At 32.6% G+C, this 57,671-nt stretch carries 32 protein-coding genes and 1 tRNA gene (1 of these 33 running past the window's edge); 10 read left to right on the top strand and 23 right to left on the bottom strand.

Annotation, left to right across the window (positions count from 1 at the left end):
• From CW733_RS00170 to CW733_RS00140, 7 genes are all read left to right on the top strand, one after another.
• On the top strand, positions 1-263 hold the end of the coding sequence (locus CW733_RS00170; RefSeq protein WP_100994584.1) for an ABC transporter permease. It extends 571 nt beyond the left edge of the window; only the last 263 of its 834 coding nucleotides appear in the window; its start codon lies beyond the left edge, outside the window; it ends in the stop codon at positions 261-263.
• 94 nt (positions 264-357) lie between these two features.
• The gene (locus CW733_RS00165; protein ID WP_100994582.1) at positions 358-3,672 is read left to right on the top strand and encodes a T9SS type B sorting domain-containing protein; all 3,315 of its coding nucleotides are present in this window, start codon (positions 358-360) and stop codon (positions 3,670-3,672) included.
• Between the two features lie 145 nt (positions 3,673-3,817).
• Positions 3,818-10,516, top strand: coding sequence for a T9SS type B sorting domain-containing protein (locus tag CW733_RS00160; RefSeq protein ID WP_100994580.1), 6,699 nt, complete (start codon positions 3,818-3,820; stop codon positions 10,514-10,516).
• A gap of 113 nt (positions 10,517-10,629) precedes the next feature.
• Positions 10,630-12,474 (top strand): gliding motility-associated C-terminal domain-containing protein, encoded by a 1,845-nt coding sequence (locus tag CW733_RS00155; RefSeq protein WP_100994577.1) that lies wholly within the window; start codon positions 10,630-10,632, stop codon positions 12,472-12,474.
• Positions 12,475-12,593: 119 nt separating this feature from the next.
• Entirely contained in the window at positions 12,594-17,393 is a 4,800-nt protein-coding gene (locus CW733_RS00150; RefSeq protein ID WP_100994575.1) for a T9SS type B sorting domain-containing protein, read from the top strand.
• Positions 17,394-17,514: 121 nt separating this feature from the next.
• A complete protein-coding gene (locus CW733_RS00145; protein ID WP_232730377.1) occupies positions 17,515-19,818 on the top strand; it encodes a T9SS type B sorting domain-containing protein in 2,304 nt (767 codons plus the stop codon).
• A gap of 66 nt (positions 19,819-19,884) precedes the next feature.
• On the top strand, positions 19,885-20,697 hold the full coding sequence (locus CW733_RS00140; protein ID WP_100994572.1) for a DUF5677 domain-containing protein: 813 nt from the start codon (positions 19,885-19,887) through the stop codon (positions 20,695-20,697).
• 643 nt (positions 20,698-21,340) lie between these two features.
• On the opposite strand, the gene CW733_RS00130 is transcribed toward CW733_RS00140, so the two are convergent.
• The 9 genes from CW733_RS00130 to porU form a co-directional block, all read right to left on the bottom strand.
• Positions 21,341-22,330 carry an ice-binding family protein gene (locus CW733_RS00130; protein ID WP_255411500.1) on the bottom strand — a complete coding sequence of 330 codons (990 nt, stop codon included), beginning with the start codon at positions 22,328-22,330 and terminating at the stop codon, positions 21,341-21,343.
• An 875-nt stretch (positions 22,331-23,205) separates the two neighbouring features.
• The gene (locus tag CW733_RS00125; RefSeq protein WP_100994566.1) at positions 23,206-23,889 is read right to left on the bottom strand and encodes an SDR family oxidoreductase; all 684 of its coding nucleotides are present in this window, start codon (positions 23,887-23,889) and stop codon (positions 23,206-23,208) included.
• Positions 23,882-24,880 (bottom strand): M28 family peptidase, encoded by a 999-nt coding sequence (locus CW733_RS00120; RefSeq protein WP_100994564.1) that lies wholly within the window; start codon positions 24,878-24,880, stop codon positions 23,882-23,884. The genes CW733_RS00125 and CW733_RS00120 overlap by 8 nt, the downstream gene beginning before the upstream one ends.
• 93 nt (positions 24,881-24,973) lie before the next feature.
• The gene (locus CW733_RS00115; protein WP_100994562.1) at positions 24,974-25,714 is read right to left on the bottom strand and encodes a hypothetical protein; all 741 of its coding nucleotides are present in this window, start codon (positions 25,712-25,714) and stop codon (positions 24,974-24,976) included.
• Between the two features lie 52 nt (positions 25,715-25,766).
• Positions 25,767-27,362 carry a pyruvate dehydrogenase complex dihydrolipoamide acetyltransferase gene (locus CW733_RS00110; protein ID WP_100994560.1) on the bottom strand — a complete coding sequence of 532 codons (1,596 nt, stop codon included), beginning with the start codon at positions 27,360-27,362 and terminating at the stop codon, positions 25,767-25,769.
• Positions 27,363-27,365: 3 nt separating this feature from the next.
• Positions 27,366-28,367: a pyruvate dehydrogenase (acetyl-transferring) E1 component subunit alpha gene (gene pdhA, locus CW733_RS00105; RefSeq protein ID WP_100994558.1), complete on the bottom strand. Its 1,002-nt coding sequence runs from the start codon at positions 28,365-28,367 to the stop codon at positions 27,366-27,368.
• A 176-nt stretch (positions 28,368-28,543) separates the two neighbouring features.
• Positions 28,544-29,026: a cytidine deaminase gene (gene cdd, locus CW733_RS00100; protein WP_100994557.1), complete on the bottom strand. Its 483-nt coding sequence runs from the start codon at positions 29,024-29,026 to the stop codon at positions 28,544-28,546.
• Positions 29,027-29,114: 88 nt separating this feature from the next.
• Entirely contained in the window at positions 29,115-30,353 is a 1,239-nt protein-coding gene (gene porV, locus CW733_RS00095; RefSeq protein WP_100994555.1) for a type IX secretion system outer membrane channel protein PorV, read from the bottom strand.
• A 33-nt stretch (positions 30,354-30,386) separates the two neighbouring features.
• Entirely contained in the window at positions 30,387-34,259 is a 3,873-nt protein-coding gene (gene porU / locus CW733_RS00090; RefSeq protein WP_100994553.1) for a type IX secretion system sortase PorU, read from the bottom strand.
• Between the two features lie 274 nt (positions 34,260-34,533).
• Here porU and gldJ point away from each other — a divergent pair, with 274 nt between their 5' ends.
• Together gldJ and murF are read left to right on the top strand one after the other, a co-directional pair.
• Positions 34,534-36,198: a gliding motility lipoprotein GldJ gene (gene gldJ, locus CW733_RS00085; RefSeq protein ID WP_100994552.1), complete on the top strand. Its 1,665-nt coding sequence runs from the start codon at positions 34,534-34,536 to the stop codon at positions 36,196-36,198.
• A 148-nt stretch (positions 36,199-36,346) separates the two neighbouring features.
• Positions 36,347-37,630: a UDP-N-acetylmuramoyl-tripeptide--D-alanyl-D-alanine ligase gene (gene murF, locus CW733_RS00080; RefSeq protein WP_100994550.1), complete on the top strand. Its 1,284-nt coding sequence runs from the start codon at positions 36,347-36,349 to the stop codon at positions 37,628-37,630.
• A gap of 7 nt (positions 37,631-37,637) precedes the next feature.
• On the opposite strand, the gene CW733_RS00075 is transcribed toward murF, so the two are convergent.
• The 10 genes from CW733_RS00075 to CW733_RS00030 form a co-directional block, all read right to left on the bottom strand.
• Positions 37,638-38,438 carry a dienelactone hydrolase family protein gene (locus CW733_RS00075; RefSeq protein WP_100994548.1) on the bottom strand — a complete coding sequence of 267 codons (801 nt, stop codon included), beginning with the start codon at positions 38,436-38,438 and terminating at the stop codon, positions 37,638-37,640.
• A gap of 102 nt (positions 38,439-38,540) precedes the next feature.
• Positions 38,541-38,615, bottom strand: a tRNA-Val gene (locus CW733_RS00070).
• A 64-nt stretch (positions 38,616-38,679) separates the two neighbouring features.
• Entirely contained in the window at positions 38,680-39,897 is a 1,218-nt protein-coding gene (locus CW733_RS00065) for a folylpolyglutamate synthase/dihydrofolate synthase family protein (RefSeq protein WP_100994546.1), read from the bottom strand.
• A gap of 3 nt (positions 39,898-39,900) precedes the next feature.
• Positions 39,901-40,800 (bottom strand): energy transducer TonB, encoded by a 900-nt coding sequence (locus CW733_RS00060; RefSeq protein ID WP_100994544.1) that lies wholly within the window; start codon positions 40,798-40,800, stop codon positions 39,901-39,903.
• A gap of 7 nt (positions 40,801-40,807) precedes the next feature.
• Positions 40,808-41,962, bottom strand: a complete 1,155-nt coding sequence (locus CW733_RS00055) for an energy transducer TonB (RefSeq protein WP_100994542.1) — start codon at positions 41,960-41,962, stop codon at positions 40,808-40,810.
• 1 nt (position 41,963) lies between these two features.
• A complete protein-coding gene (locus tag CW733_RS00050; protein WP_100994540.1) occupies positions 41,964-42,356 on the bottom strand; it encodes a biopolymer transporter ExbD in 393 nt (130 codons plus the stop codon).
• 11 nt (positions 42,357-42,367) lie between these two features.
• Positions 42,368-43,069, bottom strand: coding sequence for a MotA/TolQ/ExbB proton channel family protein (locus CW733_RS00045; RefSeq protein ID WP_100994539.1), 702 nt, complete (start codon positions 43,067-43,069; stop codon positions 42,368-42,370).
• A 51-nt stretch (positions 43,070-43,120) separates the two neighbouring features.
• Complete coding sequence (gene nhaD / locus CW733_RS00040; protein WP_100994537.1) at positions 43,121-44,524, bottom strand: sodium:proton antiporter NhaD; 1,404 nt, start codon at positions 44,522-44,524, stop codon at positions 43,121-43,123.
• A gap of 19 nt (positions 44,525-44,543) precedes the next feature.
• Entirely contained in the window at positions 44,544-45,770 is a 1,227-nt protein-coding gene (locus CW733_RS00035; protein ID WP_100994535.1) for a Glu/Leu/Phe/Val dehydrogenase dimerization domain-containing protein, read from the bottom strand.
• Between the two features lie 150 nt (positions 45,771-45,920).
• Positions 45,921-46,985, bottom strand: coding sequence for an anhydro-N-acetylmuramic acid kinase (locus CW733_RS00030; RefSeq protein ID WP_100994533.1), 1,065 nt, complete (start codon positions 46,983-46,985; stop codon positions 45,921-45,923).
• A gap of 90 nt (positions 46,986-47,075) precedes the next feature.
• Here CW733_RS00030 and CW733_RS00025 point away from each other — a divergent pair, with 90 nt between their 5' ends.
• Positions 47,076-48,218 carry an acyl-CoA dehydrogenase gene (locus CW733_RS00025; RefSeq protein WP_100994531.1) on the top strand — a complete coding sequence of 381 codons (1,143 nt, stop codon included), beginning with the start codon at positions 47,076-47,078 and terminating at the stop codon, positions 48,216-48,218.
• A gap of 56 nt (positions 48,219-48,274) precedes the next feature.
• Here the strand turns inward: CW733_RS00025 and CW733_RS00020 are convergent, their stop codons facing one another.
• The 4 genes from CW733_RS00020 to CW733_RS00005 form a co-directional block, all read right to left on the bottom strand.
• Positions 48,275-50,713, bottom strand: coding sequence for a helix-turn-helix domain-containing protein (locus CW733_RS00020; protein ID WP_100994529.1), 2,439 nt, complete (start codon positions 50,711-50,713; stop codon positions 48,275-48,277).
• A 242-nt stretch (positions 50,714-50,955) separates the two neighbouring features.
• Entirely contained in the window at positions 50,956-52,458 is a 1,503-nt protein-coding gene (locus CW733_RS00015; protein WP_100994527.1) for a reverse transcriptase family protein, read from the bottom strand.
• Between the two features lie 261 nt (positions 52,459-52,719).
• Positions 52,720-54,348: an SWIM zinc finger family protein gene (locus CW733_RS00010; protein ID WP_100994526.1), complete on the bottom strand. Its 1,629-nt coding sequence runs from the start codon at positions 54,346-54,348 to the stop codon at positions 52,720-52,722.
• A gap of 4 nt (positions 54,349-54,352) precedes the next feature.
• Positions 54,353-57,412 (bottom strand): hypothetical protein, encoded by a 3,060-nt coding sequence (locus CW733_RS00005; protein ID WP_100994524.1) that lies wholly within the window; start codon positions 57,410-57,412, stop codon positions 54,353-54,355.
• Positions 57,413-57,671 lie beyond the last annotated feature (259 nt).

Here is a 57,671-nt window from a genome sequence, read left to right as displayed (position 1 = left end):
TTAGCTATTTAATATTTAAAGGCTTTTATAGAGAGTCTGATATTGTAGATAACATTTATAATTTCTTACCTTTTAAATCGCTTTGGAATTTAATAGACGAACCAGGTTCGAGACTTGGTGCCGTAAAAGAAATTGCTAGTGTTGCTGGACAAGACTTAAGTTACGATTATGCTGTACATTGGTACGAAATTGCAATTGTATTATGTTGGTCTGCACTATTCATCTACCTATCTTATAGGTTATTATTAAAAAGGGATTTATAATAAAATGACATTATAATCTGTTTTATTTTAACACTTATACTATAGTTAACTAAAGGTTTTTACAATATCTTTGATAGCTATTGCCTATAATAAGATGAAAAAAATTGTAATAATACTTACCACACTTTTATGTTGTGCGTTTTCTAATGCTCAAAAAGAAGCCTCCAATTGGTACTTTGGAGACAATGCTGGTATAAATTTTAATTTAGACACAGATACTGTTACTGCTGTTAATAATGGGCAATTAGCAACAGACGAAGGTTGCACAAGTATTTCGGATGCTAATGGTAATTTATTATTCTATACAGACGGAAGAACAGTTTACAATGCCAACCATTTAGTAATGCCAAATGGTATTGGTTTAAAAGGTGACCCATCGAGTACGCAATCTGCCATAATAATTCCGAAACCACAAGACACCAACATCTATTATGTTTTTACAGTAGATACACCTTCGTTAGATAATGAAGATCTAGGTTTTCATTTTTATGAAGTAAATATGACCTTAAATGGTGGATTAGGTAATGTTGTAACAGGTTCTGAAACCCAATTACTTAGTAATACCTCTGAGAAATTAAGTGCAGTTTTAAAAGATTGCCAAACGCAAGATGTTTGGGTAATTACTTATGCAGATAATTCTGGAGGCAATAACAATAACGCATTTTATGCTTACCAAGTAACAAGCACAGGTGTTATTACAACACCTGTAATAACTACAATAGGAAATGGTATTAGTGAAGCTAGAGGTTATTTAAAATTCTCTCCGGATGGTACAAAATTGGTAAGTGCAAATATTGGACAAGGGCTTTTTCTTTACGATTTTGACACAGATACTGGAACAGTTAGTAATGCACAAACAATCAATACTAGTTTTAGCGCTCCAGACGGAACGCTTTTACGCTCTTATGGTGTAGAGTTTTCTCCTAACAACAATTTACTTTATGTATCGGTTTTTAACAGCAATACAAACGCGAATAGTTCTAACAACCAATATGGAGCTCTACTACAGTTTAATTTAAATGCAGCAAATATTAGTGGATCTCAAACTCTAATAGACGGTAGAGAAACCTACAGAGGAGGATTACAACTAGGTCCAGATGGTAAAATATATCGAGCCATGAGCGACAATTATCAAATAGGAGTTCCATTTTTATCTGTTGTTAATGAACCTAATCAAATTGGCACAGCTTGTAATTACCAGCATAATGCCATTGCGTTAACAAGTAATTCGAGACAAGGTTTACCGCCTTTTATCACTTCTTTTTTTAGTGAAGATATAGATATAATCCAAAATGGTAATAGCACAACTAATTTACCGCTTTGTACTGGTGACACTTACACCTTAATGGCAGACAATATTCCAGGAGCCATCTACACTTGGACAAAAGATGGCCTGCCTTTAGCAGAAAGTGATTTTGATTTAATTATTACTACCTCTGGTATATACAGAGTAGAAATTGAAGTTAATGGAGCCAATTGCGGCTTAATTATAGGGGAAGCCAATGTTACATATTATAATGTTCCTGTTGCAAACCAACCAACTAACATGTTTACTTGTGATACAGATAACGATGGTATGGAGAGCTTTGACTTTTCAACACAAACTAACGCTCTATTAAATGGTCAAGACAGTAGTGTTTTTGAAGTAAAATATTTCGAATCGACAATTGATGCTCAAGCAGGTTCTAATGCTATTAATGGCCTATTTCAAAACACCCTAAATCCACAAACTATATTTGCTAGAATAGAAAACAAGAACAATACCAATTGTTTTGATATTACTAATTTTGAAATTAAAGTATTTGCCACGCCTTCAATTACCTCTACTAATGATCTCAATGTTTGTGATACAGATACAAATCCAATGGATGGACAGACAGCATTAATATTATCAGACTTTGATACCGATATTCTTGGCTCTCAAAACCCAGCACAATTCACTATTACCTATTATGGATCACAAGTAGATGCTACTACTGCAACTAATAATCATTCTAATAATTACACCAACCAAACACCAATAAACGAAACACTTTTTATTAGAATTGAAAATAATGATAACTCAAATTGCTTTACTATAGGAAGCCTTAATTTAGTAATTAATCCAATTCCTGAAGCTTTTGATACTGAAATTTACCAATGTGATGAAGATGGAATGGTTGATGGTTTTACAACTTTTAATTTAACCCAAGCAAATAGTGCAATTACAGGAAGCGCTGCAGATGTTACAACACAATTTTTTATTTCTGAAATAAATGCTTTAGGGAACATAAATGCCATCGATGGCAATGCGTTTAACAACACTGTAAATCCGCAGACCATTTATGTAAGAGTTACCAATAATAGTACAGGGTGTTTTAATTTCTCAGAGTTAGAATTGGAAACAAGCGACACACAAATTAATGATTACACTGCACAATCTGTTTGCGACGAATTAGGTAGTGAAGATGGCTTAAACACTTTTTATTTAGACGATTTCTCTGCAGGTATTTTACTTGGATTACCAGCTGGATTAGACATCACATATTATGAAAATGCTAACGATGCGCTATTAGAAAACAATCCACTAAGTTCACCATACCAAAACACTATTCCATACTCGCAAACTATTTATGTTCGTGTTGAAAACGACAATGCATGTTATGGAATAAACGAAGTCTTTTTAACTATAGACCCAAGGCCACAACTAGACAATGATGAGATTGTACCTTATTGCTTAAACGATTTCCCAGATACCATAACTTTAGATGCTGGATTAAATGATAATGCAACAAACTATAGTTTTAGCTGGTTACCAAATTCTGAAAACACAGAAACTATAGTTATAAACACAGTAGGAACATACACTGTAACAGTTACAAACAATACGACTTTTTGTAACAGTACAAGAACTATTATTGTTGAACCATCTAATATCGCGACAATAGAAAATATTGAAATTAACGATGGTAGTCTAAATAACAACCTAGTTACTATTTTAACTAGTGGTGAAGGTGAATACCAATATGCACTAACAGATCAAGAAGGGAACACAACACCTTTTCAAACTAGTACTATTTTCTCACATTTATCACCAGGAATTTACAGCGTAACTATTAGAGACATTAAAAATAATTGTGGTGAAATTAATCAGGATATTTCTGTTATTGGTTTTCCTTTATTTTTCACTCCAAACGGTGATACTTTTAATGACACTTGGCAGGTTTATGGTGTGTCAAAAATATTTCAACCAAATTCTGAAATTTTAATTTTCGATCGTTTTGGAAAACTTATTGCTCAAATAAAACCAAATAGCAAAGGTTGGGATGGTACTTTTAAAGGTATTCCTTTACCACAAAGCGACTATTGGTTTTCTGTAACTTTACAAGATGGACGTCTGTATAAAAATCACTTTACATTAAAACGTTAAGCCTTAATATTTAGCTCTTATATATTTTTTCAATAAGCTATGTAGGTCTTTTCTGCTTTCAGTTGTTATAATAGTAGTAAATTTGCCTTCAAAAATTATATTTATTTCAGTTAAACTATCATCCAAAACTTTAAAAACATCCTCAATGTTAAAGAATACTTTAAAAACAATATTAACTCTTGTTTTATTATTTCAATCTGTTTCAGTAATAGCTCAACAACCTAACGACTGCGTAAATGCTCTTGTTGTTTGTGGAGATTCTGATGTGGTCTTAGATGTAAATGGAGCAGGAAATAACAGTAACGAGTTTGCCGATTCATGTAGTAGTAATGAGAACAATAGTCTATGGCTAGAAGTAACAGTTGTAACAAATGGAACTTTAGCTTTTACTTTAACTCCAAGTAGTACAGCAATAACTGAAGATTATGATTTTTTTGTTTTTGGACCTAATGTTAGTTGCGGTAACTTAGGACAAACTATTCGTTGTAACACAACCAATCCTGACGCTGCAAACCAAGGTAATAACCTTACCGGAATGAATAATGCTATTGCTGCTGCCGAAGGCTCTCCAACTTCTGATGGTCCAGGTATGCTTGGTAATAGTTTTGTCACTGAAATTGATGCTTTAGCTGGAGAGTCCTATTTCATAGTAATAGACAGACCATTTGGAAACAGTCCTTTTAGTTTAGATTGGACAGGAACAGCACAATTTAGTGAAGCACCAACTAGTGAAACAGATCCAGTTGGAAACGCTTTAGACATCACTATATGCAACACAGGTAATTCATCTTCATTTAATTTAGAACAAAACACACCTCTTATTATTGGCACACAAACAGATGTTGTTGTAGCCTATTACGAAAGCGAAAGTGATGCTAACATTGGTGCAAATGCTATAACAAGTCCATACCCTAACTTAACAAATGGACTAACCATATATGCAGCAATTACAAATACCATTACAGGTTGTTTTTCAATTCAAGAATTCAATTTATTTCTAGATCCTATTCCTGTAATAAATACACCTCCAGACCTGGAAGTGTGTGACGATGGTTTAAACGACCAAATAGAACTTTTTAATTTAGAAGCGCAAACAAATGCTATTTTAGGCGCGCAAAATCCTTTAGACTATACAGTAACCTATCATGAAACTGCTGCAGATGCAGATACCGGAAATAATGCTTTAGCAAGCCCGTTTCCTAATGCAACAAATCCAGACGAGATATTTATTCGTGTTACACCAAACGACACAAATAACAGCTGTTATGCTTTCTCTACAACACCTTTTAACTTAATAGTAAATGCGCAACCACAAGTAACTGCTATTCCTGATTATGGGATCTGCGATCCAGATGGTGATGGCTTTGCCGAATTTGATTTATCTACACAAGATGCTGCGTTAATTAATAGTCAAGCAAATGTTGTAGCAACTTATTTTGAAAATCAAACAGATGCTATAGCGAATACTGGTGCTATACCAAATCCTACAACTTACACAAATACTAGTGCCAATATGCAGGAGGTTTTTGTAAGATTACAAAATACAACAAGTACTTGCTTTGTTACAACATCCTTTAATATTGTTGCACAAGCACAACCAATAGCTACACCTATTCAAGATTACCATGTTTGTGATAATAATACAGATGGAGATGATACTAACGGATTTTCAGAATTCGACTTAACAACACAAGATGCAGCGCTAATTAATGGTCAAGCAAATACAACCGTTACTTATTTTGAAACTCCTCTAGATGCACAAAACAATACAAACCCAATTTTAAATCCTACTACCTACACCAACACAACTGCAACTACACAGGTAATTAATGTGAGATTAAATGGTGCAGTTATGGATTGTTTTACCGTTACACAGTTTAATATTTTTGTAGATGAATTGCCCGAAGTACAAAATGCAACTTTAGTACAATGTGACGAAGATGGAGTACCAGATGGTTTTACCGAATATAACTTAGATGAAGCTAATGTAAACGTAATGATTAGTGGTAACACCGCAGGTTTTAATTACACACACCATTTAAACTTAGCAGATGCAGAAGGTGCAATGAATGCTTTAACTCCAGCTCCATTTACAAATACCACAAACCCACAAACCATATATGTTCGTGTAGAAAATGCAACAACTGGCTGTTTTCGTACTGCTGAATATATTTTAGACGTTACTGCAACAGATATTAATAATGCAGGATTAAACACATGTGATGATAATTATGATGGTTTTACAGAGTTTACGCTTTCTGATGCTGATCCAATAATACTAGCAACCTTACCTCCTGGTCTAACCGTTGCATATTACGCAACTGCAAACGATGCGCAATTAGAAATAAACCAACTTCCAAATTTATATACCAACACAACACCTTTTGTACAAACTATTTTTATTCGTGTAGAAAACGCCAACGACTGTTTTGGTATTGCAAATATGGATATCACTGTAGATCCTTTACCTCTAAACAATACAGTAAATGATTTAGTGGTTTGTAGCGATACACCAACACTTACAAACATAGACTTAACACAATTTAATGCTGAAGTATTAGGAACACAAAATGCAACTAATTTCACAATTAATTATTTTGAAACACAAACTGATGCAGACAATAACACAAATGCATTAACAAGTCCTTATACTAATACAAATAATCCTCAACCTCTTTTTGTTAGAGTTGAAAACAATACAAATAGCTGTCTAATTACTAGTATTAATTTTGAAATAGTAGTAAATATTAATCCAACGGTTGTAGTTCCTACTCCACTCGAAATATGTGATGATGCCACAACTGATGGAATCAATGCATTCAACCTAACCCTAAAAAACAACGAAATTTCAGGAGGTAATCCAGCATACGCTGTAACGTATTACTTTTCACAAGCAGATGCAGATGCACAAGCTAATCCATTAGCGAGCCCGTACACTAACGTTGTGCCTAACATGCAAACTATTTTTGTAGGCGTACAAGATGTAAATACAGGATGCTACGACACAACAACATTAGATCTAGTAGTAGAGCAAGCACCAGTAGCTTTTACACCAGCGAATTTAGAATATTGCGATCCAGACAGTGATGGATTTGGCGTCTTTACACTTACCGATTCGGAAGCAGAAATCACAGGAGGCGCACCAGGACTTACGGTAACTTACCATGAAACGATGTCAGATGCAGACAACAATGTTAATGCATTAGCAAGTCCTTATAATAACATTGTAGTCAACATGCAAACCATTTACGTGCGTGTAGAAAGTTCTACAATTGCAACCGACTGTGCAACATTTGTAGACTTAGTACTTATTGTCAATCCAACACCACAAATAACAACAGCATTAGTATTAACACCACTAGAAGTTTGTGATGATAATGCCGATGGTTTTGCTACGTTCGATTTACCAACCAAAGATCCAGAAATTCTAAACCTATTAGATGCAGATACTTCTAACGATTTAGACCCAACATTATACACTATTACGTATTACACCTCAGAAGCTAATGCTGAAGCACCAACCAATGCTATTGCAACACCAAACGCCTATGTAAATACAACGGCAAACATGCAAACCATTTGGGTACGAGTAGAAGATAATGCTACAGCTTGTTATAAAACAGTAGCCTTAGAATTAATAGTAAATCCATTGCCAGTATTAGTACAGCCAACACCACTAAGTTTATGCGATGTTAATAATCCAGGCGATGAAGTAGAAGCCTTCAACTTAGAAGATGCTAATGCACAAATACTAGCCGGACAAACAGGTATTACTTTAACTTACTTTAGCACACAAGCAGGAGCAGACACTAACGACGCAACAGTAGAAATCGTTAGTCCATATTCTAACACAAGCAATGCACAAACGGTTTACGTTAGAGCAACAAACAATGTTACAGGATGTGTAAGTACGATTACTCTAGATTTAAGAGTAAACCCATTACCATCACCAGTAGCAATGCCGTTACCATCAGACGAATGTGATGACGATAACGATGGTTTTTACGATATGTTCGATCTAGACGGTCAATCTGCAATAATAGCCAATGGCGAGCCAGACATCACTATTAGCTACTACGAAACAGAAGCCGATGCGATGAGCATGACAAATCCATTAGTAAGTCCATACGCAAACATCGTTGCTAATCTGCAAACTATTTATGTATTAGCAGAAAACGATATTACCGGTTGTTTTACCATTGTAACTATGGATTTAGTAGTATTACCTTCACCAGTAGTACCAATTGCAATCGACGACTATATTATTTGTGATGATGATAACGATGGTGTTAACCAGTTTGATTTTGATGCCGTAATCACACCACAAATTTTTACAGGAGGACAAACAGCAGCAGATTTCACGCTAAGCTACCACACAACACAAGCACTAGCAGACTCAGGAAACAACCCAATAGTAAACACAAGTAACTATACTAATGTCGCTAATCCACAAACGATATATATACGTTTAGTAAGCAATGCTAACGGTTGTGTAACTACAGGAAGCTTTATTATAAGGGTAGAATTCCCACCAGTAATCGCTGCTAATTATGATAATGAATTAACCCAATGTGACGATTTAGATGCCAATTACATGGAAGCTAACGATGGCATTACATTTTTCGATTTAACGGTTGAAGACATCGAAATCACAGGTGTTACAAACGTGAGTTGGATAGTTACTTATTACGAAGCATTAGCCGATGCTCAAGCAGATATTAATGCCATAGCAGATCCAACAGCGTATGAAAATACGATGACAGGACCACAAACCCTATACGTAAGAGTAACCGATAGCGACACAGGCTGCTTTAGCTTTACAACCGTAACTATTAGAGTGATCCCAAACCCATCACCAAGTCCAAATCCAGTAGATTTAGAATTGTGTGACGATATAGACATTGTAGGACCAAACGATTTATTAGAAACATTCGATTTAACACAAAACGAAGGCTTCATTATCAATGGAGAAGTAGGTGTAACAGCAAGTTACTACATTACACAAGACGATGCTGTAATGGGTAACAATGCGATAGCAGACCCAACCATGCATATTAACGAAGATCCTGGAAATCCAAACGTAGCAGTAACACCACAAACTATTTTTGTACGTCTTACCAATGGTACAGATGCTACAGGATTAAATGGAACAGGCTGTTACAGTTTAGTAAGCTTCGATGTTATTGTAAACCCATTACCAGTAGTTACACCAGTAAACGACTATGTTATTTGTGAGCTGAATACAGACAACGTTGCAGACTTCGATTTAACAACGATGACAGCAGCGATATTAAACGGACAAGATCCAGCAATATTTACAGTCACTTACCATGAAACGCAAGGCGAAGCAGATGCTTCAATGAACGATTTAACAGCAAGTGGCGATTACACGAATACTAGTGATCCACAAACTATTTACGTAAACATTACAAACACAGTAACAGGATGTGATACCACAGCATTAACCTTCAATTTAGTAGTAGACGAAGCAGCACAAGCCAATCCAGATGGTGTTGCAATACTTTACCAAGTATGTGACGATACTATGGAGTTTGATAACGATACAACAAACGACATGGTTGAGTTTGATTTAGCAACACAAAATCCTTTTGTATTAGATGGCCAAGACCCATTAAATTACACGGTAACGTATTACGATAATCAAGTCGATGCAGATGCAGGTACAAATCCGCTACCATTTACATATACCAATACAGTAAACCCACAAGTAATTATTGTAAGAGTAGATAATGATATTCCAGGCACACTAAATTTAGATCTTACTACATTAACTGTAGGATTAGATGTTAATGGCGATGGCACAATAGATACAATCGACACCACTGTACCAGCAGATGGCATATTTGATATTGTAGATATTAATGGTGATGGAGTAGCAGAAGGATTTGATACCAATGCAGATGGCATTATAGATTACATCGACTTAGATGGCGATGGTCTTGGTGATTTAGTAGATTTAAACAACGATGGAGAAGTAGACAACGATACATCTGCTTGTTATGAAACAGCAGAAGTTACTTTACAAGTAAACCCAATGCCATCGTTTACATTAGAGGCCGAATATTTATTATGTATCAACACAAATGGTACAGAAGTAATTAACTCACCAGTAATAGACACAGGATTAGACCCAGCATTCTATACTTTTGTATGGAACTTAAATGGTACAGATATACCAGGAGAAACAGCTGAGTTTATAGAGCCAACCGAAGGCGGAACTTATGGAGTTATAGCAACAGATATTGCAACAGGATGTCCAAGTATTGAAGTTAACACTTTCGTAACAGTAAGCGAGCCACCAGCAGTAGCTTATGAGATAACAAGCTTAGCTTTTGCAGATCAACACGATATATTAGTAACAGCAACAGGTACAACAACGACCTCAATAGCAGTATACGAGTTTAGTATCGATGGCGGCAGTTGGGAATTAGGAACGTTAAATGCAGCAGGAGCATATGTGTATACCTTTACAGATGTTGCAGCAGGAGAACACATGGTAACAGTAAGAGACACGGTAGGTTGTGGAGAAACAACAATTCCAGTTATGGTTATGGATTACCCATTATACTTTACACCAAATGGAGATGGTTACCACGACACATGGAATGTTTACGATATTGGAAGACAGCCAGACGCTGTTATTTATATCTTCGATCGTTATGGCAAACTATTAAAACAGTTGAGTCCAACAGGAGCAGGATGGGATGGTACTTACAACGGTAACCCAATGCCAACAAGTGATTATTGGTTTACTTTAGAATATAGAGAACCAAGTACAGATGAGAAAAAATCTATTCGTAGACACTTTACTTTGAAACGCTAAAGGACACGTAGTAAGTCTTTAAAACTAAAAAACGCCTGAACATTAGTTCAGGCGTTTTTGTTTACAAATTATAAGCTAAAATATTCGTAAGTTTATATCATTATAAAATTGGAATGCTAAATAGAAATTTAATCATATTGCTTACTGTCTTTTTTCTTCATTTTGAAGCAAAAGCACAAGACATTTCTATATTTCAACAGTTTAATGGTCATTATGATTATTTAGCAATAGGTAATACATTAAATGAAGCAGAAAACAACATTTCTGGAAGTTTTTGCGAAACGCTACCTTCCTCTCAAGCAAATCTTAATCTAGATAATTCTTCTACTATAATAGCAGCCTATTTATATTGGGCTGGTTCTGGGTTAGGAGACACAGAGGTGTCTTTTAATGGCACTCAAATTATTGCTACAGCAACTTACAACACCATTTATTCTGATTTTAGCTTTGGCGATTTAAATTACTTCTCTTGTTATGCAGATGTAACAAATCAAATTATAGCAGAAGGCAATACAATATACACACTTTCGGACTTAGACATCTCTCAAACTTTAGCAAATAACCCTGGTTATTGCGGCAATCGAACAAATTTCGCAGGCTGGAGTTTATATGTCATTTTCGAAAATAGTGCATTGCCATTAAATCAAGTAAACCTATTTCAAGGTTTAGAAATCATAAATAGAAACGTCACCGAAAAAACTATTTTACTTGAGAATGTAAATGTACTTGATAACGACAATGCAAAAATTGGTTTCTTGACTTGGGAAGGAGATAATGCCCTAAACTTTGGAGAAAGCCTATCTATAAACGGAAATATCATCTCAAATCCGCCATTAAATTTAGCAGACAATGCTTTTAACGGCACAAACTCTTTTACTAATTCTACAACATTTTATAATGCAGATTTAGATGTATACAGCATAGAAAATAATATTGCAATTGGTGACACTCAAGTAGAAATAAAACTAACAACAGGTGCTATAAACCCAAATACTGGCGGATTTAGTGCAGATTTAATAATAATTAACAACATTATCACTGTTTTAAATAGTCAGTTACCAGATGCTACAGTTACAATAGACACTGTAGATGTAAGTTGTGCCACAAGAGAAATCACAATTAATTATACAGTTTACAATACTAATAGTACAGATCCATTGCCTGCAAATACACCAATTGCTATTTATGCGGAAGGACAATTATTAGCACAAACTCAAACGGAAAATAGCATACCAATTAATGGTAGTGAAAATGGAGTCATTTCCATCAACATTCCAATATCTATTCCAGATAATTTTTTACTAAATATTATTATAGATGATGATGGCAACGGAAACAGTACAGTTATTGAAATTATAGAAACAAACAATACAGACGAAACAGTAATTAATTTATTCCCAGAACCAACAATTACCAATTTATCAAATTTAGAATTATGCGATATAGGCTTTAACACAGCAATCTTCAATTTATATGATGCATTGTTAGAAATCGATGAAACTAATTATATAAGCTTCAGTTTTTTTGAGTCGCTTCAAAACTTGCAACAGAATACAAGTAGTATTTTAAATCCAGAAAATTACCAATCGCTAACTACTCCACAAATTATATATATAAATGCAGAAAAAAATAATTGTTACGACATCTTCACATTTCAACTAAACACAGAAAATTGTCCACCATATATTCCAGAAGGCTTCTCGCCAAACAATGATGGATATAATGATTTTTTCAATATTCAAGGCCTCTATACAATCTTCGAAGAGCATGAATTATTAATCTACAGCAGATATGGGAACCTTATTTTTAAAGGCAGCGACGATTTAAAATGGTATGGCATTTCTAACCAAGGCTTAAACAAAGGAAAATTAGTACCTACTGGAACTTATTTTTACTTATTAAGACCAAACGACCCTAATTATCGTAATTATACTGGTTGGGTTTACTTAAATCGCTAAAATAATGACGTATTTTGTCGATTAAATTTGCTTTTAAACTAATTATCGTTATTTTTATACCTTTAAACCGTTATTTAATCAGCCCTGGTTAACTATGAAGGTTCTAAATATCCCAAAAAATGAAAAACTACCTACCTACATTATTCCTTTTGGCCTTTACTCTGCAAGTAGCTTATGCACAGCAAATAACAATCGACGACACCCAAACTCCTGATCAGTTAATTAACTCCTTAATTGAAGGCTGTGTAGAAGTTTCTAACATATCAAGCTCCATAAATGGAAGTGTTAACGGTTTTACTAGTTATGGTTTTTTTCAGAGAGGAAACTCTAATTTCCCTTTCGAAAATGGAATAGTCTTATCTTCTGGAAACGTAAACTCCGCAGGAAATACGCTAAACACGAATGCACTTAACGAAGGTGATACTGCATGGCAAACAGATCCAGATTTAGAAACTGCCTTAGGAATTAACAATACTTTAAACGCTACTTCTATAGAATTCAATTTTACATCTGCAACAAGTAGCATCAATTTTAATTACATATTAGCATCCGAAGAATATTTTGCCGATTACCCATGTAACTATTCAGATGGTTTTGCTTTTTTAATAAAAGAAGCTGGCACAACCCAACCATACCAAAACTTAGCTGTTATTTCTGGAACAACAACTCCTGTAAACACAAGTACTATTCACGAAGAAATTGTTGGATTTTGTGATGCAGAAAACGAAAGTTTTTTTGAGGGTTATAATATTGGAGACACCAATTTTAATGGAAGAACCACAGTAATGTCTGCATCTGCAAGCATCTCTCCAAATGTAGAATATAATATTAAATTAATAATTGCAGATCAAACCGACAGAAACTTCGACTCCGCAGTATTTATAGAAGCCAACAGTTTTACTAATAGTGTAGATTTAGGCACAGATCTTTCAACATGTGATGCTTCGACTACCTTAACTGCAGAAACTAATAATCCACAAGCAAGTTATGAATGGTTTTTAAATCAAAATATTATTAATGGAGAAACTACCAGTACTTTAACTGCAACAAGCTCGGGAGCTTACTCTGTATTAATTACAGTGCCATTAAATGGAACCAATTGCACTTTTGAAGATGAAATAAATATTGTTTTAAATTCTATACAAACTTTTCCTCAGTTAGGCAACTTCTCTCAATGTGACGATGCAAGTAACGATGGTATTGAGAATTTTGATTTAACAACATTAAACACTCAAATTGAGTCTAGTATACCTGATTCAAATTACACGATAACCTATCATATTTCAAATCAAAACGCAACGGACGTAATAAACGGCTTTAACACTATAGATAACACTACAAACCCACAAACTATTCATATTCGCTCTTTAGATATTAATTCCGGTTGTGTTTATATTTCTACAGTAGTATTAATTGTAAACCCAATGCCTACAATAACAGCACCTTCTAATATAGAAATTTGTAGTAATGGAAGTAGCGAAGCAATGTTAACAGATAGTGATTCTGAAATTACAAATAACAACGCAAATTATAGTGTTACCTATCACTATTCACAAGTAGATGCAGATAGTGGCACAAATGCAATCCCATCTCCTTACACACCAACTAATACAACAGAACAATTATTTATTAGAGTTATAGATGTTACAACTGGTTGTGCAATTTTCACAAATATAACTGTTGAAGTTTTAGAAAGCCCAGATGTTGACAATACACCTCAACAAATAAATGCCTGTGAGCTAGATGACGATGGTTTAGAAATATTCGATTTAACAAGTGTTATTGTTAATGTTTTACAAGGCGTAACAAATGTAACTGTTAGCTATCATATTACACAGCAAGATGCAGACAACGATGTAAATCCTATTGCAAATCCTACACAGTTTCAAAATACAACTCCAGATTTTCAAATTGTTTTTATTAGAATTGAGAACGATAACAATTCATGCTACGAAATAGTCCCTATAGAACTACATGCTAACATCTTAGAAACAGGTACTAATATTAGAAACTTTGGAGCCTGTGATGAAGCTCCAGACGATGGTCAAGCCACTTTCGATTTAACAGCTATTACAGATGTTATTGCAAATGATTTACAAGATATTATAATTACATATTACGAAACCGAAGTAGATTTAAACAACAACACAAACCCTATTGACGATACAATACTTTATACAGTGCAAAACAGTTTTCAACAACTATATCTTTTAATTGAAGATCCAGACTGTACAAATACTACCGAAATACAATTAAATGTTAACGACTCTGTAACGATACTAAACGATGCTCCTGTAACATATTGCGATACAAACGATGATAGTTTAACATCTATTGAACTTGCTACTTTCAATTCTATTGTTAATATTGGCATTGATAGTCCAATGGTTTCTTATTTTGAAACTGAAATAGATGCAGAAGCTAGCACAAACATATTACCTCCTTTTTACAATAACACTGTAAACCCACTTACTCTATTTGTAAGAGTTGCAGATGGTGTAACTGGATGTTACGATGTAAAACCTTTACAAATAGAGGTACTACCTGCTCCTTCTGTTAATCCAGCATCTGACTTTATTATTTGCGACAACAATCAATACGGTTTTTCTATAATAGATTTAACCACTAGAAATACTCAAATTAATACGGATGCAACAACGGTTATTTCATATTACTTAACTCAAGCAGATGCAAATAATTCTAGTAACGAAATTATAGATAGTGCAAATTACAATGCTGAAACTTCTACAGTTTTTGCTAAAGTTGAAAATAATACAACCGGTTGTTACGACTTAGTGCCTATTAATATTCTTGTAAACACATTACCAAATTTTCCAGTAATTTCTAATTTTAGAAATTGTGAAACCGATGGCAACCAAGTTTCAGATTTTATTCTTATAGATAAAGATGCCGAAATTTTAAATGGGCAAACAGGAAAAGAAGTTTCTTATTTTGAAGATTCAGCTTTAACTATTAGCATAGATAAAAATAGCATATACAATAACACATCGCAATTACAAATCATTTATGTACTTGTAGAAAACATAACAGACACTAATTGTTTTGGTGTTTCCTCTTTTCTTTTAGAAGTAGGATCAGAGCCAATTTACAATGCACCAGGAGATGTAAATGTGTGCGATGATAATTCTAATGATGGCATTGAAACCTTCAGTTTAAACAATAAAACCCAAGAAATTATAGCAAATAGTACAGATACTTTAACGGTTACTTACTACGTAACTTTAGACGATGCGCAAAACGAAACAAATGCAATTGTTGGAGATTCGTTTACAAATACCGTAAACCCTCAACAACTTTTTGCGAGTATAGATAATGGCACTTTTTGTAAAGGCATTGCAACTTACGAGTATAATGTTATACAAGTGCCTATTATTGGGACTGCTCCAAACTTAACAGATTGTGACACAGATATGGATGGTAGTGTTATATTCGATTTAACGCAAGTTGAAGTTGATGTTCTTGCAATAAGACAAGATAATACGATAGTAAATTTTTATTCAAATGAAACCGATTTATTAGCTAATACAAACCAAATTACAAATCCTGAAAATTATACTAATATTTCGAATCCGCAAACGGTTTATATAGAAGTTTACAATACAATTTCTAACTGTGGAGCTTCGGTTCCTTTTCAGTTAATAGTAAATTTATCTCCAGAGATTGAACCAATTACAGAATATCCTATTTGCGAAACAACAGGTGCTATTTTTGATTTAACCGAAACTACCGAAGCACTAATTGGGACACAACAAAATGTGATACTTACCTTCCACTCTAATTTTACAGATGCGCAAACACCTCAAAACACATTAGATACTAATTATAATTACACCTCTAGCAACGACATTATTTTTGTTAGAGCAGAGTTTGCTGCTACTGGTTGCTTTAGCACAAGCTCTTTTTCTTTAATAGTGAATTCCTTACCTGCTTTAAACCTTCAAGACTTAGAAGCTTGTGATGATGATTTTGATGGCTTCTTGATTTTCGATTTAGCACAACAAACACCTATTATTCTTGGTAGTCAAAACTCAAATAATTTCATCATTAATTATTTTGAAACAGAAAACGATGCTTTAAATAACACTAATGCAATTTCAGATTTAAACTATAATGCAGAAAACGAGCAAGTACTTTATGTCTCTTTAGAGAATACAACTACTAATTGTTTTTCAACAGGAAGCTTTAATGTTTACATAAACAGAAAACCAGAAGTAGATATTACAGACCAAGTGGTTTGTATAGATAATTTACCGTTGGTAGTTACTGCAGAAACTAATATACCTTCAGATGGTTATTTATGGTCTACAGGAGACACAACAGCAATTATAGATATTACAACCATTGGAAACTATTGGGTAACAGTAACAACTGCTTTTGGCTGCACAACAACCTCAAGCTTTAGTGTTACAGCTTCACAACAAGCTTTAGTAGATTTCGAGGTTTCGCCTGATTTTCAAGATCCACATACTATAATTGTGGAAACTTCAGGAATAGGAAACTACGTCTATCAGTTAAACAATAACGATCCACAAGCCTCTAACATATTTAATAATGTACCAATTGGTGTACATTATATTACAGTAATAGATCTTAATGGTTGCGAGCCAACGCCTCCTAAAAAAGTGTTTGTAATCGATGCACCACAATTTGTAACTCCAAATGGTGATGGCTATTTTGACACTTGGCATATTACTGGTGTTAGCCAATTAAAAGGCACTGTTGTTACTGTTTTTGATCGCTACGGAAAACTTTTAAAAGTTCTAAAACATAACGATTATGGCTGGAATGGGCGTTACAATGGCCATTTAATGCCAGCAAACGATTATTGGTTTGTTGCAGATGTTGTTAATGGCAACGAGAAATTTCAAGTTACAGGGCATTTTGCTTTACGATATTAATAGCCTCACTTAATAACACCTTTAACATTATTTCCTCTTTAAATATTTAAAGACTTCTTTATCTTTGTATGCTGTTATTATGATAAAGAGAATCCTTATATTATTTACCTTGCTTACCGTAATGTCTGTAAACGCACAGAACATCTCAGTAGATAGTCAAACCTATACTCCACAACAACTTATTGAAGACATTTTAATAGATAGCGATTGTATTTCTAGTATAAATAATATCTCTGTGGTTGGTGGAGACTTTGGAGGAACAGACCAGAGCTATGGTTATTTTGATGCTACTGGCACAACGTTTCCTTTTCAAAGTGGTGTAGTTTTAAGCACAGGAAGACTAAGTAATGTTCCAGGGCCTAATGCTAATTTGAGTGATGACGATGCTACAAATTGGACTGGAGATATCGATTTAGAAACGGCATTACAAGAATCTAACACTACAAATGCTACTATTATAGAATTCGATTTTATTACGCTGGCAGATCAAATTAGTTTTCGTTATCTTTTTGCTTCAGAAGAATATCAAGAAGGAGATTCAAACACATGCCAATATTCAGATTTATTTGGCTTTTTAATAAAACCAGCAAGTGCTCAAGTTTCAGATTATGAAAATATAGCATTAGTTCCTGGTACACAAACACCTGTAAAAGTAACAACAGTTCACTCTGGAATTCCTGGTGCTTGCAATCCTATTAATGAAACTTATTTTGAAGGATGGAATCCTGAATCTGCAACATCAACTTCTTCAATAAATTTTAATGGTCAAACGACTATATTAACTGCAACAGCAACTACTATCCCTAATGTTACTTACCATGTGAAACTGGTAATTGCAGACGAGCAAAATTACCGTTTCGATTCTGCTGTTTTTCTAGAAGCTGGAAGTTTTGAGTTAAATACAGATTTAGGTCCAGACAGACTATTAGCAACCAATAACCCTGTTTGTGGCACAGAAACGATTACTCTAGATGCTACACAAACTGGAATACCAACTTACACTTGGTTTCAAGATGGTGTCCAGCAAACTACAGAAACATCAAATACACTTGATGTTGTAGGAACTGGAACTTATAATGTGGAAGTAACCTTGGATAATGGTTGTATTTCTTATGGAGAAATTACTCTAGAATATGCTCCACTTCCAAATATTTCTAATACAACACTTTTTGAATGTGATGCCAATCAAGATGGTTTTACGACTTATAACCTATATGATGCCTCAGATAGTGTTACAAATAATGATACAGATTTAGGTGTTTTAGATTTCTACACATCTTCTGCAGATGCCAATTTGGAAACTAATCCCATTACAAATCCAAATAATTTTAATAACACTTCGGTTACACAGCCTGTTTATGCTTTAGTGGTTAGCCAAACATCTGGTTGTAAAGCTATAGCTGAAGTGATTTTAGATATCTCAACAAATACGCTAACCTTACAAGATGTTAATGCTTGCGATGATGAAATAGTAGATGGTTTTTCAACCTTTAATTTGAATGACGTTAGAACTACTTTACAATTTCAAGTTCCGGCAAATGCAACGATAACATTTTACACCTCTAGTGCTGATGCTTTTACTGAAACAAATAGCATAAACGGAAACTTCAGCAATACAATTCAAGATTCTCAAACCATTTTTGTAAAAGTAGTTACAGATACAAACCAGTGTTATGCCATTTCAGAATTAACACTTAATATTCTATTTACTCCACAATTACCGGAAGACGAATCGTTTTTATATTGCTTAAATAGTTTTCCAAACACCATAAATTTAGTTGGTGGTGTTACAAACGATATTGCTAACAATCACTACTACCAATGGTTATTTAATGGAACAGACACAGGAATTACAACTCCTTTTTTTGAAGCTAACCAAATTGGAGTCTACACAGTAATAGTTACAGACCCTAACGGTTGCTCTAACACTAGAGATTTAACCCTAGTACCTTCTAACGAACCAACAATAGATAATTTAGAATTTACCGAACTTACAACAAATAACACTGCAACAATTACAGTTTCTGGTGAAGGTGATTACGAATTTGCTATTGATAACGAAAATGGTTTTTATCAAAACGAAAACACATTTTCGAACCTAGAACCTGGTTTTCATACTATCTATGTTCGCGATAAAAATGACTGTGGCAATACGTTTATAGAATTTTCGCTTTTAGGTTTTTTACAATATTTTACACCAAATGGAGATAACGTGCACGAAACTTGGGGTATTATCGATAATAAAAACAAAATTAAAAGGACTTCTATTTTTAATCGTTATGGTAAACTACTAACACAATTAAAAGCGACAAAACGTTGGGATGGTACTTTTAAAGGCCGATTGATGCCAACTTCAGATTATTGGTATGTTATCGAATTAAAAGATGGTACGGTTTTAAAAGGTCATTTTAGTTTGGTGAGATAGTTTGGTATTGTATTTTAGTGTTGAACTTCCTTATGTAAGGAGTTGGCATTCATTTAAACCCGAACCTTGAACGAACTTCATAAAATAGAACCAAAATATTCAAAAACTGAATTAACTAAATTCAAAGATAAAAATCAGTTTATGGATGCTTATGTTGAATTATTAAAGCAAACTATTACTTTATTATTCCTAATAGTTGGAGACAGATATTGCGAAGGAAAAGAAGGAGTTCCAAGAAAAATTAATCGGAATGAAGCCATAATTGGTGGAAACCTAACTCGGTTAATAAAATTAAACACTTCATTTCTTGAAAATATTTGCAATGGTAAATTAGAAATATGTTGCATTATTAATAGATGTATTGCTGAAACGGCTATTAACACACAATTCATGATAGTTGAAGGAGAAGAAAATGTATTGAAGAATTACATTAAATATTCACTCATAACCGAAAAGCAATTGTGGAATACCATTAAAGAAAATGTAAAGGATAGAAATGATGAAAAATTACATATTGAAGAAAGAATGCAAAAATCAATTGAAAGGAGTTTCGACTCTTCGGATTTTGATTTAGAAAACGTAAACAGAAGTTCAAAATGGAAGTCAATTTCAAAAAGAGCAGAAAGTGTTGCAGGACACCAGTTTTATAATATTTTTTATGGTATCGGAAGTCATTCAATTCACGGAAATTGGCAAGATATATTATCAAATAATTTAACAAGAGAAAATGACGAATTTAAAGTAAACCTTGAATGGAATAGACCAAGACCACAGATAATGGATGGAGCAATTGGAATGAATTTATTATTGACAAAATCTTTCGTTGAAAAAGAGAATTTAAAAGAGTCAAAATCTTATCTGGAAAAACAGAGCTTTTAATTAATTATCAATCTGACTTGCTGAATGAGCACGAAAAGTATCTGAAAAAATATAAAAACACTCTGAACTACAAATAAATATAGATAAAGTAATATATTTTCTATTGTTCATTCCATTCCTATGGATTATAATATTTGACCAAGAAAAACTAAAATATCGAACTGTTTTTTTAAGTATTTATTAATCTCAATCGGAATTTTAATTATCGGAATCCTTTATCAAAAATACTCTGATACAGAAGATAAATCCCTTGTTTACTTTGGCTCACAAATGACATTAATATTTTTGATTTTATTTAAAATAATTCGAATTCCATATTATTTGATTTTTAAACGTGAACCAGAAATTAATCAATATCCTGAAAAATTGATTGATATTATACCAACTCTAATAGTTGTTATGGGAACATTGATTTTACCTTTTCTGATTGACAGTATTATCATTCAAAAAATAATGGAATGAAAAAATACGTTTCACAACAACGTATAAAATAATGAGTAGTTTAGTGCTTAATCAAAGGTTAGTGCAATTTTGTTACGTCTGATTTTCCTTCGAAAAATCCTCGCAGTCAAACACGCAACTTTCCGTATACATAAACGATATAAGTAATTTAAATGATGAACCACGAATCCTTTTCTAAAATTTAAAACGATCCATTTCCCGAACGAATTAAAGATAAAACTCTATGGTTAAGTATCGCCTCACCAGCATCAACTTTCCACCTAATTTCAATAGTATCGCCTGCGGTTACAGTAACCATCTCCTGAAGAGATACTGTTGAGATTTGTACATTATGGGTTCTACTCGAATTTAGCACTTCTGCACCATTTTTATAAATACTATACGTAGTAGTACTGGTGCTACTTATTGTTCCAGCAGGATATTCTTCCCCAATATGTGTACCAGTCATAGTTAAAGTTCCTAATGCAGTACCCACATCTCCCGTGGTTGTAGAAGTTGCAGTGTCTGAGACTGCTCCCGAAGAACTCCACATAGCAAATGAAGCAAGAACTCCCAAATTAACGGGCGCAATACCTGTTGGAACTGTGATAACAACGTTCGCTCCAAGTGTTACTGCTCCTAACTTTGTGAGTAGCCTTCCTTCAAGGTTCGAATCAGCTCCTAATGAAACAGCTCCAGCACCTGTTCCTCCACCAAGCATAGTTCCTTTCATCATAGTATTAGCAGCTGTTGACATAGCGGCATTAGATACCCAGAATATATTTTCGGCTTTTGCATTTCCAATCAAGTTTACCGTTGTGCCGACACCAGTAGTAAATGCACCAGGACCCCTAATAATAAAGACTGAATTTGGGTCTCCACCACCATCTAATGTAAGGATTCCAGCAATAGAGGGAGCACCAGCTACGTCATAGACACCTGGCAGCAAAGTTTCACCGCTACCAAATGCTAAAGCATGAGGTACACCGCCAGGGTATGCCATTAATTCATTATATAAATTTGATGCATCAGTAACACCTTGTTCGGAGCTAAATGTTTTACTGCTAACTAATTGAGCATTAAAGAAAGTTAAGTATGTACCAGAAGCAGGTGATAATGTCATCCCTGTTATTAATAAATCAGTAGTGGATGTGGTGCTAATAATGCTGTTCTCAGTTATAGATTGAATCATAGGTACCTCTTCTCTTTTCATTCCTATCCAGTTGGGAGTCGTGGGAGTTCCAATATTTAATTGACCATCATCTAAAGTGTAATTGTAAATCATTAAACCTATTGCAGGAAGTACAATAGCATCTCTTTGCACCGTAGATAATCGCGGTATTAAAATTCCTTGAGTGGTAGAAGAAATATCCAAAGCAGAAGAAAGATCAGGTGTTGTTGTTCCTATACCAACTTGGCCATAAGCAATGCCCGAAAGAAATAAAATAAGCGGCAGCAATAAACGAATTAAAATAAATTTCATATTTTTTTTTAAATAAATATTTTTAATGAGAAAGAAAAGCCTTATATTATGCAAATATAAGCCATATTTATTTATAACCAGGCTAAACGCATTCTTGCCCCACTCATTTAATGTGCTAAAAATCAAGTATTTATGATTTTTTTTAGTGATAAATTTTATATACACGTCTGATTACCAGGTGAATATGAATAAAAATAAATTACTCGATTTTTAAAAAAGTATTAAAGATTTTTGACTAAATCGAAAAAAACTAGATCCTGTAGGAATTATCGTTTTTATAACAATGTTGGCTGTAACTTGTAATGCTCAAGATTGGGAATAAATAGAAGGTTTTAGCAATGCAAGAATCGATTTTTTTTTCTAAGTATTTAGATTTAAAAAACGGGATTCCATCACACGATGCTTTTAATCGTTTTTTCTCGCTTTATAACCCAAAGTCTTTTTAATTAATTTTCGCAGAATGGATGTCAGGTCTTATTGATATTAAGGATAAACATATTGCTATTGATGGTAAAACATGTAGAGAAAGTCGTAATAAATCAGGCTTTAATAATACAGAAGATTAATTTAGAAATGCTCTAAAATTAAGGTGTTGAATTAGAGACCTGTAACATTTTCCCATTATAATATTTATTCCCATTTAAAGAAAAATCTGCTATATATTTCGCTATTTCTAATGCCGTTGTTGGTGCTTGATAACCAGGGAAGGCCTCTTCTAGCATTTCGGTCTGTACAGCTCCTAAGGCAAGCACATTAAAGCTTGGTCCAGTTTCTTTATATTCTTCGGCTAAGAGCTCTGTTAAAGTTACTACAGCACCTTTACTAGAACTGTAAGCAGATAAACCTGGGAACTTAACGCTACCTTGCACGCCACCCATAGAACTTATGGTAATAACGTGGCTTTCTTTTTTCATGAAAGGCAAAACACAACGTGTCATCTCTGCAACTCCAAAAACGTTAGTTTTATAAACATACTCGAAATCTTCCATCGTAGTTTCTGCAAATGGTTTATTTAATAAAGCACCTGCATTATTAATAAGTATATCTACATGTTTCCACTCTTTAGAAACATACGCTTCTACTTTTTTGTAGTCTTCTTTTTTACCTAGATCGAAAGCAAAAGACTCTATATTATCGAAATGCAAATTACTAACTGGTTGTGCGTTTCTTGATAATGCTAACACATTATGACCTTGATTGGCTAATAAATGTACCAACTCAAAACCAATACCTCTACTTGTTCCTGTAATAATTATATTCTTACTCATTCATTTTAATATCTTGTGTTGGAGCATTAGCCATTTGCTCTAAAACTGGCGCTAATTTGTTTATTAATCTTGCCATAAAGTTGTAATCTAACTTATCGACCTCATCGTCTACGTGATGATAAAAATCGAAGTTTGTTAAATCGCAAGATGATACTGTATGACTTGGCACTTTAAATTCTTGATAAAAAGCATAATTATCTGAGCGCTTAAATAATCCATATTTTTTTGCTACATCTGAAGCCCCAATAAGTTTTTCACCCGCATAATCATTCATTTTTTGGGCTAGATTAGATAGTTCGTAACCAGTAATAAAGGCTTCGTAATCTCTACCTACAAATGGTACACCAATCATTTCAATATTAATCATTGTATATAGATTGATATCACTTTCTTTTAATCTTTCAGCTAAATGCTTAGAACCTAATAAACCTTTTTCTTCAGCAGTAAAGGTTGCAAAAATGATACTTCTTTTATTGGTTTTCTTTTCAGAAAAATACTTTGCAAAAGATAATACACCACTTGTTCCTGCAGCATTATCGTTTGCTCCATTTGCAATCGTGTCTCCATTAACATCTTTTGCAGTACCAATATGATCGTAATGTGCGCCAATAATAATAAACTCGTCTTTAAGTTTTGGATCTGTTCCTTCTAGATAACCAATAACATTGTATGCATCTAGTTCTCCAAATTTAAAATTATCTCTATACGTTTCTAAATACGGTTTTAAACCATAAGCCTTAAACTTGGTTTCTATATAATTTGCAGCTTCGTTTATACCTTCGCTTCCAGTGTCTCTTCCGTCTAACTCATCGGAAGCCAAAAACGAAACAATACTTTTTAATTCTTCTGGACTAACAAAATCTATAGTTTTGGCTACTGGTTTTGTTATAACAGTCTCTTGAGTTGTTTCAGTATTTGTTTCTGCTCTTTTTTTTGTAGAATCGCAACTTATAAACAAGGTTAAAAGGCTAAGGATTGAAAGTATTTTCATTTGATATTTTTTATTTGAGTTTAAAGATAAAAAAAACCTGAATCAAATTCTTGATTCAGGCTTTTTAATATGTACATAAAAAAAGGTTGAGACCTATTTCATTTTTTTATTTGCTTTTTTTGCTAAACGCTGTACTTTTTTATTTAAATCTTTCATTAATTTCTCTACAGCACTTTCGCACATTGGTTGTATTTTACTTGTATTCATTACAGGGATACCTCCTACCATTACAGCTTTCTTTTTAGAACCTGCAATCTCGTTAAATTGAAAAATACTGTTATTGTCTTTTGTAAATAGATCCATACTATATCTAGCTTGAACACTAACATAGCCCATACTTCCAATTCCTGTTTTAACAAATCCAAATGATAAATTAATAAACATAATAGCATCTACTCCTAAAGCTTCTGCTACTGGTTTTAAATCTTTAACATTTTTCCTATAGGTAGGAATTACATTATAACCTTCTATAGCTGTAGTTGTTTCTACATTTGTTAAAAATGTTTTTCCTTCTTGATAAGTTGGTACAAATTCCTTATAGACGTCGTTAGATAACACTTCTTTTTCATCAATAATTTCGAAATCGAAGTTCTTAGAGTATTCACTAAAAAAAGCATTGTGTAATTTTTTTAGTGGCTCTGTTAAATTAAAATCAGGATCATCACTTAGATTTGTGTTTTTAGCAATTAAATCTGCTGATGCACTTAGTGCTGACAAATCAATTGTTTTATCTGCATAAAAAGTAATTACTGCAACTTTCTTTTTTTGAGCATTACCAATTAACATTGATAATGTAAGAAACGTCATTAGTACTACAGCTTTAATGTTCTTCATTTTAATTTGATTTTTTTATAATAGATTAATAAACAATTTTTATAAAACTAGCTTAGACTAGCATTGTAACAGGGCTTTCAATATATCCTTTTAATGTTTGTAAAAATTTTGCTCCAGTTGCTCCATCGACCGTTCTATGATCGCAAGCTAAACATAATTTCATAGTGTTACCAACTACAATTTGTCCGTTTTTAACTACTGGTTTTTCAACAATATTACCAACAGATAAAATTGCTGAATTAGGTTGATTAATAATCGACGTAAAACTATCGATACCGAACATTCCTAAATTAGAAATAGTAAATGTACTACCTTCCATTTCGTCTAAAGCTAATTTTTTACTTCTTGCTTTACCAGCATATTCTCTAACAGCTGCACCAATTTGAGGTAAACTTTGCTCGTTTGCAAATTTAACTACAGGTACTAACAATCCATCTGGCACTGCTACTGCAACACCAATATGTACGTGATTGTTTAATTGCATTCTATCGTCGAACCACTGAGAGTTAACTTGTGGATGCTCTTTTAATGCTAAAGCACATGCTTTAACAATAATATCGTTATAAGAAATTTTTATATCTGGAATCGAGTTGTATTGCTCTCTAAATGCTATTGCATTTTCCATATCAAACTCAACATTTAAATAATAATGTGGTGCCGAAAATTTAGACTTCGCTAAGTTTTTAGCAATTGCTTTACGCATGTTTGAGTTTGGTATTTCGTCGAAATCTTCTTGACCAATTGCTACAAATTTAGCTGTTGAAGCAGATGCTGATGCAGATGGTGTAAAGTTTTCGATATCACGCTTAACAATACGTCCATTTTCTCCAGAACCTTTAACTTGACTAAGTTGTATACCTTTCTCTTCTGCCATTTTTTTAGCTAAAGGAGAAATAAAGACTCTACCAGAATCTGAATTTGATGTTGAAACAGGTGCTTTAGCTTGTTGCTTAGGCGCTGCTTTCTTTACTTCTTCTTTTGGAGCCTCTTGCTTTGGTGCTTCTTCTTTTTTAGCTGATGAACCTTCGGCTGCAAAGTTTTTAACAATAGATGAAACATCTGTACCTGCAGGACCAATAATAGCTAATAAAGAATCTACTTTTGCTGAAGCTCCTTCTTCTAAACCTATAAACAATAACGTTCCAGATTGAAAAGATTCGAATTCCATTGTGGCTTTATCTGTTTCAATTTCGGCTAAAATATCGCCTTCTTCTACAGTATCACCTATTTTTTTTAACCATGTTGCCACAGTTCCTTCTTCCATTGTATCACTTAAACGTGGCATAGTTACTACTATTACACCTTCTGGTAATGCTTCTTCTTGTTTAGGTTCTTCGCTTACGCTCTTAGTAGTTTCTTCTGTTTTTTCTTCAGAAGTATTCCCGTTTATTAAACCCGAAATATCCTCATTTGCATCACCGATAATAGCTAAAAGCGTATCAACTTTTGCTGTTTCACCTTCTTGGATACCAATATATAATAAGACTCCTTCGTTAAAAGACTCAAATTCCATAGTAGCCTTATCTGTTTCAATTTCAGCTAAAATATCGCCTTCCTCTATTTTATCGCCTACTTTTTTAAGCCAACTTGCTACAGTTCCTTCTTCCATTGTGTCGCTTAAACGCGGCATGTTTATTACTTCAGCCATAGCTTATTTTATTTTATGCTCTATAAATGGATAATCTTCTTGCTCGTATACTGCATCATACATTAAGCTTTTTTCTGGATATGGAGATTCGTCTGCGAACTTCTCACATTCAGCTACAGAAACCTTAACGCGTTTATCAATTGCTTTTAAATCGTCTTCGGTAGCATATTTTTCTTTAAGAATAATATCTTTAACCTGCTTGATAGGATCAATTTTCTTATATTCCTCTACCTCAGCTTTTGTTCTATAATGTTGTGCATCAGACATAGAGTGACCTCTATATCTGTATGTTTTTACTTCTAAAAAAGTTGGTCCTCCACCTGTTCTTGCACGAGTAATTGCTTCATCAAAAGCTTCGGCAACTTTAATAGGGTTCATTCCATCTACAGGTCCACAAGGCATTTCGTATCCACGGCCTAGTTTCCAAATATCTGTATGGTTTGCAGTACGATCCACACTTGTTCCCATGGCATAACCGTTGTTTTCGCAAACGAATACTACAGGTAAATTCCAAAGCATTGCCATATTAAATGTTTCGTGAAGCGAACCTTGTCTAGCTGCACCATCACCAAAACAGCAAATAGTCACTGCATCTATATTGTGGTATTTATCTCCAAAAGCCATTCCTGCTCCTAGTGGAATTTGACCTCCAACAATACCATGTCCTCCATAAAAACGATGTTCTTTAGAAAAAATATGCATAGAACCACCTAAACCTTGAGACGTTCCTGTTGCTTTACCAAACAATTCTGCCATTACACGTTTAGGATCTACTCCCATACCTATAGGTTGCACGTGATTACGATATGCAGTAATCATTTTATCTTTGGTTAGATCCATTGCATGTAAAGCGCCTGCTAATACTGCTTCTTGACCATTATATAAGTGAAGGAATCCTCTAACTTTTTGTTGGATATAAACTGCAGCAAGTTTGTCTTCAAACTTCCTCCAGAAATACATGTCTTCATACCATTTAAGGTAAACTTCTTTAGTTATTTTCTGCATTTTTGGTGTTTCATTTCGGTAAATTAAAAAAGATACCAATATAAAATTGGTATTAGTTCAACTAATAAATTTTAATAATTTGAAAAACAAATTTCTTAAAATTAGTTTCACTAACAAAAGTAACACTTTGAATTGGTATTCCAAAAGTGAAAATTAACTTATTATTTACGAAAACGTTATAGATTTGAAGAATCGAATCCAAAAGGTAACAAATTGGCTAATGAATTAGATTTCATAACCTTTCCAATCTCTCCCATAAAATAAATTTCTATGAATTGATCTTGCTTGGTTTCATATTCAGCAATAGACTGCCTACAGGCTCCACAAGGTGGAATTGGCGAATCTGTTTTTTGATTTTGAGAAGCTGCTGTAATAGCCATTTTTATAATTTTTGCTTTTGGATATTTTGCTCCTGCATAAAAAATAGCTGTTCGCTCTGCACATAATCCTGAAGGATAAGAAGCGTTTTCTTGATTACTACCTGAAATTATTTCACCATTATCGAGTAATATAGCAGTACCAACATGAAACTTAGAATAAGGTGCATAAGCATTATTTCTAGCTTCAATTGCATTTTGCATTAGACTTTGGATGTCTTTTGGTGTTTCTTCTAAAGTATCGAAAACATATAGTTTAGATTCAATCTTGACTTCTTTCATAGGCTCAATTTAATAAACACAAACTAATTTAGGCAAAAAAACTATTGCTTTTAAGCAATAGTTTTTTGTTTTTGAAATATTATATATTTTAATACTCTGTATACTCTCCTTCTCCAAGATTAAACGTTAAAGAAAAACGTAATGTACTTTCTAGTGGACTTTGCACTTTTGATGCAGAGAATAGGTATGATAAATCTATATTAAGAACATTGTATTTAAAACCTGCTCCTAAAGCAAAGAACTTACGCGCTCCTTTTGTTTCGTGCTCATTAAAATAACCTGCTCTAAAAGCAAAGGAGTCTTGATATAAATATTCTAAACCTACTGCGTAAGTAAATTCTTGTAATTCTTCTTTCCCTCCTCCTGGCGCATCACCAAAAGATTGAAAAACACCTGACATGAAATCTACATTATTATCTTGACCTTCGATAATATAGTCTGGTTCTTCAGCAACAAATTCATCCTCTCCGGATTGATATCCTTCGTTATCACCACTTTCTATATATTCTGTTCTTTTTCCACGAACTGGAGGTGTTGGGACAAGCAACTTCGCAAATTCTACTGTTGCTCCTAATTTATTGTATTGATCGAAGATAAAGTCGAAACCACCTCCTAAACGCAATGTTGTTGGTTGGAAATTTTCTTGCCCTCCTTCGTCATATTTGAATTTAGGTCCTAAGTTTTGAAGCGCAAAACCTCCTCTCCAACGACCATTAAAATCGTTATAAGCTTCTTCTTCACTTTGATAATAACCTGTAATATCTACACCAAAAGTACTTCCAGCTGTAACATCATTATCGCCAAAATTTAATTTTAAATCTGATCTTAAGTAACGCATGGCTACTGCCATACCAAATTGGTCGCTTAACCTTAAGCTATAAGACAAGTCTACTGTTAACTCATTTGGAGACTGTAAAAGCGGTGTTGAATTCTCGTCTTCAACAAACTCAATATCTCCTAACGAAAAATATTTAAAACTTGCTGCAAAGGCACTTTGGTCGTTTAACCTATTAAAGTAGGTAACGTTTCCTAAAAAAATATCGTTAACTAGTTTACTTAAGTATGGTGTATAACTTACTGCAACACCAGATTTTGCTGTAGAAAAAACGTACTTAGCAGGATTCCATTGTTGTGAAAATGCATCTGGTGATGTTGCAACTCCCATATCTCCCATCGCTGCTGCTCGAGCATCTGGAGCTATTAAAAGAAATGGTACTCCAGTTGTTATTACTCTAGTATCTTGATAAGGTTCTATTTGAAATGAACTTTGTGCGTTACTATTAAAAGCAAAAACAAACACGATTATTATTAAAATATTCTTTTTCATAAATCAATTTTATTAGGCAAATATAAATTTTTATTATAGGATTACAAGTTTTTCAATTTTTTCTACTGTTTTATTAGTAGCACTAGAGTGTACTTTTAGCTTATAAACATAAGTCCCTTTCCCTATTTTATCTCCAAAATCGTCTCTACCATCCCATACAATATCTCGAGATGTTGAGCTTGTGGATTTTGTACCAACTCCAGTTGTTTGTCCATTTAATGTTCTAACTATTTTACCAGATACGGTAAATATTTGCACAGAAACATCTAAGACTTCAGAACTGTTATGGCTAAACCAAAACTCGGTATAGTTTACAAATGGATTTGGATAGTTTAGTACGTTTTCTATTACTAAGCTTTGTTTTTCGTCGAAAACCCTAAACTGTAACTCTGCAGTTGATGAATTATTGTACACATCCCAAGCTTTAACTGTTAAAGTATGTAATCCAGGTTCTAATTCTCTAAAAGGATAGCTTAAACCTCCTCTTGTATAATCGTCTAACTCGGTTACATAGTAATTATTAAGCACATATGGGTTTACTTCATCTCCATCTAAAAGAGCAACTATATCATGACCAATACCACTAGCTGTATTAATTCCGTTTTCGTCTTGCAGTTTCACTAACAACGTTGGTGATTCGTTTGTTATTCCACCGGAAACGAAATTTTCGTCGTTCATATACAAATTTATGTTTGGGCCAAGATTATCTTCGGCTGCATTTTCATTTATACCTCCAATTTGAAGTATATTTATATCACCACCAGATTGATCACTTACTGGATTCTCTGTGGATGCATAGAAATTAATTTTACCAAAACCAACAGGAATTCCAATATCTCTAGGTACAATAAAATCGAATTCGAATTCTCCATTTGTAACAGTAGATTGACCTCTAAAAATAACTTCACCTAAGGTTTCGTATTCTAATTTAATGAGTTCGCCTCCATCATAAGTATTATCGTTTGCTAATGTTTCTCTTTGTATTGGTTTATCGTAAATAGTTGTTTCTACTTTACCATTATAATTAGTTAGTACATTACCTGCAACATCTGTAACTTCTCCAGATAATTTTGTATAGCTTAAAGCCTCAAGAACTTCTGTATTACCAGCAACTGGCATATCGTTTATTTTGGTTAATTTAACGTTTGGTTTTGGAAATGCTAATTTTAATGCTGGATCTCCAATATAAAACACTAAATATTTTTGACCAATTCCAGCAATACTGTTACTGTTTTTTGTAAGTCTAAGCGCTTCTGCCATTGATGGATATTCATGATCTGCATAACTATCAGAATCATTATACGAAAACAGATACTCTTCTAATTTAATATTAAATTCAACTCCAACAGATACAAAAATTTGACGTGTTGTTGATATTAAAGAAATTGCGCCTCCATTTTTATTCCAGTACACTAATTCACCTGCAGTAACGCGAAATGGGTTATCGAATCTCGTATATTCACAAGTTACAGTTACAAAACAAGCTAACTTGCAATCGTTCCTAAGCGCTTGAACATCTGGCTTTTGAAACAACCTTTCGAATGCCCAACCATCTTCTCCTCCATGCCCGAAATAATTAACAACTAATGCTCCATTTTCTATAGCATTGGCAATTGCTGTAGCAACTCCTGGATAACGATCTCCTCCAGCAGAAGCTTGTTGTTGGTATGAATCTGCATGAATTTTAATTGCATTTAAGAACGGTTTAGCAGCTGTAATTTCATCTGAAATTTCATCTGTTGTTTCTTGAAGAATACTTTCATAAACCGCATCTACATCATCTGAAATTGCTATAAAATTATTTCTCCAACTACCAAAAGCCTCATTAGAATAATACACAGCTACCTTATCTACCATTTCCTTTGCTCGTTCTGGAGAATCTGCTAATATTCTACCTACCGCTATGTCTAATCTATCAGCAGCAACCATAGTACCTTCATTTGGATCCATCATACCATAAAAATCATCAGAAACATATGAATCTGTTAACAAATAACTATTATAGGCATGCCAAGAAGGTGTATTGTAAGTGTTTGATGATATCCTACTTTTATAATCGAATGAGCTATCACCAAAAAGGCATAAATATTTTAGTCTTTTATCTGGTGAACTTGCATTATCATATACATATTTCACCAAATTTCGAATAGCAGCTATATCTCTATTTCCAGTACTAAATTCATTGTAAATAGATTCTAATGTAACTACTTTAACGTTTAAATTATTTTGATCTCTATTTATTTGTGCTAAGCGATTTGCCTGACCTAGATGAGATCTAGGTGTAACCATAACATAGTCTATATCTTGAAAATCGCCTTGACTATTTTCAAATATAGTACCTTTAATATTTTGATTTACTACTGAAGAGGTCCCTAGTTTAATTGGTTCGTATAAGTCTAAAGTTGTAACTGCTATATACTTTTTTAAGCTCCCTAAGTTTGCATTAAAATTTAAAGTAGTTTCCGTATTTAGCTTATTAGTAATATTGTTTGCATCTGTTATTTCCCATATTTCTGACACATTTGATGCATTAGTTAATGTATACATTCCAACACCTGATGCCTGAGCGGAAGCTCGATTAAAAAACTGAAATTGATTTCCATTAAATTCTAAAGACCTTGTGGCTTCTATTGAAATATAATCAACATACCCAACAGCACTTGGCACTCCTAACTTATCGTAATCAACTTTTACATTAATGTTATCCGAAGTTACAGATACATTATTAGCATAATATGCACCTACACCATAAACATCTCCACTAATACCAAGAGTTGTAATTGTTGCAACCTCGTCACTATTTACACTAACAGTCCAATTAGCATCACTACCTGAAGTAGATGCTCCATTAAAAACAAATTTAACAGGTTCTGTAGTTATAAGGTTAGGAAAATTAAAATCGAAAGTTTTTGTAGTTTCAATATCCAATTCATCTCCAAACCATCTTCTACCTACAAAAGCAAGATTAAACTCATCTACTTCATGAAATTGGTAATCTTGAAAAGTTGAAATGGTAGTTGTTACATTACCAGAAGGCTCCATCATGTTTTGAATTCTTTTACCACTACCAAACCCAATATTTATATAATAATATGTAATATCTTGATATGCATTAATATTAGTACCAATTAAAGGATCGTCCACAATACCCTCAGGTCCAACTCCATAAAACATAACGTAATCACCATCATTAAAGACACCATCTTCTTCTCCAACAACTTTTATAGCATTCTCTACAGGATCAATAGGATAACTATCATTATTTAAATAAGGAATCATTTTTCCTCCATTACCATAAACACTTATACCTCTTGGATCTATTGAATTGGTATTAATACCTAAACTATTAAGGAAATTTTTAGATAATTTAAACACTCCTGTTTTATTAATTCCAAATTTATACCAAGTACCGGAACTTAATATAGAGTTTGAAATAGGCGGACTATTACTTGTTCTAAAAGACGAACTAGAGTTTTCATAATTAACTGTAAAAGAAGTTACCTTTTTATATGAATTACTTCCTGTCTTTACAATTGCCGAAACTGTTAAAAAAGCATATTTATCTTCACGAGCTTGAGTATTTTCCAAGCTGTATTCAATTGATGAAGGAATCGTTTTTAAATCTAAATCTTTTAAATCTAATTTAGAAATAGTAACGTATTTAACATTTGTTAAAGTTACACTACTCTGCTTAATATTAGAATTAGTTTCCCATTGAGCTACAAAATTAACACCATTACTAAAACTAAAGTTATAGTGTTCTTTAGGCGAAAAATCAGGCACTGTTATGCTAGAACCTCCTGTACTTAAGGCTTTAGCTGTATTCCAGGTGATGTTAAATTTCTTTTGTTGCGAATAGGCTAGAGTACATAGTAGTACTGAAATACCAAATAATATCTTTTTCATTGCTTTAAATAACGCGATTATTTCGATGTTATTATTATAATATTAACATTTTAATAAAAACGTTTCAAAATTACAATAATAAATTAAAAGAACGTGCGTTATAATATTTCAAAACATCGCTAATAAACAAATTAAGCATCGATGTAAAGTAAATAAACAGGTTGAAGCGCTATTTATTTTTAAGTTAATTTTACGAAATAGCTTGTAGAGTTAGGTAGAATTATTATATTGCGTCAGCAAAAAAAACATAATTAGCTTACATAAACATATTAGTATGAAAAAAGTAATTGTATCAAGGATTTTAATGCTATTAGCAGTCTCATTAACCTTGGTTGGATGTGGTAGATCTGGAGGATCAAATGTAGATAGTGCCACTGGTTGGGAAATCAATGCTAAAGAAGGCGGGTTTCAATACAACACAAAATTCAAAGAACAGGAGACACCTCCTGGAACTGTATTTGTAGAAGGAGGTACTTTTACAATGGGACGTGTTCAAGATGATGTTATGCATGATTGGAACAACACACCTAATCAACAACATATTCAGTCTTTTTATATGGATGAAACTGAAGTAACTAATCAAAACTACTTAATGTATTTAGATTGGATTAAGCAAGTTTATCCACCAGAAGACGAGAATTTTAGAAAAATATACGAAGGTGTTGTACCAGATACTCTAGTTTGGAGAAACCGTTTAGGTTACAACGAAGTAATGACAGAAAACTATTTACGTCATCCAGGTTACGGACAATATCCTGTAGTTGGTGTAAGTTGGATTCAAGCTGTTGAATATGCTAATTGGAGATCGGATAGAGTTCAAGAAAAAGCATTACAACAAGAAGGTTACTTAAAACAAGATAGCCAATACGAAGCTACTGCAGATGCTAACTTTAGTACAGACACTTATATTAATGCCCCAACTCAAACTTTTGGTGGTAATGAGGATATTTTAAAAGGCGGAAAATTAAAACCTCAAACTGACGCTAATGGTGAAGAAATTAATGTTTATGCTTCAAGACAAACAGGTATTATATCTCCAAAGTATAGACTTCCTACTGAAACAGAATGGGAATATGCGGCATTAGGTTTATCTGAAATTAGAAGCTATAATGTATATAGAGGACGTAAAAAATACCCTTGGGATGGACAGTATACTCGCTCTGGTAAACGTAAGATAAAAGGAGATCAATTAGCCAACTTTAAACAAGGAAAAGGTGATTACGGTGGAATAGCAGGATGGTCTGACGATGGTGCAGATATTACAGCACAAGTAAAATCTTATGCTCCTAACGACTATGGTTTATATGACATGGCAGGAAACGTTGCAGAATGGGTTGCAGATGTTTACAGACCTATTGTTGATGATGAATTTAATGATTTTAACTACTATAGAGGTAACGTTTATACTAAAAACGCTATTACAGAAGATGGAACTGTTAAGATTGTAACTACAGATGAAATTGTTTTCGATACACTTCCAAACGGAAAAGTAATTGCAAGAGACTTACCAGGAGAAATTGCTCAAGTCCCTATAGATGAAGACGAAACTTATTTAAGAACAAATTTTGACAGGAGTGATAACCGTAATTTTAGAGATGGAGACAAACGTTCTTCTCGTGGTTATGACGATTTTGATGAAATTGAAGGAGAAGAAAATGCTACGACGAGTAAAATGTACAACTCACCTAAACATTCTACCGAAGTTGATTCAGCCGGAAACACAATTAGAGAATGGGATAAGAGTAGCAAAAGAACATCTTTAATTAACGACGAAGCTCGTGTATTTAAAGGAGGATCTTGGAAAGATAGAGAGTACTGGTTAGATCCAGCACAAAGACGTTACTTCCCACAAAATATGGCTACAGACTATATTGGATTTAGATGCGCAATGTCTAGAGTAGGTTCAAAATCTAAAAACAAAAACAAAACTAAAAACTAATATTAGTTTTAAAATAATTTTAAAAGTCCTAACGTTTAGTTAGGACTTTTTTTATACTTTTATTTTATAAAGCTAGCATGTTAAAAACACTATAACCTAAAGGAATCATTAATAACTAACAGTATATGCTAGTTAAAAATTAAAACACATGAAAATAGAACAACTTCACAGCTTGTTTTTAGAATGCAAAGGCATTTCTACAGATACTAGAAAAGTTTCAAACGGAAATATGTTTTTCGCTTTAAAAGGCGACAATTTTAATGGTAACACATTTGCCCAAAAGGCATTAGATATAGGAGCAAAATATGTAGTAATAGATGAAGTTGAATTTAAAACTTCAGATAAAACGATTCTAGTAGACAATGTATTGGAAACTTTACAAGCTTTAGCATCGCATCACAGAATGTATCTAAACATTCCAATAATAGCATTAACCGGTAGTAATGGAAAAACTACAACTAAAGAATTAATCAATACAGTACTATTAAAAAAATATAAAACTACTGCAACAATAGGGAATTTGAATAATCATATTGGAGTTCCATTAACGTTACTTTCTATGACTAGCTCTACCCAAATTGGTATTGTAGAAATGGGAGCAAATCATGTAAAAGAAATTGAGTTTCTCTGCAACATTGCTAAACCAGATTATGGATATATAACTAATTTTGGAAAAGCACATCTAGAAGGTTTTGGAAGTGCTCAAGGCGTTATTAATGGAAAAAGCGAGTTATATACCTATTTAACCAAAAGCAATAAGCACATCTTCTTAAATGCAGATGATACTATTCAAAAAGAAAAGCTAAATACTTATATTAAAAAGTTTGGATTCTCTCAAACAGATTCTAACTATTATAAAATAGAATTTACTGAAGCTAATCCGTTTGTGAGTTTTAAAATTGAAGACACTTTAATTAACTCTCAACTTATTGGGAAATACAATTTCACGAATCTCTGTGCTGCTTCAATAATTGGAAAATATTTTAATATTGACTTAAAAGACATTAAAAACGCTTTAGAAAACTATACACCATCAAACAACCGCTCTCAAATTATAGAAAAAGGCAGTAATAAAATTATTTTAGATGCATATAACGCTAATCCAACAAGTATGAAAGCTGCTTTAGAAAATTTTAGCGATTTAAAAGATGAAAAGAAAATAGCTTTTTTAGGAGATATGTTCGAATTAGGTGACAGTGCTAAACAAGAGCATCAAGCTATTTCTAATTTATCAACTAACTTAAATATTGATGTTGTTTATTTAATTGGAGACAACTTTTTTCAAATTGAAAACAATGCAACTAAAGTAAATCAATACGCCTCTTTTAATATTTTAAAAGAAAACTTCAATTCAATTGATATAAAAAATGCTACGCTTTTAATTAAAGGCTCTCGAGGAATGGCATTAGAACGTATTCTAGATTTACTATAAACAAGTCTTAAATACTATCTAAGAAGGATTTAAACGCTTTTCTATAACCTATATATCCATTTGTAGCATCCCAAAGTGCTCTTGAACCATGAATACCTTCTTCTGGTGTTTTATAATGTGTAAGGTTATCTGTTTTCATTTCACTTACTAAAGTCGTTAAATCTTGGGTTTCCGAAAGAGAAGCAGTAACAAAAGTTGGTTTGTTTAAATCTTTAATTTCAGTTTGAATATTTCTATCTTTATAGTATTCTCCTGGACTAAAAGCAGCAACAGCTTTAATTTTATTATTACTACCTCCAATCAATAGTGCTAAAGTTGCAGAGTACGAGCTTCCTACAAGTAATAGCTGCTTATTTCCGTTATCGTTATAGACATAATCAATAGCAGCAATAATATCTGGCTTAGCATCGATATAATTTGTTTCTAAATTTTTAGAGGTTGCCAACTTAGCGGTTTCATTTACAACAGCATTAACACGATCACCAGAACGCTGATCTATTGCCATAACAGAATAGCCATAACTATTTAAAAGTAAAGCGGTGTCTTTATACTCGCCTCTGCTGAAACCAGCTTGGTGACACAGCAAAATAGTAACTGGATTATCATCTACCTTATAAACATCTGCAGTAATACTTAAACCATCTTGAGATGGAAACGTTATGGTTTCTTTAATCATTTGTTTTGTTTTTATATTAGCGCTAGAACTATCTAAAACTGTTTCTTTTGTATCTACAACCAAAGACTCCTTGTTGTTTTTACAAGATAGAATTATTAAGATTACAGAAAATAAAGTAATTGATTTTTTCATTGTTAAAATTTGAAATAAAGGTAGAGAAATATTGTTTTTGAAACGAAATGAATAGAAACAAAAAATCCCAATGAATATATCATTGAGATTTTTAAATTTAAGTGGGCGACAAGGGATTCGAACCCCTGACCCCTTGGGTGTAAACCAAGTGCTCTGAACCAACTGAGCTAGTCGCCCTATTTATTCGGTGTGCAAATATACATTAGATTTTGAATACACAAAAGTTTTTTTGAGAAAATTTTTAAATAATTTCTGCAACAACAAAAGTACTACCTCCAATGTATATTAAATCTTTAATATCTGCGCTTAGTTTTGCGTTTTTATATGCTTCATTTACAGAATTATAAGCTTTAAAAATCAAATTATTAGACTTAAAATAGTCTTCAAGTTTTTTTATATTTAATCCTCGTGAAATATTTGGTTTGCATAAGTAATAAATTGCATTTATTGGTAAAAGGTCAATAATTAAGTCTAAATCTTTATCATTTACTACTCCAAATATTATATGTAAGTTGTTATATTCTTCATTTTGTAACTGATCCATCACAATTTTTAGTCCTTCTCTATTATGAGCAGTATCGCAAATAACTTTTGGGTTCTCATTTAATATTTGCCATCTACCAAGTAATCCTGTATTATTGACTACCTTTAATAATCCATCTTTAATACTTTGTTTTGAAACATTAAAGCCTTTTAATTGTATTTCATTTATTGTTTGAACTACCGTTTTGATATTTTTATCTTGATAGTTTCCTTTTAAATCGCTTTCATACTTTTTTGTTTCAGCATTATCTGCGAAAATAATTTTAGCATTATTATTACGTGCTATTTTATTAAAGACCTCTTTAGTTTCTATTTGGGTTTCACCTATTACAACTGGAATATTAGATTTAATAATTCCGGCTTTCTCTTTAGCTATTGACTCAAGAGTGTTTCCTAGAAACTGTGTGTGATCTAATCCTATATTTGTAATTACAGAAACTTCTGGCGTGATAATGTTTGTAGAATCTAATCTACCACCTAAACCGACTTCAATTATTGCTACATCTACTTTCTGCTTAGCAAAATATTCGAAAGCTAAACCAACAGTCATTTCAAAAAAAGATAACGCATTCTCCTCAAAAAAAGACTTGTTACGCTTAACAAACTGAATTACAAACTGCTTACTAATTTCTTTACCATTAATCTTTACGCGCTCTCTATAATCTTTTAAATGTGGTGAAGTATACAAACCTACTTTATAACCAGCCTCTTGTAAAACTGAAGCTAACATATGACTTGTTGAACCTTTACCATTGGTTCCAGCAACATGAATAGATTTGAATTTATTTTCTGGATTATCGAGATGTTTAGCTAATAGAATAGTATTACTTAAGTCTACTTTATAAGCACTTTTACCTTGATTTTGATACATTGGAAGTTGAGAAAACATCCAGTTAACAGTATCTTGATATGTCATTTTTTATTGTCCTAATTTGAAGTCTATACTTACAAAACCTATTTGTCTTGTAGGTGCTTTTGAATCTGCTGGCCATTTACCTGATTCTGCAATCTTTCTTGCTGGCTCTAATAAACAAGGTGCTGTATTTTCTGTTCCTTGTACTCCAGGCGTTGCCTTAACCACTTTACCATTTCTATCTACTTCAACTAATACAACAACCAATCCTTCTTCGTTACAATCTTGTTTAACCTCACTAAATTTTCCTTGACCACGCCCACCAAGACCAGAACCTACTCCTCCATTACCTTTTCCTCCTCCAAAATAACTTGGTGCATAAGGATTACCATCGAGTTGTCCTTTATCTCCAGCTTCATTATCGTTACCTTCACTACCACTTGACTCTCCATCGGAATTATTCATTCCTCCCATCATTGCATCTATTTCTGCTCGCTTCTTAGCTTCTTCTGCTTTCTTTTTTACTTCTGCATCTACTTTTGCTTTAGCTTTTTTTGCTGCTGCTTCTTTTGCTTTAGCATCTGCTTCTGCTTTAGCCTTTTTTAACGCCTCAGTTTTTTTTATAGCTATTGCCTCTTCTATGTCTTGAGTTAGGGCATCTTCTTTAATTTCCTCTGAAGCTGCTGCTTCTTGAGTCTCATCTGTTTGTTCCTCTGCTTTGTTTGGTTCTGACTGTGCCTCTTGAGGCTGTTTATTTATGTCTAAGTCTTCTGATTTAACAGGCTTGTCTGGTTGCATGTTACCGCTTCCAACTGCCGAATTACCAAAGTTTACTGCTACTCCATATTCTTCAGGAGGATCTTGATAGTCTTGGCCAACGACAAAGCACAACAAGATTAAGATAACTACTATTAACGCTGTTATCTTAGCTGAATTCTGTTCGTGTTTTGTTTTTAAATATTTCATTTAGTTATTAATTACCATTTACACTAATTGGTAAATTAAAAGACACTGATACTGGTCTTCCTTGTTGTATTCCTGGTTTCATTTTTGGCAATAACTTTGTTACTCGTTTTGCTTCTTCTTCTAATTGAGCATGTGGCCCTTTTACTCTAATTCCAGTAATATTCCCAGATTGGTTAATTGTAAAACGAATAAATATTTCTTGCTTACCGGATAACCCTAAGTCAGATATTAATATTGTATTAAAATTCTTAGCAATGAATTGATTGATTTTATCGTTCATGCACTTTTTTCTTGCGTTATTATTACCTGATTCGCAACCTGGATAAATAGGTGAGTTTTCTACAAGTTTAAAAGAAACACTTTTATTGCCTTCGCTTTTCTTTTTTGCTGCTGCTGCTGCTGCTGCTTTATCACTCGCGACTTTTGCTGCAGCTGCCTTAGCGGCTTTAGCTTTTGCTTCCGCTGCTGACTTTGCTTTTGCTGCTTTATCCGCAGCCGCTTTTCGAGATTTTACTTTAGCAGCTACATCTGCTTTGGCTTTAGCTTCTTTTGCAGCTTTATCAGCACTCGCCTTAGTTTCTGCTGCTTTTTTTTCTGCTTCAATTTTATCTGCCTTAGCCTTAGTTTCTTTTTCTAATTTTTCTTTAGCGTCCTTTACCTCTTTAGCTTCTTTTGCAATCTTTTCATTTTTCACTCTTAACGCTTCCTCTTCTTCTTGCGCTAATAATTTTTCTGCTTCGGCTGCCTTTTCAGCTTTTTCAGCTTCAGCGGCTTTGGCAGCAGCTTCTTCTGCATCTTCCTTTTCTGCTAATTCTTCTTGAAGTTGTTTTTCGGCTTCTTCCTCTTCTTTTTTAGCTTCTAATGCTGCTTCCTCTATTTCTTCTTCGAGATTTTCTTCTTCTACAACTTCTTCAACAATTTCTTCTTCAACAATTTCTTCTTCTGATTCTTCTAATTCTGATTCTTGAACTTTAGCTGATGTGTTTGGTGGTGTATTGTCACTAACAGCACTTGCGTCTCCAAAATTAATAGCAACACCATATTCTTCTGGTAAATCTTGATAGTCTTGACCAACTACAAAGCATAACAACACAACAATCACAACTATTAGAGTTGTGATTTTAGCTGAATTCTGTTCGTGTTTTGTTTGTAGGTATTTCAAATTATTGAGACTTAACTGCTAAAGTTGATTTTATCTTGTTTCTATTTGCTATGTCCATTATGTAGACTACGTGTTTCATTTCGACATCTTGATCTGAACGAATGGTAATTGTTGGAGATTCTACTCCACCAATTTTTGCTAATAACTCAGATTCTAATGTTTCTTTTGATACTTTTTTTAGGTCTATATAGTAGCTATTATTTTTATCCACACTTACAGACACACTTTTTGTTTGTGTTGTTTTACTTGTTGATTTTGGTAATAACAGATCTATGGCTTCAGCTGAAACTAGCGTAGAAGCAATCATAAAAAAGATAAGTAGTAGGAAAACAATATCTGTCATAGAAGACATATTGAATTCTGGTGTTACTTTATTTCTTCCGCGTAAATTCATAAAATTAGTTATTAGATTGGTTCATTTAAAAGGTCTAAAAATTCTAATGAATTTGCCTCCATTTGATAAACCACTTTATCTGTTTTAACAACAACATGATTATATGCTATATAAGCAACAATTCCTACAATTAAACCTCCAACGGTTGTTGTCATTGCTGTATATAAACCATCTGCTAATGTTTTAATATCGATAGAACCACCTGAGTTTGCTATTTCAAATATTGAAAGAATCATTCCAATAACTGTTCCAAGAAAACCAATCATTGGTGCGGCTCCAGAAATTGTAGCTAAAACACTTACGTTTTTCTCTAGGCTATAAATTTCTAAACGACCTGCGTTTTCTATTGCTGTATTAATATCGTCTAAAGGTTTTCCTATTCTAGAAATACCTTTACTAATTAATCTTGATACAGGTGAGTTTGTTTGTGAACATAAATTTTGAGCAGAGTCAATTTTACCACTACTAACGTAGTCTTTAATTTGATTCATAAAATTAGCATCTACCTTTGAAGCTTCTTTAATAGCCATTATTCTTTCAAAATAAATATAAAGTGCGGCAACAAATAAAACAAATAGCAAACCTATTATTATTATTCCTGCTGTTCCTCCAGTTGTAATTAACTCGATTATTGATAATGTTTTTTCAGTTGCTTTTCCATCAACTAATAAATCTGCATCTTGTGCTGCGTCTTGTAAAAATGTGCTTAACATATTGTGTGTTTAGATAAATGTATAACGTTAATATTTTTAATCTCGTATAATTTAAAAAAGTGTTCTAGTCCAAAAGAAGACTAATGTACCTGCTAAAAAGCCTACTAATGCTAACCAAGAGATTTTTTTGAAATACCAGAAAAAGTCAATTTTCTCCATTCCCATAGCAACAACTCCTGCTGCAGAACCAATAATTAACATACTTCCACCTGTTCCAGCTGCGTATGCAATGAAGTGCCAAAGCTCGTTATCCATAGGTTCATGGAACATTCCTAAACTTGCTGCAACTAATGGTACGTTGTCTATTACTGCAGAACCAATTCCTAATAGAATCACTACTAAATCTGAAACACCTTCGTGGCCTCCTGCATGAATTTCAGTTCCTAACATAGGAACAGAAGTTTGTAAAGAATCTGCAAAATTAAATAATGTTCCTAAAGATTCTAAAGCTGCTACAGCCATTAAAATACCTAAGAAAAACAAGATACTTGGTAATTCGATTTTAGATAATGAATGATGTACAGGACTGTGGTTTGCATGGGCATCACTTTCTTCTCCATCATACTCTGTTAAACTGAATTTTGAAGAACTATAAATTTCCGCAAAAATAGCTACAACTCCTAAAGATAACATCATTCCAACATATGGTGGTAAGTGCGTTACCATTTTAAAGATAGGTACAAAAACAATTGCTCCTAATCCTAAATATAACATTGTACCGCTGAAACGACTTTTTGGTTTATCGTCTGTATTTTTTTCAACATCCAAATTTCCTTTAAATGCTGGTAAAAATGAAGCTATAAAAGTAGGTACTAACATACATATTAAAGATGGTAATAATAGGTAACCAAATAAGTGACCTGTTGATACTTTTTTACCAATCCAAAGCATTGTTGTTGTTACGTCTCCAATTGGAGAAAAAGCACCACCTGCATTTGCCGCAATGATTATTAAACCTGCATACCAAATACGTACGTTTCTATCTTTTACAATTTTTTGAAGTATTGATATTAATACTATCGTTGCTGTTAAGTTGTCTATAATTGCTGAAAGCACAAACGCTAAACAACAAAATATCCAAAGGATTTTAGACTTCTTCTTTGTTTTAATAAAGTTTTTAATTGTTGAAAAACCATCGAAGTAATCAATAATCTCTACAATTGTCATTGCTCCTAATAAGAACACCAAAATTTCTGCTGTTTTGCCTAGATGATGCAATAATGTCTCTTCCATTAAGTGCATTTTAGCTTCGTGACCTAAAGCAGGAAAATTTTCTACTAATGCATGATTAGCAGAATCGAACCAATTAGGAAACGAATCTATACCTAATGAAATTAATGCCCAACTTATAGCCATCATGACTAATGCAGGGATTAATTTATCGATTTTAATGCTGTGCTCTAATGTAATGGCTAAATAACCAATGACAAATACTAGAATAATTGCTGTTTCCATATTTTATTAATGAGGGTTTTTAAACAAGTTGAGTTAATGCAATCTCGAAAGCTGTTTTACTAATTTCGGTTTTACTTGGGTTTTTATCGTAAGTATTTTGAATTGCCTTTTTAATAATATTTGAAGTATCGTTGAAAATGGCATCATCCGTCATTTGTACTTTACGTTCCATAAAGTATGCGAATACTCTTGCCATTCCACAGTTTGAGATAAAATCTGGTATAAGACTTACTTTCTCGTCTGTAGATTCCATAATACTTCCAAAGAAAATTTCTTTATCTGCAAAAGGCACATTTGCTCCACATGAAATAACTTCAAGTCCAGTATTAATCATCTGGCTAATTTGATCTTGAGTTATTAAACGCGATGCTGCACACGGTGCAAAAACCTCAGTTTCTAGAGACCAAATACGTTCGTTCATTTCTGCAAACGGAATCATGTTATCTGTATGCAAAGTGTTTCCGTTTTTTGTTAAGAAGAAATTAGTAATCTCATCGAAAGAAAAACCTTCTTCTTTAATTACACCACCAGAAATGTCTATAATACCCACCACTTTAGCACCCATTTGTGCTAAATAATAAGCTGCGGCAGAACCTACGTTTCCAAAACCTTGAACTACTGCGCGTTTTCCAACAACACTTCCTCCGTAAATTTCGTAGTAATGTTTTACAGCTTCGGCAACGCCATAACCTGTAATCATATCTGCTACTGTATACTTTCTTGCAACATCTGGAGAAAAACCTGGATTTTCTATAACTTTAATTACACCTTGACGTAATTGTCCAATTCTATTAATTTTATCTGCTTCAGTTGGTTTAAAGTGTCCGTTAAACACACCTTCTTGTGGATGCCAAACTCCAGATTGTTCTGTAATTGGAATTACCTCATGGATTTCGTCTACATTTAAATCGCCTCCAGTTCCATAATAACTTTTAAGTAATGGAGAGACTGCTTTATACCAACGCTCTAAAACTCCTTTTTTTCTTGGATCTTTAGGATCGAAATTAATTCCTGATTTTGCACCACCAATCGCTGGTCCAGAAACAGTAAATTTAACTTCCATTGTTTTTGCTAGTGATAGCACTTCGTTCATATCTAATCCTTTACGCATTCTTGTTCCTCCACCTGCAGCACCTCCTCTAAGAGAGTTTATTACTGTCCAACCTTCGGCTTCGGTTTCTGCATCTTTCCAGTTAAAAACAATTTCTGGCTCTTTATTTTCGTATATTTTAAGTAATTCTTTCATTTATAGTTGGTTGTAACGTTATCAATTTATTTTATTTTTTTCCTGAGAATATAATTGAAACGTAGCTAAAGTTGATTCATTTGAATGCTGATTTATTGGTTTAACAAATATAAAAAACTAAAGGTGCATAAGGTAAAAAAATATTTTTTTTTACGATTGAAAGATTACACCTGAAGAATGGTCCTTTTTTGCGCCTGTAACACTAGCCAGACTGTTGTTTTCTCCTCGAAGTTTTAAAACTCCTAAAAAGCCAAAAATTAAAGCTTCTTTAAATTCTATAATTTCTTTTGAAGGTATTTGAATTGTATTGTTACATAAGTATTCTATTCTTGACATTAAAAACGAGTTAAAAACGCCGCCTCCAGTTATTAATACTGATGCATTTTGCTGACTATTTAAAACATTAGAAATCTGAATAGCGACATGCTCTACAAAAGTTCTTAAAACATCTTTTACTGAAAGCTTATAACTATCAATAATTGGGAATATAATTTCATTAACCCATTCTAATCCTAATGATTTTGGATACGTTTCATTATAAAACTTAAGGTTATTTAATTCATTTAACAAATCGTTATTTATTGTTCCTTCTTTTGCTAAAGCACCTTTATTATCGTAAGCAAAACCTAATATTGAAACATACCTATTAAGGACGATATTTACTGGACAAATGTCAAAAGCGATTCTTTGTCCTTTAATTTCTGTTGAAACATTTGCAAAACCTCCAAGGTTTACGCAATAGTTATATTCTGAAAACAACAATTGATCTCCAATTGGAACTAAAGGTGCACCTTGACCTCCAAATTGGACATCTTGAACTCTAAAATCGCAAACTATTGTTTGGTTTAAAATTTTTGCTAAAATAGGAAGGTTCCCGATTTGGTATGTTAGTCCGTTTTCGGGTTTATGTAGTGCAGTGTGTCCATGAGAACAGATAGCATCTATAGAAGAAATGTTATTTATTTTGATAAAATTGTCTATAACTTCAGCTAAGTACAATGTATAATCTGTGTCTAATTCTTTTAGTTCTTCTTTTGAATGTTTTATTAAAGTTTTCAATTTACCAAGCCATTCTTCCGCGTAAGCGATAGTTTCGGCTTTAACAATTTTAAAAGACCAATTCTCTTTAAAATAAAAATTAATGAATGCTAAATCTATTCCGTCTAAAGAGGTCCCAGACATAACACCAATAATATTGTATTCCTTTTTTATCATATTCTGTAAAAATAGAAATATCTATTGAAAGAAAACTATTAAAAAGCTATATTTGCAGTCTAATTTTATCAAATTAATAGTATAAGAAATATGGATTTTAGCTTAACCGAAGAGCATATAATGATACGCGACGCAGCTCGTGATTTTGCACAAACCGAATTATTACCAGGCGTTATAGAACGTGATAATAAACAGGAATTCCCACAAGAATTAGTAAAAAAAATGGGTGATTTAGGTTTTATGGGTATTATGGTAGATCCTAAATATGGTGGAAGCGGAATGGATGCTATTTCTTACGTTTTAATAATGGAAGAGTTGTCTAAAATCGATGCTTCTGCTTCTGTAATTGTTTCTGTAAACAATTCTTTAGTTTGTTATGGTTTAGAATCTTATGCTAATGAAGAACAAAAACAGAAATACTTAACTAAGCTTGCTACTGGTGAGTTTGTAGGTGCTTTTTGTTTAAGTGAACCAGAAGCAGGAAGTGATGCTACATCGCAAAAAACAACTGCTATAGATAAAGGAGATCACTACGTAATTAACGGAACAAAAAACTGGATTACTAGTGGAGGAAGAGCTGATGTTTATTTAGTAATTGCACAAACAGATAAAGACAAAGGGCATAAAGGTATTAATGCTTTTATAGTTGAAAAAGGAACTCCTGGTTTTGATGTTGGACCTAAAGAAGATAAATTAGGAATACGTGGTAGTGATACGCATACGTTACAATTTAACGATGTTAAAGTGCCAAAAGAAAACAGAATTGGTGAAGATGGTTTTGGTTTTAAATTTGCCATGAAAACTTTATCTGGAGGACGTATTGGTATAGCATCTCAAGCTTTAGGTATTGCTGGTGGTGCTTATGAATTGGCTCTAAAATATTCTAAAGAGCGTAAAGCTTTTGGAACTGAGATTTGTAACCATCAAGCGATTGCTTTTAAGTTAGCAGACATGTATACTGAGATTGAAGCTGCTAGAATGTTAGTAATGAAAGCTGCTTGGGATAAAGATCAAGGAAACAATTACGATATGTCTAGTGCTATGGCTAAATTATATGCTTCTCAAGTTGCAATGACACATACAGTTGAAGCTGTACAAATACATGGTGGTAATGGTTTTGTAAAAGAGTACCATGTAGAGCGTTTAATGCGTGATGCTAAGATTACACAAATATATGAAGGAACTTCTGAAATACAGAAAATTGTAATTTCAAGAGGCCTTATTAAAGGATAATAACATCTTTAATTTATATAAAAAAAGCGTAACCTTTTATTTGGTTACGCTTTTTTTTATTTCCTTGCTAAATCCTCTAGCACTAATCTTATTTCTCCAAAAGTGTACTTATTATTTATTTGGTGTTTTAAGTCTGAGAGGTTTTCGAACTTATGTTTTGGGATAATAGCTTTTAGTTCTTTATAATGTCTTTCAGAAATTAAGTCTAATATCTTAATCTCTCCAGTGTCTATAAAACTTGATAAATGTCCGCTAATAGTCGCGACATTTAAATCGCGTTCCATAGCTATTTGTTCTATTGCTTTTCCCGATTTAAATAAATCTAGAGACGTTCTTTTAGTTTCTCCTACTTTTCGTTTGGGTTTTGCTTCTTCAAAAATTTCAGATTTCTTAGCTGTTTCAATATCATTTTCATCGCAATACTCTCGTATTACTTTTAAAATATCACTTCCGTACTTCTCTACTCTGGTTTTACCAAAACCGTTTACTTTAAGTAATTCGGCAGAATTAGTTGGTAAGGTCTCACACATTTCATATAAAGATTTTTGTGTGAAAATTTGAAAATGAACCAAATCATGATCCTTCGCAATTGTATTTCTTAACTCACGAAGTAACTCGAATAACTCAACATTTGTAGTACCATCGATAATAGTTTTTCTAGGTTTCTTTGGTGCTTCTTTTGCCAAGAAAACAGACTTTGCTCTTAACTCTAAAAATTGTTTCACTTTAAAACCATCAGCCAAGCCTTTAAAATAAAGTTGTTTTGCTGCTAGCAACTCTTCAAATAAATCTAAAGCTTTTGCAATATCTTTTTCTACAGTCTTATTATCTGTTGTAAAACTAAATGTTTTATAAGGTTCAAGAATTTTTGCCTCTACCTCTTTTTTATAATAATTTAAAGCTTTTATAAAACGAGCTTGTATTTCTTTACTTGATTCTGGTGTAAGTGTAATTTCAGAAAGCTCATTCAATTGTGCTTTAAAACCATTGGCAACTTTAAGTAAACTAGCTGCACAATCTTTAATTGTAATTAAAGGTGCTTCAACATTACCTTCTATGCTACCTCTGTTTTTATAATAGATATCTAAAACGCGATTAACAGGATATAAAAATTTATAAAAATTGAAAATCTCTGATATTAAATCTAATTGAAAATCGGACTTCGATTTTGCCAAAACAGCATCGTCTGGTTGATTTTCTTCGGCTCTTTTATTAAACGAAATAACATTAATATCGCTAATTATCTGATTAGAACTAATTTTACTTTTTAGCACCAAACCTTCCAAACTTTTACAACGACTTAACGCAACATACGTTTGCCCATGAGCAAAAGCACCTTCGGCATCTATAATGGCTTTCTCAAAAGTTAAACCTTGACTTTTATGAATTGTAATAGACCAAGCCAAACGTAAAGGCATTTGCGTATAAGAGCCGATTTTGTTTTCTGTAATTGCTTTAGTCTCCTTATCTACATCATAATTTATATTATCCCAAACCTCTGGTTTTGTAATAATATTAAACTCGTCGTCCGGACATTTTACAACAACTTCGTCCTTATCTAGTAAAATAACTTTACCTATTTTTCCATTAAAATAACGTTTCTCTACAGAGCTATCGTTTTTAATAAACATAACTTGAGAACCAACTTTTAGGTTTAAAACCTCTTTTGTTGGATATGAAAATTCTGGAAACTTACCTTCTACCGAAGCTTTATAATTAACAGATTTTCCTTTCAGTTTCTCTAATTCGGACTTATTAGTTTGTTCTGCCTTAAAATTGTGTGTCGTTAACGAAATGTAACCTTCCTCTTCTGTAGCTTGAAAATTAGGATCGTAACTTTTATTTAATTCATCGGCAGATTCCTGCGATAAAGTATTCGTTCTTATTTCATTTAAAATATCTATAAACTTAGGATTATCCTGTCTGTAAATATGTTTTAACTCAACAGTAATAGCCAACGACTCTTTATAAGCAATACTGCTAAAAAAGAAAGCATTGTCATAAAAAGGCTTTAATAATTGCCATTCATTATCCTTAACAACAGGCGATAATTGTTGTAAATCACCAATCATTAATAACTGCACACCACCAAAAACTTTAGTTCTATCTCTAAATCTTCTTAGCGTTTTGTCGATACCGTCAAGCAAATCTGCTCGAACCATACTAATTTCATCAATAACCAATAAATCCATAGATTTAATAATATTGATCTTCGTCTTCCCAAATTTTCTATTAAAACCTCCCGAACCTTTTAAATCTTCGTTAGGTAAAATAGGCCCAAAAGGCATCTGGAAAAACGAATGTATAGTCACACCTTTAGCATTAATAGCCGCAACACCAGTTGGTGCTACCACTACCATTCGCTTTAAAGAGTTCATCTTTAGCTTATGTAAAAAAGTAGTTTTTCCAGTTCCCGCTTTTCCTGTTAAAAACACATTTCTATTTGTGTTATTAATAAAATCCCAAGCTAAATCTAATTCCTTATTTGTAGTCATTTTTAGTATTTCAATACAGAATCTCAAGATAAATAAAATGAATAGTTTTTATGGCGCGTTTTTAAGAAAAATAAAAACCACGCTATCCACTATATCTTTTTTTAGTCTGGACTTCTTTAAGCGTCAATGCTTTCAAGCAAGCGCTTTATTATATATTTATTTTTTGGGGAATAATAAAAAAAGGATGCCGTTTTTATCGTTCGCGCTCCTACTTACTATGGCCAATATTAAAACTAAAATCTTTACTTCTTAAAAAATGAAGATACCTTTTTAATAAAACCACTTAATAAACCAGAACCTCCTTTTTTAGCATTTGGTGCATATTGTTTTTTATGCGCTTCCTTATAGTTATATTTTACAAGAATAGCATTTACGCGTTCTTTATAAATAGCTCCTTTTACTTCGTCAATCTGAAAAATAAAATTAGCATAACCATCTATTTGAGCCAAGACATTTCCGCCTTTGTTCCAATACTTACCTTCTATTCCTTCTTTTTCTATTTGATGTAATAAAGCTCTAAATCGTTTTAAAGACGTTTTACTAATATTAGCTTTCTCATTTACAACAACACCAGTAACTTCTTGCTTGGCATTGCGTTTCATTACTCGTAATTTTTCTGGATGCAACTTGAAATTTTCATCTCTAACAATTTTACCAGAATATTTAAGCAATGCTGTAATTTTAGGTAAGCATTCCTTAGCTCCGGAAAACGTAATATCGTCTACATATCTTGTATAATCGAAATTATATTTCTTTGCTAAACCAGATAATCTGTAATCTAATTTTTGGCATAAAATATTTGTAATTGCAGGACTGCAAGGCGAACCTTGTGGTAAAAAACGCTCTCCACGTTGCGCATAATAATCTTCGCCTAATAAAGAAACGTCAAGTATTTTAGGTTCGGAACATATTAATGCTAAAATAGTAGCTACTTGATTAGAGTAACCTAAAGCCATAAACACACCTTTTATTCTGTTATAAGTTACCGATGGAAAAAAATTTTTAAAATCTTGATTCACAACAACCGATTTTCCAATATGCGGAATAGCATTGGTTTTTATAGATTTACCAATAACACAACCGTGTGCATTGTCGTGTACTTTTACATTATTTAAAATATGTTCTAAAATCCAATGCTGCGCATTTTTAAGCTTTGGCATTGGTGCCGAAATTAAACGATAACCACCAGATTTTTTAGGCATTTGAAATCGTTTGTAATGACTAATCTTTGAGTTCTTTCTAGTAAAAGACAAAAACCGAAGTTCACCAACCGTAATACCAATAGCTAATGCTAAATCTTGAGCAGTATTTAAAACTGGTAAGTTTTGTGTTTTTAAACGTGCAACATCAGATTCGTTTTGATTAAGGTTATTAGAATAACCAGAACCTATGTAAAGAATCTCTTTTTCTTTAGAGGCTTTCCATTGTGCAGCTTTTTCTAAACGTTCTTTTTCTCGTCTTTCTTTAGTTTCTTTTTGAGATTGTTTAGAAGCTAATTTACGTTCTTGATGCTTTTTTGCTAAAAAAGCTTCAGGATCTTCAATAATTCGTTTTTCCTTTAAAAGCTTTTGTAATTCTTTAGACAGTTGAGATTCTTCTTTAAAAAATGCGTTTACACTTTTAAAATCAAGCTCTTCTTGATTCCAAAAACCCAAACGTTTCATTTCAGAAAGTATGTATTCTTGTTTAGAAGACGCTTTTATTTTATCATAAATTTCCTGTCTTCTTTCTGTAGAATTTTTCATATAATAAAAAAAGGTAGCGATAAGATGTATGTTGTATTCCCTTCGTACTATTCTCAAGACTGAATTGAACAACTCCAGTGAAATAGGTACTAGTGTATTATTTCACTTCGCAGAAGTCTAACCGGAAATAGTACACTAGTACCTATTTCACAAGTTAAGTTCGAGTCAGTGATGCGTTCGGTGTCTTTAAGCAAGATTGGCGATACACCAATCAAAATGCAAGGTTTTTATCTTATCACTACCATGGGTTTAAATATAATATTATTTTTTATCAAAAGTGATTCTTGTTGCTAATATATGCTCACAAGGTCCTTTTGTCATTTTATTCTCAGAATAGTAACTGCATGTGCAACTACCATCTACAATTTTTAAATCGTTGTCTATTGTTGCAACAACTTTGTATTTATTACTTACAATACTTTTAAGTGTAATTTTATCGTTTCTATTTTCAACTTTTAAATCGGACACCGCATTTTGCTCCATTAATTTATAAGCTTCTTTATCAGTTTCACTAGAAAAACGTAAAGATTCTATATCTATTCCTTCTCTTTTAAGTTCGCGAATACGGTATACTTTATTCTTTAAATCGAAAATAACTTTACCTGCTTGAGTAAATGTTTCTAAAGATTTATTTACAACCGATACATCTAAGTTCATAGTTTTAGCAATTTCAGCTTCGCTTGCAAACCAATGTTTTCGTAATTCTAAATACACACTTTGCATTGTTGTTGCAGGTACTTGACCTCTTGGAGATAATAAATCTAATTGGCTGGATTGTGTCCAATCATTAGCTGTCCATCCAGAAAGTCCTAAAGTAAAATACATTTCGGAAGTTAAATGTGCTGTATAAAACGAAGGCATTCCATTACCTAAAAGGTGTACTGTAAACCTGTCCGTTATTGGTAATAAACGTTCTAAAAGTAGAATACGACGTCTTCCCCAAACTCTAATTTCTTGAGCCGAATCTCCATTATATATTGATTGTTTACAAACTACTTCTATATTCCAAGGTTTGAAAACAGCAATTATAGGTTCGCCAGGTTTTAATATATATTTTATAGAACGTGGTCCTTTTCGTTCTTTGTTTCTTTTTAATACTGAAATAAAATTAGCAATATCAATAGCTTCTAATTCAAAAGATACTTTTTTAGAGGTCATTGCTGTACTTACTTGAAGAAATCCACGAACCCAACTATCAGGTAAATCTATTTTTACTTCTCTGTAGTTTTCTTCTCCTGTTGTTTTTACATCAAAACCTTTAGGATCAATTTTTAAATCTGTTTCCTTATAGGTTCTTATTTTCTGAAATTCTTCATATAATTTCTTCGAATAATCAATGTTGGTTGTACCGCATTTAAAATCACTTATATTATTAAAGATATCATAGCCGCAAGATAATTTTCCGTAAACGGATTCATCTTTACTAAAACATTCAAAAAACACCTGGTCTGGATGCACTGTAATTACAGGATCCAATACCATCCAAGCATCCATATCGCGTTTGTATAGATAATTAAAATAGTTACGTTGTGCTTTATAGTAAGGTTTCATAATGACATCGCGTTCTTTACGAAGTCCTTCTAATTGCGAACGCACATTATGAATTTCTGTTTGTAATGTTGATAAATCTGAACTCGCCTCGGCTAACCAAATCTCTTCTTGGCTTTTTAACCAAGCTAAATATTCAGTATTATCTTTTGGCTGAAAATTAAAATCGGCAACTACAACATGATGTAATGCTGAAATAGCTTCCCTAAAAGGGATTTTTTTATCTAAAGTTCCAACAAAAAATGTTGGCTCTCTTAAAGTGTCTGGAGCAAAACTTACATCTGTTGCAGACACTCCATTGTTTACACTACTCGATCCTCCATATTTATAATTAAACTGCATACAATTAATTCTGTTTTATTAATAATGGAATTTCAATATCTGGATATGCTTCGGCAATAGTTAACAGTATGTCTATATTATTACTGGTATCTGTTATTGTATTTGTCCCTAAAACGGCTTCTACTAATCGTGTTGTCATAATTGCAACAGATTTGTTTTTAATAGACTCTTGTTCCAAAAATGTATAAACTCTTGTTTTTGCAACTCTATTTTCATTAATATTAAACAAGGATGTTTTAAAATAGGTTTCTAATTTTAGGATAATTTCTTCATTATCTTTTGCATAATTATCTAAATAATTCGTTACAAAAAATTGCATTGCTTTTGTAGGATGTTCTTGGAGTTTCAATAATAAAGGCAAACCTTTTTCATCACTAAAATGTTGTGTTATCATTTTACGACCAAAATACTGAACTTCCATTTTTGTGTGATCGCATGCATAAAGCAACATGTTTGTTGACCAATTTTCAGATTTAATATGTTCTTCAAAATAAGTACAAGCCCAAGTAATTATGTCTTCCCAATCGGAATTAAAAATTAATAATGCAGTTTCTAATTCGTAATTAATTTTAGGTATATGATTTTTAAAATAGTCCTTTACAATAGTTCTAATTGTAAAAATGTCACTATTTGCCAATTGAACAATGGCGTTTATAGATAGTATTTCTATATCAACATGCTCATTAAATAAAGGTTCTCCCAATTTCTGGGCATAATCGTAATTAGATAGTAGCAATCCAAATATACTATCTTGAGATATACTACTTAAATACTGTTTGTAATTAGATGTTAAAAGAGTGTAACAGTTTTTATGCAATCCTTCATAAGTTTCAGAGGTTTCAACCGCTCGAACTAAAGATTTAAAAAGATTATTTTTAAAGCTTTCATCTAACCGAATTAGTTTTTCAACTGTTGGTTGAATAGCCTCTCTAACTTCATCATATTCTGAAAAACAAAAAGCACTTATTCTATAATGATTTTCTAAAAGAAATTCATCTGGGAAATGAGATAATAACTCGATTCCAACTTGACGCAATTGTGGGTTTTCCGAATTTATATAACCATCAACAGTGTCTTTAAATAATTGATAAGTTGGTAAAATATTTTGCTTAGCTAAATTTGCAGCGAATAATTTATTTATATCAATGTTTGAGGTTGCTAACGCTTTTATCTTTTCTTCAGAAACAGAGCTTAGTAATTTTCCAAAGTTAGTATTTCCTATTAAGTTATTTACTTCAATAAGATATTCTAATGTAAATATTGAAGGTGAATTAAATAAACTATTAAAGTTTTCTATATTTAAAGGTTGATTGTATTTAATAGATCTATCAAATACTTCCTTTAAATAATCTATAACATTTTCTTTACCTATTAATAATAGTCGTTCTATAAAACTAGTTTCAGCGAAAAAATCAGACTCATATTTTTTCAACCAATTAAATCCTAAAGTATTTGCTCTGTCATTATTGGCTTTAATTAATCCTATTAATAAAGAACTTTCTGGTTTAATTAATCGAAATCTTTGTTCTACAATATCTAAAATGATATCTAATACTCTTGGATGATAATGAGATACTAACTGTTCTAATAACTCATCATCTATATTTTCTAAAAAATGACTATTGTCTTTAATAATTCTTAAAGCAAATTCAACAGCTATTTCACTCTTAGCATTTGCTAATATATAAACAACTTCATCTGGTTTAGAATCCCATAGCTTAGTAAGAGCGTCTTCTCTTGTTAAATTATTTGTGTCACTTTCTAAATAAAACCATTTATTACTCTGGTGTTGTAATCGAGTAGAATTTCCGTAAACAATATACATCAATGCTAAAAACTCATGATATTTTGGGAAAACGCGTTTCTCTGTATTATATTTCCTCGTTTCATTATTGTAATTATAATGATACTGAACATCTTCTTTAGCATTATCTAATGCATCATCAAGTGACACTAAAAGAGATTTAGCATACTCAACATATAACGTTTTATTAGTTTTACTTATGTCGTATATAAACTGATAAGTAGTCTTATTAAAATAATTCTTTGTTTTTTTAGAAAACGCTATTGAAGGATTTGTTTTTTGCTTCTCTGTATCTGCATTAGTCCATTCATTATTTACATACAAATAATTAGAAGTGTAACCTGGTTTACTAATGGCTATTCTTTTAGATGTTAACGCAAAAAAACTAACATCGTTTAAAATATGCGAAGCCCTATAAATATATCGTATAGATTTAAAAAAGTTTACCTTTAAAGGAGCTTTATCTATAAAAGCATATAATTGTTTTTTAAATGAAATATCATTAATAGAAAATAAATAACAGTAATATAATACCGATCCATCAATATCCTTATCTTTTAAAAAGTAAATTGATAATGCATTAAAAAAAGCATCGGTGTTTCTAATATGAATTTTAAGTTCTTCAGGTAAATTAACTAAAGCTTGATCTCTAACTTTAGATTTAGAGCTCTCATCACCAAGCTTCAAAATATAAGAAGCACAAACACGACCAACTTTATCAATAAAACCTTTAGAATCAAATACATCAAAAATCTTATCTATGTTAGAAACATCATTGAATTTAGATAATGAATAAATAGAAGCATATTGTTCAAAAGCATCTTTAGAGTCAATAAAGTGATTTATATGTGGTATAGATTTAACTATATTAAAAAAAGAAGCCCTCATTATAATTCTAGAAACCTTCCAATCTCTAACATATACACCTAAAACAGCATCCTTTAAATATTTTATTATGGTATCCTCTCTTCCTACATTTAATTCAATATTAACCTCAGGAGTTTCGTTAGTAATCAAAGATAATTCCTCATTATAACCTTTCTTCTTTTTAGAAGAAACCAAACTATTAAATATTACAAGTGCTTCATCATAAGCTATAGGAAATACCGTTTTAGTACCTTCTCTCAAACTAGCACCTCTTCTACCGTATCTAAAATTGACTATAAATAAATCTGAGCCCGATTCACAAAGGTCCACTTCATAAACTTTATCCGATTTACCTTCTGAAAAGTATAATGTTTTTTGTTTAATTATTTTCAACTATAAAGATTTTATAAGTAAATATAAACAAAAACTAAAGTGTAATTAAATAATAACTAGAATTTAAATACCCATAAAACTTCATGTAATTATTAATGGTGCGTTTTTATAAAAATAAAAACTGTGCTATCCGCTATATCTTTTTTTTTGCATAAGTGCAACAAAAAAAAGGATGCCGCTGCTATCACTCGCTCAAGGCCTATCAACTTAAGTCTGTGGTATTCTAAATAGTTAAAGTATTTCAAAAAAGGTTTAAAAC

Source organism: Lacinutrix sp. Bg11-31 (assembly GCF_002831665.1).
Classification (GTDB): domain Bacteria; phylum Bacteroidota; class Bacteroidia; order Flavobacteriales; family Flavobacteriaceae; genus Lacinutrix.
Note: the sequence above shows the minus strand (reverse complement) of the source record. Positions and strands in the feature narration are given on the sequence as shown.

Coding starts and splice junctions, on each gene's coding strand:
- CW733_RS00165 (WP_100994582.1), top strand. CDS start 358: ATGAAAAAAATTGTAATAATACTTACCACACTTTTATGTTGTGCGTTT.
- CW733_RS00160 (WP_100994580.1), top strand. CDS start 3,818: ATGTTAAAGAATACTTTAAAAACAATATTAACTCTTGTTTTATTATTT.
- CW733_RS00155 (WP_100994577.1), top strand. CDS start 10,630: ATGCTAAATAGAAATTTAATCATATTGCTTACTGTCTTTTTTCTTCAT.
- CW733_RS00150 (WP_100994575.1), top strand. CDS start 12,594: ATGAAAAACTACCTACCTACATTATTCCTTTTGGCCTTTACTCTGCAA.
- CW733_RS00145 (WP_232730377.1), top strand. CDS start 17,515: ATGTCTGTAAACGCACAGAACATCTCAGTAGATAGTCAAACCTATACT.
- CW733_RS00130 (WP_255411500.1), bottom strand. CDS start 22,330: ATGATTCAATCTATAACTGAGAACAGCATTATTAGCACCACATCCACT.
- CW733_RS00125 (WP_100994566.1), bottom strand. CDS start 23,889: ATGAGTAAGAATATAATTATTACAGGAACAAGTAGAGGTATTGGTTTT.
- CW733_RS00120 (WP_100994564.1), bottom strand. CDS start 24,880: ATGAAAATACTTTCAATCCTTAGCCTTTTAACCTTGTTTATAAGTTGC.
- CW733_RS00115 (WP_100994562.1), bottom strand. CDS start 25,714: ATGAAGAACATTAAAGCTGTAGTACTAATGACGTTTCTTACATTATCA.
- CW733_RS00110 (WP_100994560.1), bottom strand. CDS start 27,362: ATGGCTGAAGTAATAAACATGCCGCGTTTAAGCGACACAATGGAAGAA.
- pdhA (WP_100994558.1), bottom strand. CDS start 28,367: ATGCAGAAAATAACTAAAGAAGTTTACCTTAAATGGTATGAAGACATG.
- cdd (WP_100994557.1), bottom strand. CDS start 29,026: ATGAAAGAAGTCAAGATTGAATCTAAACTATATGTTTTCGATACTTTA.
- porV (WP_100994555.1), bottom strand. CDS start 30,353: ATGAAAAAGAATATTTTAATAATAATCGTGTTTGTTTTTGCTTTTAAT.
- porU (WP_100994553.1), bottom strand. CDS start 34,259: ATGAAAAAGATATTATTTGGTATTTCAGTACTACTATGTACTCTAGCC.
- gldJ (WP_100994552.1), top strand. CDS start 34,534: ATGAAAAAAGTAATTGTATCAAGGATTTTAATGCTATTAGCAGTCTCA.
- murF (WP_100994550.1), top strand. CDS start 36,347: ATGAAAATAGAACAACTTCACAGCTTGTTTTTAGAATGCAAAGGCATT.
- CW733_RS00075 (WP_100994548.1), bottom strand. CDS start 38,438: ATGAAAAAATCAATTACTTTATTTTCTGTAATCTTAATAATTCTATCT.
- CW733_RS00065 (WP_100994546.1), bottom strand. CDS start 39,897: ATGACATATCAAGATACTGTTAACTGGATGTTTTCTCAACTTCCAATG.
- CW733_RS00060 (WP_100994544.1), bottom strand. CDS start 40,800: ATGAAATATTTAAAAACAAAACACGAACAGAATTCAGCTAAGATAACA.
- CW733_RS00050 (WP_100994540.1), bottom strand. CDS start 42,356: ATGAATTTACGCGGAAGAAATAAAGTAACACCAGAATTCAATATGTCT.
- CW733_RS00045 (WP_100994539.1), bottom strand. CDS start 43,069: ATGTTAAGCACATTTTTACAAGACGCAGCACAAGATGCAGATTTATTA.
- nhaD (WP_100994537.1), bottom strand. CDS start 44,524: ATGGAAACAGCAATTATTCTAGTATTTGTCATTGGTTATTTAGCCATT.
- CW733_RS00035 (WP_100994535.1), bottom strand. CDS start 45,770: ATGAAAGAATTACTTAAAATATACGAAAATAAAGAGCCAGAAATTGTT.
- CW733_RS00030 (WP_100994533.1), bottom strand. CDS start 46,985: ATGATAAAAAAGGAATACAATATTATTGGTGTTATGTCTGGGACCTCT.
- CW733_RS00025 (WP_100994531.1), top strand. CDS start 47,076: ATGGATTTTAGCTTAACCGAAGAGCATATAATGATACGCGACGCAGCT.
- CW733_RS00020 (WP_100994529.1), bottom strand. CDS start 50,713: ATGACTACAAATAAGGAATTAGATTTAGCTTGGGATTTTATTAATAAC.
- CW733_RS00015 (WP_100994527.1), bottom strand. CDS start 52,458: ATGAAAAATTCTACAGAAAGAAGACAGGAAATTTATGATAAAATAAAA.
- CW733_RS00010 (WP_100994526.1), bottom strand. CDS start 54,348: ATGCAGTTTAATTATAAATATGGAGGATCGAGTAGTGTAAACAATGGA.